Source organism: Streptomyces sp. NBC_00572, from assembly GCF_026341815.1.
Lineage (GTDB): Bacteria > Actinomycetota > Actinomycetes > Streptomycetales > Streptomycetaceae > Streptomyces.
In genome coordinates, this window is record NZ_JAPENX010000001.1 from 5,058,479 (window position 1) to 5,116,149 (window position 57,671).

Sequence of the window (57,671 nt, forward strand, 5' to 3'; positions counted from 1 at the left end):
CGGAACGAGGTCCGATTTCCCGCTCGGGGGCGGGGCGGAGAGCGAGGCGACGGGCTGGGCGAAGGACTGGGCGGAGAGCGAGACGAACGGCTGGGCGAAGGGCCGGCTGGAGAAGGGGGCGGAGGGGGAGGCGGAGACGGGGGCGGAGAGGGGAAAGAAGGGGATTCGATCAAGGATCGTCACTCTTCGGAGTGATCGACTTTTCCCCGTCGAGCCTCCTGTCCACAGATTTCCGAATTCCCCTGCTGTTGGGGCTCAGGCCGCCTCACTCTGGGTAGTGGACTGAGTGGGCAGATAAGTCGTACGAACGGGGGCGACGTTGATGGAAGCGGAGCGACTCATCGCGCTTGGCCGGCACGGGCTGGCCGAGAGCGGGACGGCGCAGGACATCGTGGCGGAGGCCTGGCAGGCGCAGGCGCTCGCGCAGGCGATAGGGAACCATCTGGCGCTCTGCGGGCCGCAGGAGTTGCGTGGCGAGGCGCGGGGGCTGAGCGAGATCGGGGAGTACCCGGCGTGGGGCGCCGCTGGGCCGCGTGCGGCCCAGCTGACCGAAGTGGCGGACCCGCGGGGGGCGTTGACCGCGCTCGGGGAGCTGCTCGGGGAGGTCGGCATCGCGCTGGTCGGCGTGGCCTGTGCCACGGATGACGAGGGGCTCTACTGGCAGTGCATCGAGGCCATCGACGCCGCCGACGAGTCGAGCGACCGGGTCCGCGGGATGCTGCGGCGCCTGGCCGTGCGGGACGGGGAGCGGGCCCGCCCGCCCGACCCCGCCCGGGGCCGCGCGGGCCCCGGCCGGGGCCGCTGGTGAACGGCGTGTGGCGCTCGGTGCGTCCAGAAGCCCTCCGCCTGGGGATCACCCGCCTGCGAGTCCCCCGTCGGAACTCTCCCGTCCGGGTGCGGGGGCGTTCTAGCGTGGCTGTCATGACCTCGCTCAGGTTTTGGCGGGCGCCGTTGCTCGCCCTCGTGGCCGCCCTGTTGCTGGTTCCCCAGGCAGCCATGGCGCAGGACCCCGTGGAACCCGCGGACTCGGCGGCCCCTGTGCGGGTGGCGACACCGGACCGGCCTTCGTACGACGTGGTGCTGCGTGCCGACGACGACGGCTCGCGCTGGACCGGTCGCCAGACGGTGTCCTTCCGCAACGCCTCCCGCACTCCGCTGAGTTCGGTCGACGTGCGGCTGTGGGGCAACGGCGCCGAGGGCTGCGGAGCCCCCGGCAGCCCGTCCCCGGTCCGGGTGGGCGGGGTCGCCGGAGGCACCCCGCGACCGCTCGACGTGGACTGCACCGCGCTGCGGATCGACCTGCCCGCGCCGCTGCCGTACGGGGCGCGGGCGAGCGTCTCCTTCGACGTCGCGATCAGCGTCCCGGACCGGGTCCACCGCTTCGGCAAGGACGGCGCGTACCGCTACCTGGGCAACGCGCTGCCCCTGCTCGCCGTGCGCGACGCGCAGGGCCGGCGCCTCGACCCGGACGTCGGCTTCGGCGAGAGCTTCCACACCCTGACCGGTGACTTCCGGGTCGTCCTCGACCACCCCGGCACGCTCGTCGTGCCCGCGACGGGCACCACCACCCGGCGCGCGGGCGCACCCGGCCGCACGATCAGCACCAGTGTCGCGCGCGGGGTGCGGGACTTCGCGTGGGCGGCGGGTCCCTTCGGTTCGAAGACGGTGACCAGTCCCGGCGGGATCCGGCTGAACGCGTACTGGACCGCCACCACGTCCCCCGAGGGCATCGCGAAGGCTCTGCGGGAGGGCGCCGGCTCCGTCGACGAGTTCGGGAAGCGGTTCGGGCGCTACCCGTACGGAGAGCTCGACCTCGTCATGAGCGACCACCTCGACGACTTCGGCAGCATGGAGTTCCCGGGCCTCGTCCTGCTGTGGACCGAACCGGAGGAGTCGGGCGCCGTCCACGAGATAGCCCACCAGTGGTTCTACGGCATCGTCGGAAACGACCAGTTCGCCGCGCCCTGGCTGGACGAGTCCTTCGCCCAGTACGCGACGCTGCTGTACTACCGGGAGGACACCGCCACCTGCTGGGAGGACCAGGGGCAGTGGCCCGGCGACGAGGCCGCCCTCACCCGGTCCATGGCCTACTACGCGGACGGTCACCGTTCGGAGTACGGCGCGGTCGTCTACAGACGTGGCTCCTGCGCCCTGCACGATCTGGAACGTGCCCTGGGCGGCCCCGCGATGGCGCGCATGCTGCGCGGCTACGTGCGGGACCACTGGCTGGGTGTCGCCACCACCGCGGACTTCAAGCGCGCGGCACAGGCAGCGACGGCGAAGGACCTCGGCCCGTTCTGGACGGAGCACAGGATCCACTGAGCGCCCGGCCGGGGCCGGACGGCCCCTAGAGCTGGTGGGGCTCGTGCCCGTCGCGGTCGGCACGGCCCGGACCGGCACGGTCCGGGTCGAGGCGGTCGGACGTGGACTGGAGGTCGGCGTCCAGCTGGGTCAGGTCGGCGGAGAGCGCCGCCATCAGTTCCTCCATCTGCTGGAGCAGGCCCTTGGGGGCACCGGCGCCCTTCTGCTCGGGCACGGATTGCGGCACCGGCTGCTGGGGGACGGCCTGCTCCGGCGCGGCTTCCTGGGACATGGGGGCCTCCTCGGCCCGGACCCCGCCGCCGAGGACGGGGCCGCGAGAGAGAGCGACGCACCGGCAGCGGCCGCCGGCGCGCGGGCCGGGCGGTCCGGCTCCGCCCGAGCCAACGACGGGCGCCGGGCCCCGGTCACTGGCCGGGCGGACGCGGCCCGCCGGGGGGCGGGATATTCACCCGACCGGGCCGGGGCGCACAAGGAGCTGACGGAGAGGTTGACACGCACCCGACGGTGCAGGTAGCGCGGCGTCCAACAAGCTGACGTGTTCGGGGTGCCGGCAACGGGGCCATGATCCGGGCGCCAGAGGTAGCGGGACGAGGTCCGCGGCTGCCAACACCCGGGCCTCACGGTCCGGAAGGCCGGACGGTCGTCTTCCCGGGGGCACCCGGTACAGCCGGCCGAAGTCACGGTCTCGTAGCTCAACTGGACAGAGCGCCGGCCTACGGAGCCGGAGGCTGGGGGTTCGAATCCTCCCGGGACCACAGAGTTGCTGTGTAGCCCCTGCCTCGACGCCCACAGCCGGGAGGCATGCCACAGCGACACCCACCCTGGCGTGTATTCGAGGTGGGCGGGCACCTAGGGCCCGCAAGAATCGGCGCAGCCCGCGTGACGTCCGGATGGGCCCTGACGGCGGGTGACACGACGAAGGGGCGACCTCGTGATGAGGCCGCCCCTTCGTGCGTTGCTAGTGGCTGCGCTTCAGGTGGCTGAGCACACCGAGCCCGCCCATTGCGGCAACGCCGAGCGTCGTACCTCCGGCCGCCAGAGCGGCGAGCGGAGTTGCGTTAAGCAGCGTTACCACCGTGAAGGCGAGGAGCCCGACGAGCGCGGCACTGAGACCCACGATCGCCAGATCGCGGCCCGGGTGAGCGCACGTCTGCGGCGTCGCCTGCGTGGTAGTCATGAAGCTGTCCTCCTGCGTCGTCTGCGAACACGTCAGATCGCGGTACGGCGTGAGGCCGTTGCCGTGGATCTGATGAGGCGCGCGACAGGCTCTAAGGAGCCTGGGACCGTTCGGTCGACGGTCGCCCCGCGCACAAAAGAGCCGACACATTCACTCCAACGGGTAGACAGGCCCCGCCAGGATAGCAGCACTAACGCTCTTGCAACGGAACGTAGTTCAGCGGTAGAGCGCCCGCTTTGGGAGCGGGAGGCCGCAGGTTCGATCCCTGCCGTTCCGACTCAGTGACCCCACACTTCAGGCCCGCCCCCGCGCCACTCGATCGGCGGCCATGTCTCGGTGTCGAGCCACCCGGCGCGACGGAGGAACTCGACGACATCGGTTAGCGAGAACGCCATCCCCGAGATTTCGCCGTCGATGCGCACACGACGGCCCCCGTCCTCGTCGGGCGGGTAGACGACGACATGCGGGTCACTCATGACCCCACCGCGCGACGCGTGAGAGCGGCCCGCACGCTGACCCGGGCCATACAGGCGACTAGGAGCCGACATGCCCCGAGTGAACGTCCCGCTGAACACCCCGACCCGCGGCGGCGTCTCTCTGACGACGACCCCGGGCGACGCGGATTCTCGACCACGAGGTCCTCAATGAAGGAGGCGCGCGGCGTGCTGCCGGAGCTCCAGCGTGCCTGACCCTGCCGGCCCCGGTCGTCCTCTTCCCCTGTGGAGGGCGGCCGGGGCTTCTTCGTGCCACGATGAAGGTATCCGCAGGTCAGGCCACGTATGCAAGCTAGGTGGCAACGTGCTATGTTCTTCCGTTCCGACCACTACCTCAGCATGGGTTCCGCCGACGGGTTGCCCGGACCGACGGACGCCTGGATCACCCTGGCCGGGCTCGCCCGGGAGACCAAGCGGATGCGCCTCGGCACTTTGATGACGGCCGGGACCTTCCGGCTCCCGGGTGTGCTCGCGATCCAGGTCGCCCGGGTGGACCGGATGTCCGGCGGGCGGGTCGAACTCGGGCTCGGCGCGGGCTGGTTCGAGGAGGAGCACAAGGCCTACGGCATTCCGTTCCCGAAGGAGAGGTTCGGCCGCCTGGAGGAGCAGCTGGCGATCGTCACCGGCCTGTGGGAGACCGCGACCGGCAAGACCTTCAGCTTCGAGGGGGAGTTCTATCAGCTCAGCGACTCCCCGGCGCTGCCCAAGCCCGCCCAGGACCGGATCCCGGTGCTGATCGGCGGGCACGGCGCGAGCCGTACGCCTCGCCTGGCCGCGCGGTACGCGGACGAGTTCAACATCCCGTTCGCCTCCGTGGAGGACAGCGAGCGCCAGTTCGGCCGGGTCCGGGCCGCGGCGGAGGAGGCCGGGCGGGCGCCCGACGACCTGGTGTACTCCAACGCGCTGATCGTCTGCGTCGGCAGGGACGACGCAGAGGTGGCCCGCCGGGCCGCCGCCATCGGGCGGGACGTGGACGAGCTGAAGGCGAACGGTCTCGCGGGTTCGCCCGCCGAGGTCGTCGACAAGATCGGGCGGTACGCGGCGATCGGTTCCTCCCGGGTCTACCTCCAGGTCCTCGACCTGGACGACCTGGACCACCTGGAGCTGATCTCCGCGCAGGTCCAGTCGCAGCTGGGATGAGGGGGATCCGATGAAGCCGGTCCGTACGCTCGCCGAGGCCCTCGACGCGGGGGTGCTCGTCCTCGACGGTGGGCTCTCCAACCAGCTGGAAGCTCAGGGCTGCGACCTCTCGGACGCGCTCTGGTCCGCGCGGCTGCTGGCCGACGGGCCCGAGCAGATCGAGGCGGCGCACGCGGCGTACGTACGGGCCGGTGCCCGGGTCCTCATCACCTCCAGCTACCAGGCCACCTTCGAGGGCTTCGCCCGGCGGGGCGTGGACCGGGAGGAGGCGGCGCGGCTCCTCGCGCGGAGCGTGGAGCTCGCCCGCACCGCTGCGGCGGTCGTGGGGGAGGAGGTGTGGGTCGCCGGGTCCGTGGGGCCGTACGGCGCGATGCTCGCGGACGGCAGCGAGTACCGGGGACGGTACGGGCTGTCCGTACGGGAACTGGAGGTGTTCCACCAGCCCCGGATCGAGGTGCTCGCGGCGGCGGAGCCGGACGTCCTGGCCCTTGAGACCGTTCCGGACGTCGAGGAGGCGGAGGCGCTGCTGCGGGCGGCGGAGGGGTGCGGGGTGCCCGTGTGGCTCTCCTACACCGTCGAAGGCGGGCGGACCCGGGCGGGGCAGGACCTGGCGGAGGCCTTCGCGGTGGCCGCGGGGAACGACCGGGTCGTCGCCGTCGGGGTCAACTGCTGCGATCCGGCGGATGCCGGGCCCGCGGTGGAGCTGGCCGCCGCCGTGACCGGGAAACCGGCCGTGGTCTACCCCAACAGCGGCGAGCGGTGGGACGCCCGCGCGAGGGGCTGGCGCGGCGACATCGCCTTCGACCCGTCCCGCGCCTGCGGCTGGGCCGCGTCCGGCGCCCGGCTCATCGGCGGCTGCTGCCGGGTCGGCCCGGAGACGATCACCGCCCTTGCCGCCACCCTTGACGCCCCCGTGTCCGGCGACCCGGCCCGGCACACCGACCGGGGGGACTGAACCTCCGTCCGCGTGGGCCTGGCGCGCGGAAAATGCCTGGTCGGGAGGGCAGCGGCGAACCATACTCGGAAGTGTGTTCCTGACGATCAGTACGACCGGCAACCCGGAGCGCCCCGCGACCGATCTCGGTTTTCTGCTGCACAAGCATCCCGAGCGGGCGCAGGCGTTCTCGACTTCGCACGGCACGGCGCACGTCCTCTACCCCGAGGCGAGCGCCGAGCGGTGCACGGCGGCACTTCTCCTGGAGGTGGACCCCGTGGCGCTGGTGCGCCGCGGCAAGGGCAAGGGCCGGGGCGGTGCCCCGGACTCCGCGCTCGCGCAGTACGTGAACGACCGGCCCTACGCGGCGTCCTCGCTGCTCGCCGTCGCGCTCGCCACGGTCTTCAAGACGGCGCTGCACGGCGACTGCAAGGCGATGCCCGAGCGGGCCGCGGCGCCACTGCCGCTGCGTGTCGAGGTCCCCGTGCTGCCCGCCAGGGGCGGTGCCGAGCTGGTGCGCAAGCTGTTCGGGCCGCTGGGCTGGGACACGGTGGACGCCGAGCCGGTGGCACTGGACGGGCAGTTCCCCGAGTGGGGTGACTCCCGCTACGTACGCCTGGTTCTGGAGGGCGAGCTGCGGCTCGCGGACGCCCTCAACCACCTCTACGTCCTGCTGCCCGTGCTCGACGACGCCAAGCACTACTGGGTCGCGCCCGACGAGGTCGACAAGCTGCTGCGCGCCGGCGACGGCTGGCTCGCCGGTCACCCCGAGCGGAAGCTGATCACGGCACGCTACCTCTCCCGCCGCTGGGGCCTGGCCCGTGAGGCGACGGAGCGGCTCGAACTCGTACGGCTCGCCGAGGCAGAGGGCCTGGACGTCGACGCCGTCGACAACGCGGTCGACGAGTCGACCGACACCGAGGAGCGGCCCGTGCCGCTCGCCGAGCGGCGCCGGGAGGCGATCCTCGCCGCCCTGACCGCGGCCGAGGCGAGCCGGGTCCTCGATCTGGGCTGTGGCCAGGGCCAGTTGGTGCAGGCACTGCTCAAGGACACCCGATTCGAGGAGATCGTCGGCGTCGACGTGTCCGTCCGAGCCCTGACCGTCGCCGCGCGCCGGCTGCGACTGGACCGGATGGGGGAGCGGCAGGCGGCCCGGGTGAAACTGCTGCAGGGCTCGCTCGCGTACACCGACAAGCGGCTGACCGGCTACGACGCGGCCGTGCTCAGCGAGGTCATCGAGCACCTGGACCTGCCGAGGCTGCCGGCCCTGGAGTACGCGGTGTTCGGCTCGGCCCGGCCGCGTACGGTCCTCGTGACCACGCCGAACGTCGAGTACAACGTGCGCTGGGAATCGCTGCCGGCCGGTCACGTCCGGCACGGCGACCACCGCTTCGAATGGACCCGCGAGGAGTTCCGGAGCTGGGCGGCCTCGGTCTCCGAACGGTACGGGTACGACGTCGGGTTCGCCCCCGTCGGCCCGGACGACCCGGAGGTCGGCCCGCCCACCCAGATGGCCGTCTTCACCCGCACCCCCGACCCGGCTACGGAGAAGACCCGCACCCCGGACCCGGCTCTGGAGAAGACCCGCACCCCCGACCTGACCACGGAGAAGGAGGAACAGGCATGACCACCGAGACCGTGTCCCCGGCCGCCACCACCCCGGCCCGCCGGCTGCCCGTCACCGACCTGTCCCTCGTGGTGCTCGTCGGCGCCACCGGCTCCGGCAAGTCCACCTTCGCCCGGCGCCACTTCAAGCCGACCGAGATCGTGTCCTCCGACTTCTGCCGGGGGCTCGTCGCCGACGACGAGAACGACCAGTCCGCGAGCAAGGACGCCTTCGACGTCCTCCACTACATCGTGGGCAAGCGCCTCGCGGCGGGTCGCCTCGCCGTCGTCGACGCCACCAACGTGCAGCAGGAGGCGCGCCGTCAGCTCGTCCAGCTCGCCCGGTCGTACGACGTGCTGCCCATCGCGATCGTCCTCGACCTGCCCGAGGAGGTGTGCCGCAGCCGGAACGCCACGCGTCCCGACCGCGCGGACATGCCCGCGCACGTCATCCAGCGGCACCGTCGCGAGCTGCGCCGTTCGCTGCGCGGGCTGGAGCGCGAGGGCTTCCGCAAGGTGCACGTGCTGAAGTCCGTCGAGGAGGTCGACGCGGCCGAGGTCGTCCTGGAGCGCCGGTTCAACGACCTGCGCCACCTCACCGGCCCCTTCGACATCATCGGTGACATCCACGGCTGCCGCTCGGAGCTGGAGACCCTGCTCGCGAAGCTCGGATACGTCGACGGGCACCACCCCGAGGGGCGCACGGCGGTCTTCGTCGGCGACCTCGTCGACCGGGGCCCCGACTCGCCGGGCGTTCTGCGCCGGGTGATGGCGATGGTCGCCTCGGGCGACGCCCTGTGCGTGCCCGGAAACCACGAGAACAAGCTGGGCCGCTGGCTCAAGGGCCGGAAGGTGCAGGAGACGCACGGACTGGCCGAGACCATCGAGCAGTTGGGGCACGAGAGCGAGGAGTTCCGGGCCGAGGTCGGGAAGTTCATCGAGGGCCTCGTCAGCCATTACGTCCTCGACGGCGGCAACCTCGTCGTCTGCCACGCCGGTCTGCCGGAGAAGTACCACGGCCGGACGTCGGGGCGGGTGCGCTCGCACGCGCTGTACGGGGACACCACCGGCGAGACCGACGAGTTCGGGCTGCCGGTGCGCTACCCGTGGGCGGAGGAGTACCGGGGGCGGGCCACCGTCGTCTACGGCCACACCCCCGTGCCCAACACCTCCTGGATCAACAACACCCTCTGCCTCGACACCGGGGCCGTCTTCGGCGGCAAGATGACCGCGCTGCGCTGGCCCGAGCGCGAACTCGTCGACGTACCGGCCGAGCGCGTCTGGTACGAGCCGGCCCGGCCGCTCGCGACCGAGGCCCCCGGCGGGCACCAGGGACGCCCGCTGGACCTGGCGGACGTGCACGGGCGCCGGATCGTGGAGACCCGGCACCTCGGCAACGTCGCCGTGCGCGAGGAGAACGCGGCGGCGGCCCTGGAAGTGATGAGCCGGTTCGCGGTCGACCCGCGGCTGCTCACCTACCTGCCGCCGACGATGGCGCCCACGGCGACATCGAAGGAGGACGGCTACCTGGAGCACCCGGCCGAGGCCTTCGCCCACTACCGGGCCGACGGGGTCGAACGGGTCGTGTGCGAGGAGAAGCACATGGGCTCCCGGGCCGTGGCCCTGGTCTGCCGGGACGCCGAGGCCGCCCGCGAACGCTTCGGCATCGAGGGCGAGGGGGTGACGGGTGCGCTGCACACCCGTACCGGGCGGCCCTTCTTCGACGACGTGGCCGTCACCGAGCAGGTCCTCGACCGGCTGCGGACCGCGATCGACGCCGCCGGGCTCTGGGACGAGCTCGACACGGACTGGCTGCTCCTCGACGGCGAACTGATGCCGTGGTCGCTCAAGTCGGCCGGGCTGCTCCGTGCGCAGTACGCGGCGGTCGGCGCGGCCTCGGGCGCGGTCTTCCCCGGAGCGATCTCCGCGCTCGAACAGGCGGTGGCGCGCGGGGTCGAGGGGATCGAAGGGCTGCTCGCGAAGCAGCGGGAGCGGGCGGTGGACGCGGAGGCGTTCATCGAGGCGTACCGCAGGTACTGCTGGCCGACCGAGGGCCTGGAGGGGGTGCGGTTCGCACCCTTCCAGCTCCTGGGCGCGCGCGGACGGTCGCTTGCGGCCGTGCCGCACGACGAACAGCTCGCCTGGCTCGACCGGCTCGTGGAGCACGACCCGACCGGGCTGCTCCAGGTCACCCGCCGGCTCGTCGTCGACACAGGCGACGAGGCCTCGGTCCGGGCCGGCGTCGACTGGTGGCTGGACATGACCGGCGCGGGCGGCGAGGGCATGGTCGTCAAGCCGCTGGCCGCGCTCGTCCGTGACGCCAAGGGCCGGCTGGGCCAGCCCGGCGTCAAGGTGCGCGGCCGGGAGTACCTCCGGATCATCTACGGCCCCGAGTACACCCGGCCGGAGAACCTGGAGCGGCTGCGGCAGCGCTTCCTCGGCCACAAGCGGTCGCTGGCGCTGCGCGAGTACGCCCTCGGTCTCGAAGCCCTCGACCGTCTCGCGGAGGGGGAGCCGCTGTGGCGGGTCCACGAGGCCGTGTTCGCGGTCCTGGCACTGGAATCGGAGCCGGTGGACCCGCGACTGTGAGGTGCTGAGGTGCTGAGGTGCTGAGGTGCTGAGGTGCTGAGGCCTGATGCCCTGAGGGGCCGACACTCTGAGGGCCCGACGCCCTGAGGTCGCGATGCCTTGAGGCCCTGAGACCTTGAGGCCCTGAGACCGTGAGGCCCTCGCGGAGACCTGCCCGGGACCGGGCGGGGCCTTCGCGGGGGCCTCGCGCGTGCGCGCGTCCCGCCCCTGCCTGTGCACTACCTGCCCGAGGCCTCCGTGAGCCTTCCCGGGGCCTCCGGCGCCTTCGCGGGGTCTCCCCGGCACCTCGTGTCGGCTTCGCCCCGTGTTCGCCCCGCTTCCGTGAAGGCTTTGCGCGGTCTTCGGGAGGTTTTCGCGTGGACTTCGCACCGCCTTGACGGGGGGCGCAGAGGCGCCGGGCCCGGCGCTCCCCTGCGCCCCCCGTGCCCGTTGTCGCGTTTCTTCCGCACCCTCTAGCGTTCTTCACCCCATGACGTGACACAGCGTCAACAGTGTGACGTGGCAGGTCACACGGGGTGGGAACACACACACGAATGCGCCGGTCGATCACCGGCGAGCGGTCTTCCCCGGAGGACCCGGGGACGGTACGGGGGTGAGCGGGCGGTGAGTCTCTTCGGCCAGGACCGCTCCTTCCTCCACGCCCTCCCGGCGGCCGACCGGCGGTTCCTGCTCGCCGAGGGGGCCCGGCGCGTCTACGAACCGGGGGAGGTGATGATCCGCGAACGCGACACCACCGCCTTCGTCCTCGCGCTCCTCTCCGGCTGGGCCGTCGTCTCCGTGGGCACCGAGCGCGGATCGCGGCTCATCCTCGCCCTCAGGGGCGCCGGCGAGGTCGTCGGCGACCTCGCCGCCGTCGACCGGCGCCCGCGCAGCGCCAGCGTCACCGCGCTCGGCAGGGTGGAGGCGGTGGCCATCTCGGGCGACCGGTTCCGGCGCTTCCTCGCGGCCCGGCCGCACGCCACCTCGCTGATCATGCGCCAGCTCGCCACCCGACTGCGCAGCGCCGACGTCGAGCGCCGCGCGCTCGCCTCGGAGACCGTCCTCCAGCGCCTCGCGGCCCGCCTCGTCGAACTCGCCGAGCGCGCCGGACGGCGGGCCGACGCCGGGACCGTACTCGAACTTCCGCTGCCCCAGCACGACCTGGCGGCGGCCATCGGAGCGACCCGGGAGGCGGTCGCCAAGGCGCTGCGCCTGCTGCGGGAGCAGGACGTGGTCCGCACCGCGAACCGCACCGTCATCGTGATCGACATGCGGGTCCTGGTGCTGCTCGCGGAGGGGCGCGCGCGCCCCGGCGGAGAACCGGCGGACGAATCTCCGCCGGATGTGTAAACGGCTACATCGCAGGTCGCGGAAGGCGGCCAGTCTGGTCACGCACCACCACGGCACCAACGGCACCAGGGCGACACACAGGGAGTCCGAGAGTGAGCAGTGCGGGAGTGAACGGGGAAGTGGGCGGAGACATGGGCGGAGAAGTGGGCGGCATCCACCGGTTCGTCGTCTTCGGCGACATCTGCGGCTCCGGGACGCTCGATCTGGCCGAGAAGAAACACCAGCGGGCGGCGATGTACGCCGCCTTCGACGACGCGTACAGCTCCGTCGGCGTCGAGCCCGGCACCTACCACCAGGAGGACCGCGGGGACGGCATCCTCGCCGCCCTGCGCCCGGACGTGCCGCCGACCCTCATGGTCGGACGGTGGATCGACACCCTGTACGAGAGCCTGCGCGCCCACAACCAGGGCCGGACCCGGCCGCTGCGGCTGCGGATCGGCATGAACGCGGGGCTCGTGGTCCAGGACCGGCACGGGCTCGTCGGACGGGCGGTGGACCTGGCCGCCCGGCTCTGCGACAGCCCCCCGGCCAAGCGGATCATGAACGAGACCCCGGAGATCGCCCTCCTGGTCGTCGTCTCCGACTGGCTGTACGTGAACGTGGTCGCCGAGGGCGGGCGGTACGTCGAGCCGGACCACTACCGGTCGGCCCGCATCCGGTCCAAGGAGACCGACGAGGCCGCCTGGTTCCACGTACCGCGCAGGCCCGAGCCGCCGCTGATCGGGCCCGACGGGGAGCTGCCGCCCGAGGGGGAGGGGGAGCCGGCGGCCGCGGGGGAGCGGCCGCCGGTGGCGGCGGCACGGACCGGCGTTGGGCCGTCGCGGGGGGACGGCCCAACGCCCCGGCCCGTGGGAGGGAACCGTACGTACCACGTCGGGGGTGACCTCCTCGACGTCCACGGCAACACCATCCACGGGGGCTTCACCGGAATCCGCAAGGACTCCGGATCCAGGACGGACTCCGGTTCGGACTCCGGTTCGGGCACGGGCACGGGCACGGGTTCGAGCTCGGGTTCCAGCTCCGGCTCCGGTTCGGGGGCGGGTGAGTCGAAGTGAGCGACCAGGACGACGCCTCGCCGCAGAACGACGGTCCGGACGCCGGACAGGGCCACGGCGGCGACCGCGCGGACGCACACGACCGGGGCTCCGACCGCGGTTCCGACCGGGGTTCGGATCGCGGCTCCGATCGTGGATCGGATCGTGGTTCCGACCGGGGCGACAGGGAAGGCGACCGGGCCGGCGGGTCCGAGCGTGCCGACGGCGCCGAGCAGCCCCGCGAGCCGAGCGTCTTCGCAGCCGCCGACCGGGGGCCCCTCGGCGGCGAGAGCGACACCGGCGGCGCCGCCACCGCCCGCCGGGCCGTCCGCACCTGGGCGGGCGCCGCGGCCGACCGCCTCACCACCATCCACGGCGACGGCACCGTCTTCGAGGGCAACCAGATCTTCGCCCTGTACGGCTCCGACCGCACCTCGCACTTCGTCCAGGGACCCGTCCCGCCCGAGACGCTCGACCACCTCGGCCGGGTGTACTGCGCGACCGCCGGGTACCGGCGGATGCGGGACCGGCTCCGTGACCACCGGGTCCTCGTCCTGTGCGGCGAACCCGGCAGCGGCCGCAAGGCCACCGCGTTCGCCCTCCTCGACGAGCTGACCGGCGGCAAGGTCTTCCGCCTCGACCCGCGCCACGGCGTCGACGAGATCACCGAGGAGGTCCTCCAGGAGAGCGGCGGCCACCTCCTCGAACTGCTCACCGAGGACGTACGCGCCGAGAGCGAACCGCGCGCCTCCCGCAACGGCCGGGGCGACCACACCACCGTGACCCGCCGTTTTGTCACCCGCCTCTCCGAGCTGCACCTGGACCGTTTCGGCGATCTGCTGCGCGGGCGGGACGCGTACGGGGTCGTCCTCGTCGAGAACGGAGAGCTCGCCGACCGGCTGCTGCGCGGCCGGTACGGGATGTACTGCCCCCCGCCCCCCGCCGACGAGGTCCTCCACCGCCACCTCTGGAACCAGCTGCGCGCCGAGTCCGACGACGCCCTCGGCGACGCGCGGGCGCGCGGCTCGCGGCCGGACGTCGTGAACGCCCTCGGCCTGGAGGAGCTGCGGCCGCGCGAGGCGGCCCGGCTCGCCGACCATCTGGCCCGGCACTGGCGCGGCGAGGTGACGGACGAACAACTCCTCGCCGAATGCGCCTCGTTCGTGCGTTCCCAGGCGCGCGAGTGGTTCGCGGGCGCCGACCGTCCGGGCGCGCTCCCCGAGGCGCTCCCGGCCCTGAACGCCGGGGCGTTCCGTATCGCCGTCGCCGTCTTCAACGGCTCCGCGTACAGTCTCGCCGCCGAGGCCGCCGAACTCCTCGCCTGGGAACTCGCGGTCACCCTCGACCCCGAACACGCCCCGGGTCGACGCCTGTTCGGGACGCACGCCGAGCACCGGCCGGTGCAGGCCCGGGCCGTCCTGGAGGACGGCGAGCTGGACCTCGGCCCGGCCAAGGTGCCGGTGCGCGCCGTCCGCTTCCAGGGCGAGGCCCTCGCCGGAGCCGTCCTCGGCGAGATCTGGCACGGCTACCACAACGTCCGTGGCCCGGTCGCCCGTTGGCTGCGCTCCCTGTGCGACGACCCTCGCTCCGAGGTGTGGGTGCGGGCGTCCGTCGCGGCCGGCGTGCTCTGCTCCTGGGACTGGATCCACGGATTCCGCGAGCTGGTGGTGCCGCTCGCCGCGACGGACGATCCGGTCGCCCGGATGGCCGCCGCCACCGCGCTCGCCGAGTCCGCGCGCGACCCGCGCGTTCGGCCCGCCGTCGCCGACGTGCTCAAGAACTGGGCCGGGTCCGACGACGACATGCTCGTCAGGACCGCCCTGCTCACCCACGGCTACGTGCTGGCCGCCGGGAGCGTCTCCGGTTCCCTCGACGCGCTCGCCCGGGTCGTCAGGACCCGCGAGGCGACTGACATCGGGGTCCTCGTGCCCGCATCCTTCAGCGTGGCGCGGCTGCTCGCCTCCGGCGAACCCGTGCCCGTGCTCCGGCGGCTCCGGCAGTGGCTGGAGGACGGCCGGCTCAACCTCGCCAACCTGGTCCACCTCGCCGTCATCCGGGCCCTGAGCACCCGCACCACCCACCTGTGGGGGCTGCGGGAGGTCCCCGAACTCGACGGGCACGCGGCCCGCCCGCTGCTGATCGCCCTGCTGGCGACCCGGCCCGAGCTCGCCGCCGAGCTGGCGGTGCTGCTGCGGCAGACGCTCGCCACGGCCCGCTCGGGGGAGGCCGCCCTGGAGGCGCTCGGCGGGATGCTCCGGCGGGCCGCGAAGGATCCGGAGTCGCTCGGGCACGTCTGCGCCTTCCTGCCGCGGCTCGCGGTGGACCGCCGTGACCGGGACCGGCTCAGGGGCCTGCTGAACGAACTGGTCCGGGACCGTGACCGGCCCCTGGACAGAGGCGCGGCGCGCCGGATGTGGGACGCCGTGACGGAAGGAGCGAACCGATGACCGGGCCCGAGCAGAACAGGAACGGGCGGCCTGACGAGCGGACGCGCTGGATCGACGGGGACCGCGACGACCGCGGCGGCCAGGGACGGGGGCGGGACGAGCGGGCTCGCGACGAACGGGCTCGTGACGAACGGCCGCAGGGCGAGCGGGCACGGGACGGCCGCGACCGGGACGCCCGGGAGCGGCAGCGGTACACGGGTCAGCCGGGCGACGGTCAGCCGGGCGACGGTCAGCCGGGCGGCGGACAGCGGTACGACGGGCAGCGGTACGACGGACAGAACGGCGGTGGCCGGCACGCCGGTGGCCGCGACGACGACGAGGACCTGGACATGGACCCGGACGAGGACCTGGACCGAGAGCAGGAACAGGGGCAGGGGAACGCGCGCGCACGGGGACAGGGCGGGCGCTGGGGCGGGGAGGCGGGCCGCGGTGCCGGGTCGGGATCCGGCACGGGCGCGCGCCCGCGCGGTCCGCTGATCGCCGAGTACGCGCCCCCGTACCGGCACAGGAGCGGTCGGGTCGCCGCGGTGCTCCTCTACCGCAACGGTGGCCACCGGGTGGTCTGGCCGGACCGCAAGGAGGACGTGAACAAGCCCATGTTCAGCTCTCCGTACACCATCTTCGAGGTGCAACTCGGGCGCAACAGCACCGAGTTCAGGCTCCAGCTGCCGGCTGCCGGGGACGGTGTCTTCTTCGATGCCGTCGTCACGGTCCACTGGGAGGTGACCGACCCGCACCGCGTCGTGCAGGAACAGGTCGAGGACGTCGCCGCGTTGCTGCACGACGAGCTCCTCGACCGGCTGCGCAGGCTCTCCCGGCGGTTCCGGATCACCGAGGCGCAGCGCGCCGACGAGGCCGTCCGGGAGGAGCTGAGCGCCGGACGCCTCAGGTTCGGCGAGGACGTCGGGCTGCGGACCCGGGTTTATGTCTTCATCGACCTCGACGACTCCGTCAAGGCCGAGGTCTCACGCCGGGACAAGATCGGCGTCACCATGGAGGCCGACGCGCGCGCCGCCGAGGCGGAACGGCGCAGGGACGCCGCCGACCGGGCCCTGGTCGCCGACCGCGCCCGCGAGATGGAGACCCTCTTCCGGCGCGGCGATCTCGCCCAGATCGCCCACCACATGGCGATGAACCCCGACAAGCAGTGGGAGATCCGCACCCAGCTCCAGCGGGAGCGGCGCGAGGGCCAGGAGGACTACCTGGCCGTCTTCAACCGGCTCCTCGACACCGGAGTCCTCGAACGGCACGACATCGGCGAGCAGATGTACCAGGTGCTCATGTACCTGCGGACCCAGACCGGCACCGTCATCGACGGCATCACCGACCGGGTCCTCAACCCCTCGGGCGGCACCCCGCCGGCCCGCCTCGCCCTGGAGAACGGGGTGCCGGAGCCGAGCCGGCCCGAGTGGTACGAGGAAGCGGAACCCCAGGACGCTCCCGACGACCCCCGGGTCTACGAGCCGACCCGCGTCGAGTCCGGCTCCGAGCGGGAACGCGAGCGGGGGAGGGCGCGCGAGCGGGGGAGGGCGCGCGAGCGGGGCCGCGACGGCGACGACCGGAACCGGGGCCGCTCGCGGGGCCGTCACGACGACGGCTTCGACGACGGGCACGACCGGTACGAGGACGCGGACGGGTACGGGCGGAGCAACGCGTACGGCCGGAACGACGCGAACGAGCGGAACGACGCGTACGCGTCGAACGAACGGTACGACCGGTACGACCGCGAGGACCCCTACGACAGCGACGAACGGCCCGACCGGCCCCGGCGGTCCTCCCGCCCCGCCCGCCCGGCCAGGCCCAGCTCCGAGTTCGACGACTGGGACGACGCATGACCACCGCCCCGGGGCCCGCGCCGGAGTCCGGTCCGCCTTCCGGTCAGCACTCCGGTCCGGACCCGTCCCTGACCGCCGCGCCCGCGCAGACATCCGCGCCCGCACCCACCCCCGTACCCGCCGAGGAGCTCAGGTTCATGGCCGAGCGGCTGCTCGCCACCGTCCGCGAGGACATCGGCCGGGCCGACACCAAGGCCGCGATCCTGCTCTCCGGCGCCCTCGCCTTTCTCGCGGTCGTCTTCTCCGGAGACCGGGCCCCGTGGCCCGACTCCGGAGCAGGGCTCGTCCTCCTGCTCGTCGCCGGAGCGCTCTGGACGGCCGGCGTCCTGATGCTCGTCTCGGTGGTGCTGCCCCGCACGCGGATAGGGGCCGACCGCACGTTCCTGCGCGAGCTGACGGCCGGGCCGTCGGAGACCGCGCTGCGTGAGCGGCTCGCCGCCCCCGGCGCGGACGCCACCGGCTGGCTCCTCGAACAGGCCAGCGTGCACGGCCTCGTGCTCGCGGCGAAGTACCGGTGGCTGCGCCTGGGCGTCTCCGCGCTCGCGCTCGGCGCCCTCCTGGCCCTCTTCAGCGAACTGTGGTGAGAGAGAACATGCAGTGGACCAACAAGGGGGGCGTCCTGCTCCTCGCCGGGGCGCTCCTCGCGCTCTCCGGCCCGCTCGCGGCGACCACCGCCTCGGGCGCGCCCGGCGGTCCCGGGGCGAACGCCTTCCCCCGTACCGCCGCCACGCAGGCCGACCCGCCCGAAGGACCCGACCCGATCGACTTCGCCGTCGTCGTCGACCAGTCGGCGAGCCTCGCCGACAAGGACCTGGCACGCGAGACCGAAGCGGCGGCGCTGCTCGTCCAGGGCGAGATATCGGAGCGCTCCCGGGCCGCCGTCATCGGCTTCGGCAGCTCGGAGAAGCGCGGCCAGTCGCCCGTACGCGAGGTCTGCCCGCTCACCGTCGCCGACGCGGCGGGCCGTGAGCGACTCAGCGACTGCGTCCAGGAGCTGGGGCGGCGCGACGAGGCCCGGATGGGTCCCGGGACCGACTTCCCGGCGGCCGTACGCCAGGCCGTCACCCGCCTCACCGGAGCCGGACCCGGGCCCGGAAAGGGCACCGGCACCGGCGGGACCAAGGAGCCCGCCGCCCCCAAGGTCGTCTTCCTGCTCACCGACGGCAAGCTCGACGTCGCCGACAGCCCCGAGTACGGCACCGACCGCGAGAGCCGCCAGTCCAACGGAGCGCTGCGCCTCACCGAGGAACTCGCCCGCGCCCGCGCGGCCGGCGTGCAGATCTGGCCCCTCGGTTTCGGCAGCGAGATCGACCGCGCCGCCCTCACCGCCATGGCCCAGGGCGGCTACCGGGGCGCCTGCTCCGAGATCCCCGGCTCCGACCCGCGCATGCGGGTCGTCGACACCTCCGCCGAGATCGACAAGGCGCTCCAGGAGACCTTCGCCGCCGCCCGCTGCGCCCGGATCGCGCACGGAACCGTCGGCAAGCCGCCCGCCGACCTGACCGTCACCATCCCGCCCATCGCCACCGACGGCTCCCTCACGGTCGCCAAGCACGACCCGAAGGTGCAGGTCACCTACTTCGACCCGGCGGGCCGCAAGGTGCCCCTCCGGGGCGAGTTCGACGGCTCCACCTTCGAGGTGAGCGGACAGAACGGCCCGGTCGAGGCGCTGCGGGTGAAGAACCCGCTGCCCGGTGCCTGGCGGGTGCACATCGAGGCGCCGGAGGGCCACCGCGACCGTGAGGTCGCCGTCCGGGCGATCTGGCAGGGCCGGCTGCAGTCCGCCGTCGTCCTCGACCCGGCGTCCCCGCGCGCGGGGGAGCAGGTGAAGGTCGAGGTGCAGATGCAGACCCGGCGGGGGGTCGTCATCACCGACCCGCGTCAGCTCGCCGGTCTCTCGGTCGCGGCCGACCTGAGCGGGGACGGCTTCCGGCCCGTCAGCTTCAAGCTCACCGACGACGGGAAGGCCCCCGACGCCAAGGCCGGCGACGTCCGGTTCACCGGCACGCTCACCATCCCCGCGAGCGCCACCGGCTACCTGGAGATCGTCACCCGGATGGAGGCGCCCGGGATCACCTCCGACCGGCGCCCGCTGCGCACCCGTCTGGCCGAGAACGCGCCGTTGGTGACCGCGGCCGTCACCGTCGACGGGGCCACCGTGCACCCCGGAGCCACCGTCCGCGGCACCCTCGACGTCACCAACAACGACTCCGCGCCGCGCACCCTGCGGCTCGCCTTGGCGAACCAGACCCCGGGCGCCGAGCTCGCCGTCTCCCCGGCGACCGTCACGGCCCCGCCGAACAGCAGCACCCGGATCCCCTTCACCGTCACCCTCGGGAAGGACACGCCCTTCGGCGCGCTCGCCGGACAGGTCACCGTCGTGGACACCGCGGACAGCGACCGCCCCCTGCGTGGCGCCTTCCTGAACGTCCAGGTGGTGGAGCCGCCGACCTGGTGGGAGCGCTGGTGGAAGGCCGTGGCCGGCGGGGCCGCCCTCGCCCTCGTCATCGGCATCTTCGTCGTCATCTGGTTCATGGCCAGGCGCCGCAGCCGCGACCTCACCGGCTTCACGCTCGAACTCCGCCAGGGCGAACGGTCGCTCGACTCGCTGACCGTCCGCCGGGGGCAGAGCCCGGGCGGTGTCTTCGCCTTCGCCGTCGACGAACCGTACGGCACGCCGCCCACACTCCGCCGGATGCCCGGCGGCGGCTCCTCCGCGGCCCATGTGCTGCGCCGCAACGGCAACGGCGAGATGCAGCTGCGCTCCCGGGGCGCGGGGCAGGTCCCCGTGAGGACCGGCGAGCCGGTCGGGCTCGGTGACCACGAGCTGGTCGTACGGGGCGGCCGCCCGACGCCGACCCGCGGCCGGGGCACGCCGTGGCTCCGTCGCCCCCGCCGTACCGGCCCCCGCCCCGGCCCGGGAGGCGGCGGCACGGGCGATACGGGCTCGGCTTCCGGTTCCTTCTCCGGAGCGGGCACGGAGGGCTCGTCCGGAGACGCGAGCCAATACGACGGCAACTTCTGAACGGGTCACCGAGGAGAACGACATGAAGATCTACCAGCCCATGCTCTTCGTCGGCCTCGGCGGCACCGGCGGCAAGATCGGTACCGAGCTCGAACGCAGTCTGCGCCGGGACCTGTGCGGACCCGACGGCACCGACCTGATCGACGGCGGCCGCCGCCTGCCCTTCCAGCTGCCCGACTGTCTCCAGTTCGTCTACGCCGACTTCAGCGAGGCCGAGCTGCTCAGCTACCCGCAGTTCAAGGCGAAGGGAGCCGAGGGCGCCGCCTTCGCCCGAACCTCCCGGATCGTCCGCGACCTGCTGCCCACCGACTTCGACTCCTCGCCCGAGGTGACGCGCATGCTGCGCGTCACCGTCCCCGTGGAGACCCGGCTGTGGCTGCCGCCACAGGCCCGCCAGCCACGCGTCGCCCCGCTGAACAGCGGCGCCGGGCAGCTGCCGACCGTCGGGCGTTCCGCGCTCTTCGCGACCCTCCGCTCCGGGCTCGAACCCGTCCTGCGCCAGCTCCGTGAGGCGATCGGGGCCATCGGCCAGTCGGCGGGCGACCTGCGGAGGGTAGGTGGCGGCCGGATCCGGGGCTGCGACGTGTTCGTCGCCTTCTCCGTCGCCGGCGGCACCGGGGCGGGCATCTTCTACGACTTCATCCATCTCATCGGGCACGAGTTCCGCAACGCCGGGGTGCCCGGGGTGAAGATCTACCCGCTCGTCGTCATGCCCTCCGCCTTCCCGCCCGAGGGCGGCGGCGGACGCGAGGCCGAACTCAACTCCGCTCGCGCCCTCGTGGACCTCTCGCGGCTCGTCGACGACCAGAACGTGCCCGACGCCCTCGACCAGGTCGGCGACGTCGAGGACCGCGGGCGACTCAGCGTCACGTACCCCGGCGACGGCGTCGTCGCGCTGCGGCCCGCCACCATGCAGACCGCCTTCCTCTTCTCCAAGCCCTCCGTCATCAACGGCGAGGACCTGCGGCGCTCCATCGCCGCCATGGTGATGTCGCTGATCGGCACCGACCTCGGCCAGGACACCGGCTCGGCGACCCGCGCCGAGGACGACTACCAGTCCTTCGCCGCCAGCTTCATCAACAAGAGCGTGGAACGCTCCACCCCGGCCCGTACCGGCATCGGCTACCGCGGCATGTCCACCAGCCTCGCCGCGTCCCTCACCGTGCCCGTCGACGACCTCGCCGAGATCGTCGCCGCACGGCTGCTCGCCCAGGCCGTGCGCGGCATGACCGAGCGCGCCAGGCGGCCCGACCGGGAGGGACAGGACCACGTCAGGGAGCTGTTCAACCGCTCCGCCATCGGTCGCCTCTGGACCCGGGACGCCCCGGACGTCCCCCTGCCCGAGCAGATCCCCCGGGGGAAGTCGAGGATCACCCAGGAACTGCGCAACCGGCTCGGGGACATGGAGGAGGCCCTGCGCCGCCTCGACGCCGGTCTCGCCCGGGAGATCCCGCGCCTCACCGAGGACTTCAGGCCGAGCACCGGGGTCCGCGAACTCCTCGGCTCCATGGATCCGTTCCAGGTCGAAGTCATCCTGACGGGCCTGCCCGGTCACCCCGACCGGGTGGCGAGGGAAGGCTTCACCGGCATGATCGACAACCGGCGCAACGAACCCGAACGACCGCCGAACGTCCACACCGCCGCCCCCGGCATCCCCCCGATCAAGGGCGCGGTCGGCGGGGTCGTACCGGCCCGGTGGAACGACCCCGACGTCCAGGACGCGCTCGCCGCCCAGCAGGCCTGGTACCAGTGGCGGGCCCGGACCCTCTGGCACCACGGCTGGCAGGCCGGTGAATCCCAGTGGCGGCCCGCCCTGCACAAGGCCGGCTCCGAGGTCGCCGAACTCACCAAGGCGCTCCGCGCCCACGAGCAGGACGAGCCCAAGGCCTTCGCCGACAGCCGTCGCGGCCTCTACCGCGACGACCGCGCCGGCATCGCCTACCTCCTGCCCCCGCAGAACACCCTGCGCGCCTTCTACGACGACGTCATCGACCGGCTCGCCCAGAGCGAGGGCCTGCCCGAGGCCGCCGACGCCGCGACCCTGCTCGGCCGGCTCGTCGGCCCCGACGACTGGCGGCGGGCCCTCGACGCGGTCCGCCGACAGCCCGGCGCGGCGGTGAAGGAGATCAAGCAGGTCGTCGAACGGCGGGTCAAGCGGCTCTTCGGCGAGGCCAACGAGGACGCCTTCGCCCGCCCCCTGCTGCCCTCCATGGAACTGCTGCTCCGGGCCGCCGCGGGCGACGAGACCGCCGAGGCGAAGATCGACCCGCGCTGGCTCGACCAGTTCCGTTCGCGTCTCGCCGGCCTCATCCCGGTGGGCTTCGTCCCGGACGGCAGCGGCCCCCTCAAGATCCTCATCGTGCATCCGGCGAGCGAGTCCGACGGCCGGGCCCGCGACTACCTGGAGCAGGCACTCAACCTGCCCGGCCGGGTCACCCCGGAGAGCCGGGCCGGCGACACCGACGCCATCACCGTCGTCTTCTTCCGCAGCGGCATGAACCTCACCGACATCTCCGAGGTCCGCAACATCCTCAGCCTCTGGTCCGAGGCCCGCGACTCGGCCGGCGAGGACGACTTCCTGCACTGGCGCCAGCGCCTCGGCTACCAGGACGACTGGCTGGTCTCCACCGAACACGACCGGCAGCGCATCCTGCACCGGCTTCTCTGCGCCATGTGGAACGGGCACATCGACACCGAGGGCCCGGCCGGCTCGCCCCACCGCGTCCGCATCCGGCTCCAGGACGGCGAGTCCGCGACCATGACCCTGCGCCTGGAGGACTTCGACGGCTCGCTCACCAGCTGGGCGGGGCTGCTGCGCGCGTACGAGCGGTGGGCGCTGCTCGACGAGGGGCAGATCATCGAGCAGTTCTGCGAACGCCTCATGCAGGCCCTGCCCAAGGGGCTCGCGCAGGTCCCGGTGCCGCCGTCACCGCTCTTCACCCACTTCGTGGAGCAGGTCGCGCCGCGCCAGCTCGGCCTGATCGACCGACTCGTCGCCGAATACGGCGAGTACGGCGAAACCGACACCGAATGGCTGGCCCCGATCCGCCACTTCTGGGAAGTCACCTTCCCCGGCGCCCTCGACATGCGCTTCCCGAGGGCGGCCCGTGCGACCCGGGCGAGCCTGCGTGCCCTGTACGAACGGCACGCCTCGCGCGCCGGGGTGACGCAGGGGCAGGGCCAGGGTCAGCAGGGGCCGGGACAGGTGAAGCCGCCGGGGCAGCGTCAGGGCCACGGGCAGGGCCAGGTCCAGGGCCACGGTTACGGGCAGGGACCGAGCCACGGCCACCGGCCCGCGCAGGACTTCGGTCCACAGGGAGCGCACAGGCGTGAGGGGTACGAGTACGGCCCCGGCCCCGTGAGCGAGAACGGGGTTCGCCCCGAGTGGGAGAACCGCCCCGGTCCGGGGAGTGAGAACGGTGCACGCCCCGAGTGGGAGAACCGCCCCGCCCCCGGGAGCGAGAACGGCGCCCGGCCCGCGTACGGGAACGGCACCGTGCCCGATCCCCGTACCGCCTACGGGAACGGAGACGCCCCCGGCCCCGGTCCCGGTCCCGCCGCCGGTCCCGCCGCGGGGTCGCCCCAGCAGGCCGGGTCCTCCGCCTTCGAGGAGGACTGGGAGCAGGAACCCGAGCCCGACTTCGGACCCTATGACGACGACGGGTCCTACTACCGCGACCGGGCCGGGGAGGCGGAGTGAGCGCGCGTGTCCTGCCCGAACGGCCACTGCCCGGCCACGCCGTCTGCCTCGACCTGCGGACGGCGGGGGCGTACGACCTCGACGCCGTCGTCCGCGCAGCCCTGGACGCCCCGCAGCCCGGCGGTGAGCGGCGCTTCCTCGTCCTCGACGAGGCCGACCGGCTCGTCGCCCACCAGTTGCTCTACGAGCGGCTCTCCTCCTACGGGCCCGCCCACATCGTCTGCCTGGCGGTCGGCGTCCGGGGCGAGCGGACACTGAGCCGCACCCTCACCCTCCGGCCGCCCGCCGCCGGGGTCCTGTGGGTGTTCGACACGGCGGAGGACGGTGTCCCGGGCGAGGCCGTCCTGCGTCCGCTCGTCGACGTCCTGTCCACCCCCGAGGTCTTCGACGCGGTGCTGCGCGCGCTCGGCGAGGTGGTGCACGGCGTCGCCGTGCCCGCCGTGCGCGTCCTGGAGCACGACCTCACCGACGAGGCGCGGGCGCGCGCCTGGCGGCAGTCGGTGGAGGGGCTCACCGGCCCGGACGTCCCGGCCGGGACCGTCTCCGCCGAGCAGGTGCCGGGGGCGCTCGCGCTGCTGCTCGACGAGGGCGTTCCGCGTTCCCTCTCCGACCACCGCTGGCTGCCGGCCCAGGGCAGGGCGGGGCTCCGGCTCGCCGCCTGCGAAGAGGCCGTCGGGGACGCCGTCGACGGCTACCAGCGGATCCGGGGCGCGGCGGGGCTTCTCACCGGGGTCGGCCGCACGGTCGATCTGCCGGGTGACATCGAGCGGGTGACGGGGGAACTGGAGCGGTTCCGCGCCACCGTCGCGGACGCCTTCGCCGCCGCGGGCGGCAGCCGGCTGACGGTCGAGCACCGGGGGGTGCTCCGGGACCGTGGCATCGAACTGCCGGAGATGCCGAGGGAGATCTCGCGCACCGGGATCGTCCCGGCCCTGCGCGACCACACCCACGAACTGATCGGCAAGGGCCTGCCGTTGCGCTCGGTGGCGGCCCGGCTCGCGGCGCTCTCCGCGCGCACCGCGCCCGTGGGCAGCGCCGCCCGGCTCGCCCGGCTCGACGCGATCTGCGGGCCGGAGCGGCTGCGGCGGCTCGGCGGCCGGTACCCGTTCACGGCGGGCGGTTCGCGCCCGGTCGCCTTCGCGGTGACCGGGGCCCTGGCGCTGCTCGCCGGGGTCTGGCCGGTGCTCGGCTGGGTCCTCGGCCCGGCCGCCGGAGTGCTCGCCACCGGGCTCGCCCATCTGATGCTCAGGCGTCGGCCCAACCGTTCACCGGACGGGCGGATCGACGGCGGCGGTGCCACGGGTGCGGCGCCCCGGCTCTTCGGGGGTGTGCTCGGCGGTCTCGTCGGGGCGGGCCTCGGCCAGTTCCTCGGCCTTCCGCTGTGGGCGGGGGCCGTCGCGCTCACGGTGTCCCTGATGGCGATCGTCCTCCTCGCGCTGCGCGACTGGAGCCGGGCCGTGGACGACTGGTGGGCGCGGGCGGACCCGGAGGAGGCCTGGCGGATCCTGCGCGAGGTCCAGAACCTGGTGGTCACGACCGCCGTGCACGACTGGCTCTTCGCCGAGGTGCGGCACCACTGCTCGGCCGGCGCGGGCGCGGTGGCCCGGCTGCTCCGCGGCCTCGCGGACACGGCCGAGGCGCACGGGCAGAGGACTTCGTCCCTGCCGCCGGACGGGCCGCCGGAGGAGAGGTTCCGGACGGAGTCCGCCGTACCGCCGGACCAGGACGGCGCCGCACCGTCCTGGAGTTGGGACGAGTGGGAGGGTGAGGACGACCTCTGGCCGGACATGGACGAGGAACCCGCGCCTCCCGGACGGCAACCCACTCCGCCCCCTTCCGGATCCCCGTACGCGTCCGGCCGGTCCGGCCCGTTCGAGCGGGACCCCGCCGTCTCCTTCGGCGGGGTGTCGGCCGTGTCCGGACCCGTTCCCGCGCCCGCGTGGCTGGAGCGGCGGTACGGCGACGGCGGCCCCCTCCTCGTCGACACCCTCGTCGGCGACCTGGTGGCCGGCACCCTCCTGATCCTCGACCGGTGCTGGGCGGGCGTCGAACGCGACCCCGGAGCCATGGCGCCAGGGGTCCACGAACAGCGGATCGTGGAGCTCCTGGACGACACCCGCCTCCGGCTGGAGCGCGATGTGGCCGCCTCTCCGCCGCCCCGTACCGAGGGGCTCCGCGAGCCGGACGCGCTCTCCGGTCTGGTCGCCCTCACCGATCGCACCGACCGGCCCGACGCCGCCCGGCTCACCGGGGTCGCCCCCGACGCCGTGGCCCGGCTGCTTCTGGCCGACGACGACCCCGGCCGTACGGTCGCGCTCTGCGGCCCGGAACACCTGCGGCTGCTCTCCCATGACCCGATCGCCGCCCGACAGGTCCGCTTCGTGCCCGAGGCGATGCGGCGCGGGGCCGCCGGGGACGACGTCTGGCGGGGCACCGCCGAGGACGTCGTGTGGACCGGTGCGGGACGCCACGCCGGAATCCTCCGCCTCGTACCACTGCGCGCGGACGTCGTGCACACCGTCCGCGCCGAGGAGGCGGGAGAACCGTGACCGACCCGAACCATCCGAACGATCAGAGCGACCCGAACCAACCGGACGACCGGGGCCGAACGGACCGGAGCCACGAGGCCGGCCCGAACCGACCGGGCCGTCCCGCCGACCCGAACCACCCCATCGGGCCGGACCACCCCGACCACCTGGCCGAATCGAGCCCGCCGCCGCATCCGTACTACCAGGAACTGGAGTTCCTCAACCCCCGGGAGGCGCCGTGCCGCTTCGTCGTGCGGTACGGCGACGACCGCACGCCCCCCGGCCGCCCCGGATTCCTCGCCCGCCGGGCCTACCTGGGGACGGGGTCCGTTCCGGTCGTGCAGTACCGGCTGGCCTCGTCCGGGCAGGGCGACCCCCGGGCGTACGGACTCCTGGAGCGGGAGGTGGCGGCGGCCGTCGCCCTCGAACGGCGTTACGGCGCCGAGAAGTTCGGTTCCGTGCTCACCAGGATCGTCGGCTTCGACCTGACCGCCGCCGAGCCCTTCGTGGTCTACCGGCCGCCGACCGGGCGCCCGCTCTCCGACTGGTCGGGGCGCCTCGGAGCCGAGGACCAGGAGCGGATCACCGGCCAACTCGCCATGGCCGTACGTCTCCTCGGTGAACTCGATCTCGTCCACCGGGCGATCACGCCCGAGACCGTACGGTGGGACGGCACCCGGATCCGGCTCTGTGAACCGTACGCGGCGCTGCGCACCGGGGAGGCGCGCGAATCCTTCGGTACGGCTCCCTGGTCCTCGCCCGAACAGCGCGCGGGGCGCGGCGCCGCCGAACCGCGCGACGACCTGTGGTCCGTCGCCGAACTCGCCTACTACCTGCTCTCCGGCCGTCCCGACCGCGGCGACGGGCCTCCCGCGGATCTCGCCGACTACCGGCGCCTCGCCGCCCTCCAGCACAGCGGTCTCTTCTCCCCGCGGGCGGCGGAACGGCCGGACGCGACCGAGCTGTTGAGGCTCCTCAACGTGCCGGACCCCGTCGCCGTCGAAGCCGATCAGCTCGACCGGTGGCGGGCCGAGTACGACATCCAGATCGCCCGGAAGGCCGCACTGTCCGGGGGAGGCCCGGCCGGCGTCGGGCGGGCCGGGACGGAGGCTGCGGAGCCCCCCTTCCCCGCCTCGGCTCCCTCCCGTCCCACCTGGCGCGAGCGGGTCTTCGGCAACCGCGAGGGGGCCGCCCGCCCCGGTCCGCCCGCGCCGCCCTCCGAACCGGCTCCGGCGCCGCCGTCGCGGGGCCGGATGTGCCCGCACTGTCTGCTCCCCGTCGAGTACGACGAACGGCTGCTCGTCACCATCGACGCCAAGGGCAACCGCATCCCGCTGGACCTCACCACCGAACGTCGGCCCGACTACAAGGCGGACGCCCTGCGCAAGGCGTACCACCTGTGCCCGCACACGGTGGACGGTGAGGAGGGGCACGAACTCCCCGTGCCCTACCTCAGGAACGGGGATCCGCTCTCCATCGCCCTCGTCGGCAGCTCCTCCGTCGGCAAGACCCACCTGCTCGCCGCGATGCTCGGCGAGGTCGAGCTCGGCGGCCTCGAACCGTACGGACTGAAATGCCTGCCGCTCAACCCCGAGGCGCACCGCACCTATCTGCGTGAACGCGTCCAAAGCCTGCAGCAGGGAAGGCAGTTGGGCCGCACCGGACAGCAGACCTTCGCCCGGTTCGCCGACGGACTGCTCGTCTCGGCGGGCGGCGCCACACCCCGGCCCGTCGTCTTCTTCGACCTCGCGGGCGAGGACCTCGCCCAGGACAGCGAGGTCGGCCGCTTCCTCATGGGCGTCGACGCCTTCATCTTCGTCCTCGACCCGCTGCGCGCGCTCCGGCTCCGCGCCCTCGACCCGGTGCGGGAAGAGAGCGGACTGCGGCGGCGCGACCTCGGCGACGAGGCCTTCGCCGCGGTGCTCAACCGGATCCCCCGGCAGCGCGGCGGACTCGTCGCGGCCCCGGCCGCGCTCGCCGTCAACAAGAGCGACCTGGTGCGCTTCGAACCGGTCGTCGACCGCTGGCTCGGCCGGGCCCTGCCCGCCCGCCACGACCCCGCCGCGCTACGGGCCGAGAGCCGGGACGCGTACGCCTTCCTCGCCCACTCGGCCAGCCCTGCCTGGCTCAAGCCGTTCGACGACTGCGCCGACTGCTCCCTGCACTTCGTCGCCGCGACCGGCGGACAGGCACGCGGCGACCGATTTCCGCACGGGGCCCGGCCGCGCCGGGTCCTCGCACCACTGCTGTCGCTCTTCGCCATGTGCGGGCTGCTGCCCGGGGCGGAACCCGCGGGACCCAGGGAGAGGATCGTCCGATGACACGGTCGGAGAACGAGGTCGACCAGATCGTCTTCCGCTGGGACAGCGAGAACCTCACCGGCAGCACCGGCTTCGGACCGGTGGCCTGGTCCGGGCCCCGCGACGAGGCCGAGGCCCTCTTCCGGACCTTCGGGACCGTGCTGCGCGCGAGCGGCGAGGAGACCCGGCCGGCCCTGGTCCGGCTTGAGGGGCGTTCGACGGTGATGCTGGTCCGCCGTAGCCCCTTCACGGACGCCGGCGGCGGGACCTCCGTGTTCTGCCACGCCCTCGTCGGCTCGACCGAACTCCTCCAACCCGCCGTCTGTCTCGGGCTCCACGCCTGGAACTGGAAGGGTGCGGACGTGAACGCCACCCGGGTGCGCGGGCCGCTGCCGGTGATCTCGGAGGATGTCCTCGTCCCCGCGACCGGCCGGGGGCAGGGCGAACTCGACGGCGCGCTGGAGTACGCGTCCGAGGAACTCACCGGGACCGTCGCGGAGTTTCTGCGCCACCCGGAGGAACGCTTCACCGTCCTGGACGAACGGGGCGACACCGCGACCCCCGTGCTCTGGGGGCTGCACAGCATGTTCGGCGAGCTCACCAGCCGCCGGTGGACCTTCGCCACCCACGACACCGTCGAACTCGCCACGCTCCGCTTCGTGTTCGTCGGCCGCTGGTCCGGCGCGGCGAGCGGCAACACCGGGCGTCGCCGCATCGACCCGCGCGAACGGAGCGGCGACCCGGCGGAACAGGTCGCGGCCCGGCTCGTCCGGCACCACCTGCGGGGGATAGAGGAGGGCGGCGATGGCCTGGACGCGATCGGCAGAGCCCTCCACGAGGCCTCGTCGGCGTCCGCCGCGCGTCGCACTTCCCTCTTGGAGAGGGCCACGCGCGCGCTGGACGTCCTCGACCGCCGCCGCACCGGCGGCCCGACGGACGGCCCCACCCCCCGGCCCCGTCCCGAGCCCCCGCCCCCGCAACCCCCGAGCCCGCAGCCTCCGGCCGGCGACCCGCCCCAGAGCACCGCGGGAAAGCTGTGGGCGTGGGCCTCGGGCGGCCGCGCAGCCGAGGACAGCCCACCGCCGGAGACCGGGCCCCCGGCCGGTCGTGGCGGAACCCCCCGGGACGGCGAAGCACCTGCTGCCCCGGCGGGACCCGCCCCGGGAGAGCTCCGGGCCTTCGACCGCCCGGGCCCGTCGGACCGCCCGGACGTCTGGTTCCGCGAGGATCCACCGGAGAAGCCCCGAGAGGAGAGCCGGCGGCCGTCGGCCCCGCAGTCCGACCCGTACGACCACCGGCCGCGTTCACCGGAACTCGCGGACCCGCGGTCCCGCCCTTCCCGGGCCCCACATCACGAGCCCCCGGCTCCAGGCCTTTCGGACGACCGGGAGGCCTACGGGGACCACCGCCACCCCTCGGACGCTCCGCACCGCGCCGACCTCTCGAAGCGTCCCTCCGAGTCCGGCGACGGCCGGTCGGCGTCGCCGGGGGACGACGACCCGGGGAGCCGTCCCGAGCCGCAGCTCCCCGAGGGCCCCGGCCGCCCGGCGGCCCAGGCGCCGTCGCACCACCGTCCGCCCCAGGGACCGGGAGCCGACCCGTACCCCCGCCCCGTCCTCCCCCTGGCCGAGTCCGTGTGGACCGGGCCCGCCGTCGTCCGAGGGCGGCCCTGGGCCAAGGTGCGGGGCCGTGGGCGGGAGCGGGAGGTCGAGACCGGCCTCGTGCACAAGCTGGCCGCCGCCGACACCGTGGAAGAGGTACGCCGACTCGTAGCGGGGGGCGGCGACCGCGAGCTGCTCGCCGCGCTGCGCCGCCCACAGGCGTACCTCTTCCTCACCCTCCTCCTCCGCGAGACCGCACGGCGCCTGCCGTCCTGGGAGCACTCGCTGCGCCGGGAACTGTGCGAGGTGGCCATCGGCAGGGAGTTCTGGGCCGTCGCGCCGCCGGGCGCCGAGGCCGACACCTCCGACCCGCCGGAGGAGCAGCGTGCGGCCAACGCCGCCGAGCTGTACCGCTGGGCGGTCCGCCCGCTCCTCGCGCGCGGCGACGCCCCGGTCGGCACGCTCGCGGAGCTGCTCGCCCGGCTCCGTACGGGCCCGGCGCCGTCCGCCCGCGAGACCTTCTGGCTGATCGTCGACGGCGAGCGGCCGGGCCTGCCGGAGGCGGTCTGGCTCACCCTCCTCAAGGAGGCGTACGGGGTGCCCCGCACGGCGCCGCGCCCGGGAGCGCCCGCCCCCGGAACCGCCGGTGGGCACCCGGACGATCCCGGCAACGCCTACACCCGCCGCTTCCTGGGGGGCGCCGGAGTGCTGATCGGAGTCCTGGTGGTCGCGATCCTCCTGATCGCCGTACGGGGGTGGTTCACCTGACAGGGATGACGGGGGGCGGCCGCCCGGCGCGCCCCGCCCCTGCCTGTCCCGAAACGCAGGCCGCGGCCGCCCGGCTCCGTCAGGATGGACGCATGGGATTCCATGTCGATTCCGAGACCGGGCGGCTGCGCCGCGTCATCCTGCACCGGCCCGATCTGGAGCTGAAGCGGCTCACCCCGTCCAACAAGGACGCCCTGCTCTTCGACGACGTGCTCTGGGTGCGCCGGGCCCGGCAGGAGCACGACGGCTTCGCGGACGTGCTGCGCGACCGGGGCGTGGAGGTGCATCTCTTCGGGGACCTGCTGAGCGAGTCCCTGGAGGTGCCGACGGCCCGCGCGCTCGTGCTCGACCGGGTCTTCGACGAGAAGGAGTACGGGCCGCTCGCGGCCGACCACCTCCGGGCCGCGTTCGACTCGCTGGACGCCGGCGCGCTGGCCGAGGCGCTGGTCGGCGGGATGACGAAGCGGGAGTTCCTGGCGGCGCACCGGGAGCCGACCTCGGTCCGTTTCCACGCCATGGACCTGGACGACTTCGTCCTCGGTCCGCTGCCGAACCATCTGTTCACCCGGGACACCTCGGCCTGGATCTACGACGGCGTCTCGATCAACGCGATGCGCTGGCCCGCCCGGCAGCGCGAGACCGTCCACTTCGAGGCGATCTACAAGCACCACCCCCTCTTCACCGGCGCCGAGGCGGGCGCCTTCCACCATTGGTCGGAGGGGCAGACCGACTACCCGTCGACGATCGAGGGCGGGGACGTCCTCGTCATCGGCAACGGCGCCGTGCTCATCGGGATGAGCGAGCGGACGACTCCGCAGGCGGTGGAGATGCTGGCCCGGGGCATGTTCGCGGCGGGTTCGGCGCGCACGATCATCGCGCTCGACATGCCGAAGCGGCGGGCGTTCATGCACCTGGACACGGTGATGACGATGGTCGACCAGGACACGTTCACGCAGTACGCGGGGCTCGGGATGCTCCGTTCGTACACGATCGAGCCGGGGGACGCGGGCCAGTCCCTGCGGGTGACCGACCATCCGCCGGAGCAGATGCACAGCGCGATCGCCGCGGCGCTCGGGCTGCAGGACATCCGGGTCCTCACGGCGACGCAGGACGTGCACGCGGCCGAGCGCGAGCAGTGGGACGACGGGTGCAACGTGCTCGCCGTGGAGCCGGGGGTGGTCGTCGCGTACGAGCGGAACGTCACCACCAACACCCATCTGCGCAAGCAGGGCATCGAGGTGATCGAGATCCCGGGCAGCGAGCTGGGCCGGGGGAGGGGCGGCCCGCGCTGTATGAGCTGCCCGGTGGAGCGGGACGCGGCCTGAGCCTCGCGACGCGACCCTGGGCTCGCTGCGCAGGCCCGCCGGTCTGGCGGTGTCGGCCGGGACGCGGAGGGGGCTGTATATAAATGTTGAAGTGCGTATAGACTTCCAGGGTCCCCGATCGCCGATCCCCCCGATCGCCGTCCCCTCGACACGTACCCACAGGAGCGCGTCCCATGGCCACAGACCTCATCGGCCGCCACTTCCTCAAGGAGCTGGACTTCACCGCCGAGGAGTTCCGCGGCCTGATCGAGCTCGCCGCCGAGCTCAAGGCGGCCAAGAAGGCCGGCGCCGAGGTTCAGCGGCTGCGTGGCAGGAACATCGCGCTCATCTTCGAGAAGACCTCGACCCGCACCCGCTGCGCCTTCGAGGTCGCCGCCGCCGACCAGGGCGCCTCCACCACCTACCTGGACCCTTCCGGCTCCCAGATGGGCCACAAGGAGTCGGTCAAGGACACCGCCCGCGTCCTCGGCCGGATGTTCGACGGCATCGAGTACCGGGGCGACGGCCAGACCGTGGTCGAGGAGCTCGCCGCCTTCGCGGGCGTCCCCGTCTTCAACGGGCTCACCGACGACTGGCACCCCACCCAGATGCTCGCCGACGTCCTCACCATGACCGAGCACACGGACAAGCCGCTCGACGCGATCACCTTCGCCTACCTCGGCGACGCCCGCTTCAACATGGGCAACTCCTACCTGGTCACCGGCGCCCTCCTCGGCATGGACGTACGGATCGTCGCTCCGCGGGCGTACTGGCCGGCCGAGGACGTCGTCGCCGCCGCCCGCGAGCTCGCCGAGACCAGCGGCGCCACCGTCACCCTCGTCGAGGACGTGGCGGAGGGGGTCCGGGGCGCCGACTTCGTGGCCACCGACGTCTGGGTCTCCATGGGGGAGCCCAAGGAGGTCTGGGACGAGCGGATCGCCGCCCTCGCCCCGTACTCCGTGACCATGGACGTGCTGCGCGCCACCGGGAACGCCGACGTCAAGTTCCTGCACTGCCTGCCGGCCTTCCACGACCTGGGTACGGCCGTCGGGCGGGACATCCACGCCCGGCACGGCCTGACCGAGCTGGAGGTCTCCGACGAGGTCTTCGAGTCGGCGCACTCGGTCGTCTTCGACGAGGCGGAGAACCGGATGCACACGATCAAGGCGGTCCTGGTCGCCACGATGGCCTAGGCCGTGTCCGTAAAGTCGATCGCTCGTTGCTCTGTTCGTGGTGCGTCGACATGAACTGACGGATGAGTCGTGGGCGTTGATCGCTCCTTTGCTGGCGCCGGGCCGGATGGGCCGGCCGGTGCGGGACCGGCGCCAGGTGGTGAACGGGATCCTGTGGAAGTTGTCCACCGGGGCCGCCTGGCGGGACCTGCCCGAGCGTTACGGCCCGTGGAAGACGGTCTACGAACGCTTCCGGCACTGGTCGGCCGACGGCACCTGGGACCGCCTCCTGGCCCACGTCCAGCAGCACTCCGACGCCGTCGGTCAGGTCGACTGGACGATCGTCTGCGTCGACTCCACGACGGTGCGAGCCCACCAGCACGCGGCCGGCGCCCGAAAAGGGGGCCCTGGGAAGGGGAAGCCCTCGGCCGGTCACGCGGCGGGCTGACCAGCAAAATCCACCTGGCCTGCGACGGACAGGGCCGGCCGCTGGCGTTCACGCTGACCGGTGGGAATGTGAACGACTGCACGCAGTTCGAGCCGGTCATGGACCGGATCAAGGTCGCCCGGCCGGGGCCGGGACGGCCCCGGACCCGGCCCGGACGCGTCGTCGCCGACAAGGGTTACTCGGCCCGCAAGATCCGCGCCTACCTGCGCAGGCGCGGGATCGCCTGCACGATCCCGGAGCGGATCGACCAGATCAACGGACGCATCCGCCGCGGCGAAAGCCTTTGTCGCCTCGACAAGGCCGCCTACCGGCGGCGCAACGTGGTCGAGCGCTGCTTCAGCTTGCTCAAGCAGAACCGGGCCCTGGCCACCCGCTACGACAAACGCGCCGCCCACTTCCAGGCCATGGTCACCCTCGCCTGCCTACGGCTCTGGCTCCCATGACTTTCCGGACACCCCCTAGGGCCGAGTCCGCTGCGCCGGTATCCCCGGGAGCGTGAACCAGACCGCCTTGCCGTGCGCGGTGGGGCGGTGCCCGCAGTCGCTGCTGAGCGCCCGGATGAGGAGCAGGCCCCGGCCGTGCTCCTGCCAGGGGTCGACCTCGGTCCCCGGGTCGGGGCAGACGAGCTCACCGGGGCGGGCGGGCTCGGAGTCGTGGACCTCGATCTGGCAGCCGCCGGGCGTGGCGAGCAGTTCGACGACCAGCTCGATGGGGCCGCGGCCCGCGGTGTGCTCGACGGCGTTGGCGACCAGCTCGGCGGTGAGTAGTTCCGCCGTGTCGCTGTCGGGGCGGTCGGCGGCCTCGGGGGCGAGGTCGAGGTCGGTGAGGGCGGTACGGATGAGGGCGCGGGCGATCGGCACCGCGGCGGTCGTGTGAGGCAGCTGGACCCGCCAGGCGGCGGCGGGCGGTCCGTTCGCTGCGGGTCCGGTGGCATCGGGCATGGGGCAGGCTCCCTTCACCGAGTGGGGGTGGGCGAGTGGGGTGGAGGCATCCCGAGACGTCCTGGTTTCAACCTTACGAGGTGCAAATTATTTCTCCAGAGGCACCCCTACCTGAGGGGTAGGGACCTCGGTCACCGACTGCCGGGGGCCTTGGGCAGTCCACCCCCACACCTCCTTTATCGCGGAGTCGTGACGATGGTCACAACTGAGTGATACCCTCCAAATGGAGGAAGGAGGCCGTTCCGGATGAGCCCCTTTACCGGCTCCACGCCCCGCACGCCACGCTGGCAGCACCTGCGCCTCGACATCGACCGGGGCGTCGCCACCGTCACGCTGGCCCGCCCCGCGAAACTCAACGCCCTCACCTTCGGCGCCTACGCCGATCTGCGCGACCTCCTCGCCGAGCTCTCCCGCGAGCGGTCCGTCCGCGCGCTCGTCCTCGACGGCGAGGGCCGCGGGTTCTGCTCCGGCGGCGACGTCGACGAGATCATCGGCGCCACGCTCTCCCTCGACACCGCCCAGCTCCTCGACTTCAACCGGATGACCGGCCAGGTCGTCCGGGCCCTACGCGAGTGCCCCTTTCCGGTCGTGGCCGCCCTCCACGGCGTCGCCGCGGGCGCCGGGGCCGTCCTGGCGCTCGCCGCCGACTTCCGGATCGCCGACCCCACCACCCGCTTCGCGTTCCTCTTCACCCGGGTCGGACTCTCCGGCGGCGACATGGGCGCGGCGTATCTGCTGCCCCGGGTCGTCGGCCTCGGCCACGCCACCCGGCTCCTCATGCTGGGCGAGCCCGTCCTGGCCCCCGAGGCCGAGCGCATCGGCCTGCTCTCCGAACTCACCGAGGAGGGCCGTGCGGGGGAGCGGGCCGCCGAGCTGGCCCGCCGCCTCGCCGACGGCCCGGCCCTGGCCCTCGCCCAGACCAAGGCGCTGCTCACCTCGGAGCTCGACATGCCGCTCGCCGCCTCGATCGAACTGGACGCGGCCACCCAGGCCCTCCTCATGAACGGCGCGGACTACGCCGAGTTCCACGCCGCCTTCACGGAGAAGCGGCCCCCGAAATGGCGGGGGTGCTGACGATGCCGGGCCCCGGCCGGGGTGTCGGCACGGGTCAGGCCGTCGGCACCGGCCAGGGTGTCGGCGCGGGCCAGAGTCCCGGCGCCGGCCAGGGCGTCGGTACCGGCCGAGGCAGCGGCCCAGCCCTCTCCCGTGTCGCCGTGGTCGGCGGCGGTCCCGGCGGGCTCTACGCCGCCGCCCTCCTCAAGCGCCTCGACCCCGCCCGCGAGGTCACCGTCTACGAGCGGAACGCGCCCTCCGACACCTTCGGCTTCGGCGTCGTCCTCTCCGACGAGACCCTCGGCGGCATCCGGGACGCCGACCCCGTCGTCTACGAGGTCCTGGGCCGCGACCTCGTCCGCTGGGACGACATCGACGTCGTCCACCGGGGCCACCGCACCACCTCCACCGGCCACGGCTTCGCCGCCCTCGGCCGCCGCCGGCTCCTGGAGATCCTGCACGCCCGCTGCACCGACCTGGGCGTACGGCTCCGCTTCCGCACCGAGGCCCCGCCCGCCGACGTCCTCGCCGCCGGCCACGACCTGGTCGTCGCCGCCGACGGCGTCCACAGTCGCACCCGCGAGGCCCACGCAGGGCACTTCCGCCCCCGGATCACCATCCACCGCTGCCGCTACATCTGGCTCGCCGCGGACTTCGCCTTCGACGCCTTCCGCTTCGAGACCGCCGAGACCGAGTACGGCGTGATGCAGCTGCACGCCTACCCCTACGAGGCCGGCGCCTCCACCGCCATCGTCGAGATGCGCGAGGAGGTCTGGCGGGCGGCCGGGTTCGACGAACTCGACGAGGCCGAATCCACCGCCCGCTGCGCCAAGATCTTCGCCGAGGCGCTGGGCGGCCGGGAACTGCGCTCCCACCACTCCGCCTGGACCGCGTTCCGCACGGTCGTCAACGAGCGCTGGTCGTACGGCAACACCGTGCTCATCGGCGACGCCGCCCACACCGCGCACTTCTCCATCGGCTCCGGCACCAAACTGGCCGTCGAGGACGCCCTGGCCCTGGCCCACAGCCTCCGCGACCACCCCGCCCCCGACGAAGCCCTCGCCGCCTACGAGGCCGAGCGCCGCCCCGTCGTCGAGTCCACCCAGCGCGCGGCCACCGCCAGCCTCCAGTGGTTCGAGGAGCTCGCGGGCCATGTCGACCGGCCGCCCCGCCGGTTCGCCTTCGACCTGCTCACCCGAAGCCGCCGCGTCACCCATGCCAACCTGCGGCTCCGCGACCCGGCGTTCACCGCCACCGTCGAACGCGACTTCGGCTGCCCGCCCGGCACTCCGCCCATGTTCACCCCGTTCCGGCTCAGGGAACTGACCCTGCGCAACCGGATCGTCGTCTCACCCATGGACATGTACGTCGCCGAGGACGGCGTCCCCGGCGACTTCCACCTCGTCCACCTGGGGTCCAGGGCCCTCGGCGGCCCCGGACTCGTGATGACCGAGATGGTCTGCGTGAGCCCCGAGGGCCGCATCACCCCCGGCTGCACCGGCCTGTGGACCGACGAACAGGCCGCCGCCTGGGCCCGTATCGCCGCCTTCGTCCACGCGCAGGCACCCGGCACCGCGCTCGGCGTGCAGCTCGGCCACTCCGGCCGCAAGGGCTCCACCCGGCGCATGTGGGAGGGCATCGACCAGCCCCTGCCCGAGGGCAACTGGCCCCTCGTCGCCGCCTCGCCCCTCCCGTACCGGCCCGGCGTCAACCAGACCCCCCGCGCCCTCGACCGTGCCGGACTCACCGCCGTACGCGAGGAGTTCACGGCCGCCGCCGGGCGCGCGGCCCGCTCCGGCTTCGACCTGCTCGAACTGCACTGTGCCCACGGCTACTTGCTCTCCGGCTTCCTCTCCCCGCTCACCAACCACCGCACCGACGCGTACGGGGGAGACCTCGACGGCCGGCTGCGCTTCCCGCTCGAAGTCTTCGACGCGGTAAGGGAGGTGTGGCCCCGGGACCGTCCCATGACCGTCCGCATCTCGGCCACCGACTGGGCCGAGGGCGGTACGAGCGACGAGGACGCCGTCGCGATCGCCCGGGCCTTCGCGGACCACGGAGCCGACGCGATCGACGTCTCCACCGGCCAGGTCGTTCCCGACGAGACCCCCGCCTACGGCCGCTCCTACCAGACCCCGTACGCCGACCGGATTCGCAACGAGGCCGGGGTCCCCGTCGTCGCCGTCGGCGCGATCTCCTCGTGGGACGACGTCAACTCCCTGCTCCTGGCGGGCCGCGCGGACCTGTGCGCCCTGGCCCGCCCGCACCTCTACGACCCCCACTGGACCCTGCACGCGGCCGCCGAACAGGGCTACGAGGGCCCCGCCGCACCCTGGCCGGCGCCGTACCGCGCGGGCAACCGGCCACCCCCGACCGGCCGCAGGGGCTGAGGGCGCCCCGGGGCCCGTGGACGCCCGCGTATGCGGGGGCGACGCACAAGCATGGTCCGCGACACCGCCCCTGCACTTGAATGGGGACATGACACAGCAGCGGGGTGGGAAGGGTGCCGGGGCGGTCCTCGGCGCGGCGACGGTGACGACCGGACTGGTCGCGGGGGTGTGGTTCGCGTACGTCTGCTCGGTGATGCCGGCGCTGGCGCGCAGCGACGACCGGGTCTACGTCGAGGTGATGCGGAACATCAACGACGTGATCCAGAACCCGCTGTTCTTCAGCGTGTTCTTCGGGGCGACGATCCTCACGGCGGTGGCGGCCTGGCAGTACCGCGCCACCCGGGCGCGGGCCTGGATGTTCGCCGCGCTCGCCCTCTCGGTGGCCGTCTTCCTGGTCACCTCGGCGGTGAACGTGCCCCTCAACGACGCCCTCGCGGCCGCCAAGGATTTCTCGGCCGCCCGCGCCGCCTTCGAGGGCCCCTGGGTGGCGTGGAACATCGTCCGCGCGGTCCTCAGCACGGTGGGCCTCGCCTGCCTCCTCCGGGCCCTGTCGGTGCGGACCCGGTCCGGGGACTAGTCCCCGGACCCGGACAGGAACGGGCGGACGAACTCCCCGCCCCGGTCCCGCAGCAGTTCGTGCAGGGCGGCGAAGACCTCCGCCGAGCGCCGGCCCGGCCAGTCGTCGGGCAGGAGCTCGGCCGGGAGCACAGGGTCCGCGTACGGCAGGCGCCGCCAGGAGTCCAGGGCGAGCAGATAGTCCCGGTAGGCGTCCTCGGGGGTCGCCGGGGCCGTCCGCCAGGCCCGTAGCACCGGCTCGTGGGCGGCGAGGAACTCCTCGTGGAGCGCGGCGATCGCCGGCAGGTCCCACCAGCGGGCCACCGCCCCGGCCGTCGCCGCGTAGCCCAGGTGGTCGCCCCGGAAGAGGTCCACGTACGGGGAGAGCTCCAGTCGTTCCAGGGCGTTCCGGGTCTCCTCGTACAGCCGTGCGGGTGCGATCCAGACGCCGGGCGCCGCCGTGCCGAAGCCGAGGCGGGCGAGCCGGGAGCGCAGCAGGTGCCGCTTGTGCCGCTCGGCCTCGGGGACCGAGAAGACGGCGAGGACCCAGCCCTCGGCGAGCTTGGGCTCGGTACGGGCGTAGATGCGGCGGTCGCCGTCGTCCAGGAGCCTGCGGGCGTCGTCGGAGAGCGCGTACCCGGCGGCCCCGTCGGCCGTCCGGCCCGGCATCAGCAGTCCGCGCCGCTTGAGCCGCGACACCGAGGAGCGCACCGAGGGCGCGTCCACCCCGAGGACCGCGAGCAGCCGGATGAGCGCGGCCACCGGCATCGGCGACCCGTCGGGCGCACGGCCGTACGCGCCGTAGAGGGAGACGATCAGGGATCGGGGAGTGTGCTGCTCGGCCACGTGATCACTTTAGAGGGTGGTGCTCCGGTCACGCCCGGCCGTGCCGGGTGGCGGCCCGCTCACGCCGGGTCGCGCAGCCGGAAGCGCTGGAGTTTGCCGGTGGGCGTGCGCGGCAGTGCGTCGAGGAAGACGATCTCGCGGGGCGACTTGTACGGGGCGAGGCGGGCGCGGACGAAGGCCCGCAGCGCGGCGGCCGTGCCGGAGTCGCGTGGCACCCCGTCCCGCACGACCGCGTAGGCCACGACGACCTGTCCGCGCAGCTCGTCGGGGCGGCCGATCACCGCTGTCTCCACCACGTCGGGGTGGTCGAGGAGGACCTCCTCGACCTGCGGTCCCGCGATGTTGTACCCGGCCGAGATGATCATGTCGTCGGCCCGGGAGACATAGCGGAAGTAGCCGTCCGGCTCGCGGACGTAGGTGTCTCCCGTGACGTTCCAGCCCTCGCGTACGTACTCCGACTGGCGGGGATCGGCCAGATAGCGGCAGCCGACCGGGCCGCGCACGGCGAGCAGCCCCTCCTCGCCGTCCGGGACGCCCTTGCCGTCGTGGTCGACGATCCTGGCCTGCCAGCCGGGGACCGGGCGTCCGGTGGTGCCGGGGCGTATGTCGCCGTCGGCGGCGGAGATGAAGATGTGCAGGAGTTCGGTGGCGCCGATGCCGTTGATCAGGCGCAGCCCGGTGCGGGCGTACCAGGCCCTCCAGGTGGCCTCCGGCAGGTTCTCGCCGGCCGAGACGCAGCGGCGCAGCGAGCCGAGGTCCGGGGCGGTGCCCTGGGTCAGCTCGTCGAGCATGACCCGGTAGGCCGTGGGGGCGGTGAAGACCACCGAGATCCGGTGCCGCTCGATCGCGGCGAGCAGCTGCTTCGGTCCGGCCTGTTCGAGGAGGACCGCGCTCGCCCCGGCCCGCAGGGGGAAGACGACGAGCCCGCCGAGGCCGAAGGTGAAGGCGAGCGGCGGCGAACCGGCGAAGACGTCGTCGGGCAGCGGGCGCAGGACGTGCGCGGAGAAGGTGTCGGCGACGGCCAGGACGTCCCGGTGGAAGTGGACGCAGCCCTTGGGCCGCCCGGTCGTGCCGGAGGTGAAGGCGATGAGAGCCACGTCGTCGGCGGCCGTCTCCACGGCGGTGTACGGGCCGGGGCGGCGGGCGGCGAGGGCGAGGAGGTCGTCGGGTCCCTCCCCGCCGAAGGTGGTGATGCGGAGCCCCGGGATCCGGGCGTTGTGGAGTTCGTCGACGGTGTGGACGTCGCAGAGGGCGTGGGTGCAGCGGGCCGCGTCGGCCATCACGGCCAGCTCGGGGGCGCGCTGCTGGGCCAGGACGGTGACGGCGACCGCGCCCGCCTTCATCACGGCGAGCCAGCAGGCGGCGAGCCAGGGAGTGGTGGGGCCGCGGAGGAGGACCCGGTTGCCGGGCTGGACCCGCAGGTCGGAGGTGAGGACATGGGCGATGCGGTCGACCCGGTCCTGGAGGTCCCCGTAGGTCCAGACGCCGCCCTCGCCGTCGTGGAAGGCGGGCCGGTCGGCGCCGAATCGTTCCGTCGTACGGTCGAGGAGTTCCGCGCCGCAGTTGAGCCGGTCGGGGTACGCCAGCTCCGGGAGGTCGAAGAGGAGACGCGGCCACCGGTCCGGCGGGGGCAGCCGGTCGCGGGCGAACGTGTCGAGATGGGCCGAGGGTGTCAGCTCCATGAGTCCGTCCCCCTGTCGTGGTGGGGTCGTCCGTCGCCCCACGAGCGTATCGTGTTGGTGACGGCAGTCAACGGTTCGCGACAAGGGTGCTTGCGAGCACCCCGACGGAGGCGCCGGACGGCACAGGGACGCCGGACGGCACAGGGACGAAGACGCCCGAGGGCGTCAGAGAGGGCCCACATGCCCGCATTCTCGCTCGATCCGGAACAGACCACCTGGTGTGCGGAGCTCCGCACCCTCGCCGCCGAACGCCTGAAGCCCCTCGCCGACAAGGGCGAACCGGGCCGGGTCAACCGCCCCCTCGTCGCCGCGCTCGGCGAGCTCGGCCTCCTCGCCCGGCTCTTCGACGCCGGCGCCCTCGAACTCTGCCTCCTGCGCGAATCCCTCGCCCGGACCTGCACCGAGGCCGAGACCGCCCTCGCCCTCCAGGGCCTCGGCACCCACCCCGTCGCCGCCTTCGGCACCCCCGCGCAGCGCGCCCGCTGGCTCCCCGAGGCCACCGAGGGACGGGCCGTCGCCGCCTTCGCGCTCTCCGAGCCCGACGCGGGCTCCGACGCCGCCGCACTCGCCCTTGAGGCCCGTCCCGACGGCGCAGGGGGCTGGCGCCTCCACGGAGAGAAGCGCTGGATCTCCAACGCCCCCGAAGCCGACTTCGCCACCGTCTTCGCCCGCACCACCCCGGGCGCCGGAGCCCGGGGCGTCACCGCCTTCCTCGTCCCCGCCGACCGGCCCGGTCTCGGCGGCGAGGCCCTCGACATGCTCGCCCCGCACGCCCTCGGCACCCTCACCTTCGACGGCGTCCCCGTCGGCCCCGAGGACCTGCTCGGCGAACCCGACCGGGGCTTCCGGGTCGCCATGCACACCCTCAACCTCTTCCGGCCCAGCGTCGGGGCCTTCGCCGTCGGCATGGCCCAGGCCGCCCTGGACGCCGCCCTCGCCCACACCGCCGGCCGCCCCGCCTTCGGCGGACACCTCGCCGACCTCCAGGCCGTCGCGCACCGCATCGCCGAGATGGCCACCCGTACCGAGGCCGCCCGTCTCCTCGTGTACGCGGCGGCCACCGCGTACGACGAGGGCGATCCCGACGTGCCCCGGCGCTCCGCCATGGCCAAGCTCCTCGCCACCGAGACCGCCCAGTACGTCGTCGACGCCGCCGTCCAACTCCACGGCGCCCGAGCCCTGCAGCGCGGCCATCTCCTCGAACACCTCTACCGAGAGGTCCGCGCACCCCGGATCTACGAGGGGGCCACCGAGGTCCAGCGCACGATCATCGCCAAGGAGCTGTACGCGTCCCACCGCCGCGCCGTCAACGGGAGCCAGGAGGAGCCGACGTCATGAGCCTGCACCGGCACAACCCCGCCGAACTCGCCCCGCCCACCGGCTTCTCCCACGCCGTGACCGCCACCGGCACCCGGCTCGTCTTCCTCGCCGGTCAGACCGCCCTCGACAGCGAGGGCACCGTCGTGGGGGACACCCTCGCCGAGCAGTTCACCACCGCGCTCGGCAATCTGCTCACCGCCCTGCGCCACGCCGGCGGCACCCCGGCCGACCTCGCCCGCGTCACCGTCTACACCACCGACGTCGAGGGCTACCGCACCCACGCATCCGAACTCGGGCGCATCTGGCGCCGGTTGGCCGGCCGTGACTACCCGGCGATGGCCGTGATCGGAGTCGTACGCCTCTGGGACGAGCAGGCCCAGGTGGAGCTGGACGGCTTCGCGGTCCTGGACGAGCCCGCGCACGCTTGATCAATTGGTCACCCACGCGGGCCGGGCTTAGTGTCGAAAGGTGGACTGACCGGCCCACGGCGCCTCAAGTGAGGGCGTGATGCGCCATGAATAGCCATGAGTAGCACACCCGAGCCGAAGACACCGACGGCGACCGTCCCCCGCAAGAGCGGCGGAGACGGCAAGGGCATCGCCCTGTTCGTGATCGCCTCGTGTCAGCTGATGGTGGTCCTCGACATCACCATCGTGAACATCGCGCTCCCACACATCCAGACCGCGCTGGACTTCTCCACCACCAGCCTGTCCTGGGTGGTCAACGCCTACACCCTGACCTTCGGCGGCCTGCTCCTCCTGGGCGGACGCGCCGGCGACATCCTGGGCCGGCGGCGCGTGTTCATCTTCGGCGTGCTGCTCTTCGGACTGGCGTCGCTCTTCTGCGGACTCGCGCAGAGCGAGTGGCAACTCCTCGCGGCACGCGCCCTCCAGGGCGTCGGCGGCGCGATCGCCTCACCGACCTCGCTCTCCCTCATCACCACGACGTTCGACGAAGGCCCGGAGCGCAACCGGGCCTTCGGCGTCTTCGCGGGCGTCTCGGCCGGCGGCGGCGCGATCGGCCTCGTCGCGGGCGGCATGCTCGTCCAATGGCTCGACTGGCGCTGGATCTTCTTCGTCAACGTACCGATCGCGCTGATCATCGCCTTCCTCACCCCGCGACACGTCAAGGAGTCCGAGCGGCACCCAGGCCACTTCGACCTGGCCGGCGCGCTCACCTCCACGCTCGGCATGGTGGCTCTGGTGTACGGGTTCATCCGGGCCGCCCAGGAGGGCTGGAGCGATCCGTACACGATCGGCTCGTTCATCGCGGCGGCCGTCCTCCTGGCCACGTTCATCCTGATCGAGCGGCGCTCCCAGCAACCCATCACGCCCCTGCACATGTTCGCCGACCGCAACCGCTCGGGCACCTACGTCATCATGCTCTGCCTGGCGGCGGCCATCTTCGGGATGTTCTTCTTCCTGACCCTGTTCGTCCAGCAGGTGCTGGGCTTCAGCCCCCTGACGACAGGGCTCGCGTTCCTGCCGATCAGCGCGATCATCGGGGTCGGCGCGGCCCTCACGTCCAACCTGCTGCCCCGGTACGGCCCCAAGCCCTTCATGGTGACGGGTTCGGTGCTCGCCGCGGCGGGACTGTCGTGGCTGACCCTGACCGACGTCGACTCCACCTATCTGGGCAGCATTCTCGGGCCGATCCTCGTCTTCGGCCTCGGCATGGGCCTGATGTTCGTCTCCTTGACCATCATGGCGCTGTCGAACGTCGAACCCCGTGAGTCGGGTGCCGCGTCCGGACTGCTCAACGCCATGCAGCAGGTGGGTGGCTCGCTGGGTCTCTCGATCCTGGTGACGGTCTTCGGCACGGCCAGCCGCAACGAGGCGGACAAGCAGGTCCCCGCCTTCCTCTCCCAGGCCGGCCCGCTGGAGAAGGCCCAGTTCGCCAAGACCGGCCAACTGCCCGCCCCTTGGGGCGACCAGGTGCTGACCTCCGGCGTCACCGCGGGTTTCGTCACGGCGGCCATCTTCGCCGTGGTCGGCGCGCTGGTAGCCGTCTTCGTGATCCAGGTCCGCGCCTCCGACATCGAACGCCTCAAGGGCGGGATTCCGGGGCCGGGCGGCTGAACCACCTCGGCCGGATCTCCCCGGCCGCATCCCCGCCCACGAACGCCCGACCGAAAGGTCGGGCGTTCGTGCGCGACAGGGTCTGCCCCAAGTCGTCGAATAGCCATGTGTCGGCCTTGGGTGAACGGGAATGGCCCCATGTGGAGCGATTGTTCCGCGGCGCTCCGCATTGCCGTTGCGGCAGGTACATACCTTTTTGCTCGCCGCGGAAAAACCGCCTGACACGTCCCGCTCTGTGATCACGCACCACCGATGAGGTGCACTGCCACAAGATGTCCAGCTTCGGCATCGCTGCAGGTAACGGGCTGGTCAACACCCCTTAGCCGCACGTCTGTTCGCGTAGTCTGCGCATGTCCCTCCGATGCCGGAACCGGCACGGGGAATGAATATCCGAGGAGATGTGAGTGCAAGGCATACGTAGATGGGGGCCGGTAGCGGGTGCGCTGACGCTACTGGCGGGGGCCTTTCAGGGAATTCAGGCCTCCCCGGCAGCCGCAGCCGACTGCTGGCGCGCCTCTTGTGAGGGCAAGGACCCCATTCAGATGGGATGTGATGCCGATGCCCAGATCCTGCAGCAGATCACCGAGTCGGATGGCTCGGTCTCGATCCGGCTGATGTGGTCACCGCAATGTCAGGGGGTATGGGCGAAGGTCTCACGCGATCTCGACACGTCGCCCGACTACGTGTACCTGACGCTGTGGGCTACCCGTGATCCCGACGGCGGCATCCAGCTCTACGACTCGCCGGGCCTTCTCGGCGACGGTGTGGCGGGCGCCTACACCAAGATGCAGAACTGGAAGGGCACGACGGCGAAGGCGTGTTGGAACGACGTCAACGCCCAGTTCGACCCGGCCCCGATGAAGTACGTCATCAACGACCCCAATGTCACCTATGACAAGCCGGTCGACTTGAGCCTCCCGATCCAGCACGGCCGCTGCACGGACTGGATGTAAGGAAGATGATGCGCAAAACACGTCTCAGAAAATACTTCGCCATGAACCCGCTGTTGGTCATGAGCGTGGTGGCTGCATCCGTCGCCCTCGTTCCGCTGGCTTCCGCGGACCCCGCGGTGGCGCCCGCCGCCGCGGACACCACGACGCCCCGCCTGTTCGCCACGCCCGGCAAGGACCTGGGGTCGGAGTACGCCGCTTCGTCGGACGCGATCGTGCAGGCCACCGGCGACGCCGAGGGGCTGCACATCCTCTCGGCGAAGGAGAGCGACGGGTTCTCCTTCTACGAGATCGCCCGCCTCAACCGCAAGGAACTGTCCGAGGTCGGCCCCTGGACGGGCTACGTCTGCACCACCGGTTCGGGGAACTACGCGGCGGCCGTCTACGCCCCGTCGGCCTGGTCCAACGAGCCCGGCGCGTACTGGAACGGCGCCTTCGCCGCGGTGATCCGTCTCTCCGACGGCAAGGTCACCGAGATTCCCGACCGGGTGCAACTGGCGTACTTCTCGCCGGGCTGTGGAACGGGCGACGAGGTGGCGTTCACCTCCAGCTCGGCCACCGACACCTCCGTCGGCTCGACGACGGTGATCTCGGTCGACGCGGCCACGGGATCGGTCTCCTCCCGCCGCACGGCCGAAGGCTTCGTGACCCACGTCACGCCCACGAAGGACGGCACCGTCGGCGTGCTCGCCGGCAACCTCGTCGACCTGAAGGGCAACGGCAAGAAGCTGTCCGCCCGCAAGCTCTCCAAGGTGCCCGGCCCGATGTTCGCGCTGACCGCCTCGAAGAACGGCGCCGTGGACATCGGCACGGTCCAGGGCGAGAGCAGTGTCATCTCCCGCTTCAACGGCAAGAACTTCACCGAACTGGGCCGCGCCCCCAAGGGGAAGGTCAAGCTCCTCCCCGTGGCCGACGGCGCAGCTGTCGTCGGTGACGTGAAGGGGATCGACACCAGCAAGGCCCCGGGCCTTGCCAAGCACGCGGTGGACGGCCGGGTGGCCGGTATCTCCCGCCACGGTCACCTGGTGACCAACTCGCTGTTCTCCGAGCAGATGAAGGGCATCACCAAGCGCATCGGTACGCCGTCGACCGAGGGCGCCGGAACCCTGAACGTCGAGGCCACCGCAGTCAAGACCGGTGCGAAGGCCACCAAGCTCGTGGACGCGGACCGCAAGCGGCCGCAGTCGGACTCCTCGCTGCCGATGGACCCGGCCGCGTTCATCACGGCCGATGACGACGATCCGCGCAACTGCGGTGAGGGCGACCCGGAGACGAAGTGTCTGTCCGGATACGGTGCGCCCGTCTGGGGCAAGGTCGGGACGATGGAGACCCCCTGCATCGTCAAGCGTAACGACCCCAAGCGTCAGGCGCTCCAGGCCAGCGCGAACCAGGTCGAGTGGGCGGTCGACCAGGCCGTTCACGGCCAGTTGAACATCTCGCGCCCGCAGAACTGGCACGACACCGGTCTCCCCGCGTACACCCCGCAGGGCCTGTTCCCCAAGCCGGAACTGACCGGCGGAGGCGACATTCCCGCGCAGGTCATGCTGGGCATCCTGGCCCAGGAGTCCAACTTCAAGCAGGCCTCCTGGCACTCCATGAACGGTGACTCGGGCAACGTCACCCGGTCCGACTGGCTCGGCAACCAGAACGGCACCCACGGGTACCCCAACCGGGCCAAGGCCGACTGCGGCTACGGCATCGCCCAGGTGACGACCGGCATGTCCGAGCTGCACGACACGCAGCTCGACCCCACCCGCGCCGGCGCCGTCACCACGGACTACGCGGCGAACATCGCCGCCGGTCTGGGCATCCTGGCCGAGAAGTGGAACCAGCTCAAGGCCCTGGGCATGAAGGCCAACAACGGCAGCCCGGCCTACATCGAGAACTGGTACATGGCGCTGTGGGGCTACAACTCCGGCGTCTACACCTCCGGCAAGGTCGGCGTCGGCTTCTTCAACAACCCGATCAACCCGGAATACCCCGCCGACCGGCAGCCGTTCCTGCGCTACAGCTACAACGACGCCTCCCGCCCCGGCGAGTGGAACTACTCGGAGAAGATCCTCGGCTGGGCGGAAGTCCCGCAGATGACCTGGAACGGTGAAGAGTCGTACTCCGAGCCGAACATGCCGATGGGCGTCATCAAGGTGGCCCCGAAGAACCTGTTCTGCACCCCGGCCATCAACGCGTGCAACCCGTCCGCGGCCGACCCGTGCCCGACCTGGGACGACCAGTGCCGCTGGAGCGGCAGCGCGGACTGGATGGGCCCGCAGAGCACCAGCAACTCCAGTACCGAGAAGCTCAGTTACTCGCTCGGTTCCGGGGAGCCCGCCCTCCAGAGCAAGTACGGTCACGGCCCGTGCTTCGGCCACCCGGGCCCCTACACCAGCGCCATCATCGTCGATGACCTCGGACAGCACGAGGACACCTACGACTGCGGGGACTTCGAGGGAGCCGACGACGGCAAGTTCACCCTCCAGTCCGGTGACAACATCACCACGCTGAGGAACGACGGCACCTACCGCGCGACCCCCTACATCGCCAACATCGACCTTCACCAGCTGGGCGCCGGGTACGACCACCACGTCTACTTCACGCACAGCTACGACTACAGCCAGCCCTTCCACCGGGTCACCGGCCGCTGGCAGGTCAACCAGAAGAAGCTGCCGTCCGGGGACCAGCCCGGCCAGCGCTACAAGGTCTACCTCCACCTGCCCAGTCACGCCGCGGAGGCGGTCGTCCGGTACGACTTCATCCCGGGCGAGAACACGGCGGGCGCAAAGGCCGACTTCTGCAACGTCAACCAGGCGACCCGCAGCGCGGGCAAGGACACCTGGTTCGAGATGGGCACCTTCACCTTCTGGAAGGGTGGCCGGATCGAGATGGACAACATCCAGAAGGGCGCCACCGGAGACGACAACGTCGTGTTCGACGCGATGGCCTTCGTTCCGTACATCTACAAGGAGCCGGGCCCGTGCTCGCTCGTCGACGGTGGCCTGTGATCCGCGCTGCCATCCGTGTTCCCGTCGTGCTGATGACCGTCGTCATCGGCACGGCGGGAGCCGTCTCCTGCAGCCGGGACAACAGCCCCGGTACGGCGGCGTCCCGGAGTCCGAAGGCCGCGGAAGCCCGTCCCGAGCCGGCCAAGCCCACGGCGCGGACCGCGCCACGTGCCGCCGATCTGCCGAAGCACGCGGTGGCCAGCGACAAGCGGCCCACCTTCGGCGCGGCGGACACGATGGCCACGGGATACACCGGGAAGGATTTCCTCGCCGGGCTTTCGAAGGACTGGAAGCTGAAACTCGACAAGCCCGTCGAGCAGGAGATGCCCGACGGAAAGAAGAGGACCTACGTCAACGGGCGCGGTGGGAGCGGGGCGACGGTTTCGGCCGGATACGCCGATCACGAGGACATGTCTTCCCTTGTGTGCAGAACCGGCACGAAGCAATCCGACGGCCTTGACTTCCTCACCGCCTGCACCGGGTTGGACGTGGCGGGAGTCGACCACGCAAAGGCGTCCTCGTGGCTCCGGCAGGCGAAGAAGGAGACCGATTCCCTGTACGGGAAGAAGGTCGCCGAGACCGGTAACAAGAAGGAGTACGTCGTGAGCGCGGTGTTCACCTCGGGGCCCGTGGCAATGGTCCTGCACCGGGCGTACGACAAGTACTCGCTGAGGATCCTCGGCGGCGCGGTGGCGCAGGACAAGTAGCCGGGCTTCCGTACGCGAAGGCCCCTGCCGGCGACGGCAGGGGCCTTCGTCGCGCATCCGCCGGACAGAGGTCAGCAGATGAGTGCGGTCTTCGCCTTGTAGTCCTGCATCTCGCCCGCCTCCCAGCCGGCTTCCTTCAGGCCCTCCATCAGAGCTGCCGTGTCGCCGCACAGGCGGGGACGCTGCTTGTCCAGGTAGGACTTGACGCCTTCGGGGCTCAGCTCCTCCCACGTCTCTTTCATGTCCTGGTTCTTCTCGTGCGCGTAGGAGAACTCGACCCATTCCTTTTCCTGGTCGTTCAGGCGGGATGTGTCGACAGATCCGCTACTTCCTCCGCACGCGGCGACCATGAGGGTGCATGCCACCACGAGACATATGCGCGCTTTCTTCACGATGCTCTCTTCCGAGTAGATCCAGGAGGCGCAATTGTATGCACCCCGCCGAATCTGCGGGGATGCAGATCGGGCGGGGTGCGGGGGAGTTGTCCTGCGTATTCTCAGATATCCCGGAAGATCTCGATCTGGGCGCCGATCGAGTTGAGGCGCTCCGCGAGGTCCTCGTAACCGCGGTTGATGACGTACACGTTGCGCAGGACCGAGGTGCCCTCGGCCGCCATCATCGCGAGGAGGACGACCACCGCGGGGCGCAGGGCCGGCGGGCACATCATCTCGGCGGCGCGCCAGCGGGTGGGGCCCTCCACCAGGACCCGGTGGGGGTCCAGGAGTTGGAGGCGGCCGCCGAGGCGGTTGAGGTCCGTGAGGTAGATGGCCCGGTTGTCGTAGACCCAGTCGTGGATGAGGGTCTTGCCCTGGGCGGTGGCCGCGATCGCCGCGAAGAACGGCACGTTGTCGATGTTCAGGCCGGGAAACGGCATCGGGTGGATCTTGTCGATCGGCGCCTCCAGCTTGGAGGGACGGACCGTCAGGTCGACCAGGCGCGTCCGGCCGTTGTCCGCCGGGTACTCGGCCGAGCGGTCGTGGTCGAGGCCCATCTCCTCCAGGACCGCGAGCTCGATCTCCATGAACTCGATCGGGACGCGGCGGATCGTCAGCTCCGACTCGGTGACCACTGCGGCGGCGAGCAGGCTCATCGCCTCGACCGGGTCCTCGGAGGGGGAGTAGTCGACGTCCACGTCGATCTGCGGCACGCCGTGCACGGTGAGGGTGGTGGTGCCGATGCCGTCGACCCGTACGCCGAGGGCCTCCAGGAAGAAGCACAGGTCCTGGACCATGTAGTTGGAGGAGGCGTTGCGGATGACGGTCACGCCGTCGTGCCGGGCGGCGGCGAGCAGCGCGTTCTCGGTGACGGTGTCCCCGCGCTCGGTCAGCACGATGGGGCGGTCGGGGGAGACGGAGCGCTCGACCTGGGCGTGGTAGATGCCCTCGGTCGCGGTGATGTCGAGGCCGAAGCGGCGCAGCGCGATCATGTGCGGCTCGATCGTGCGCGTACCGAGGTCGCAGCCGCCGGCGTACGGCAGCTTGAAGCGGTCCATGCGGTGCAGCAGCGGGCCGAAGAACATGATGATCGAGCGGGTGCGGATCGCGGCCTCGGCGTCGATGGACTCCATGTCCAGCTCGGCGGGCGGCAGGATCTCCAGGTCGACGCCGTCGTTGATCCAGCGGGTACGGACCCCGATGGAGTTGAGGACCTCCAGGAGCCGGAAGACCTCCTCGATGCGGGCGACCCGGCGCAGGACCGTGCGGCCCTTGTTGAGGAGGGAGGCGCAGAGGAGCGCGACACAGGCGTTCTTGCTCGTCTTGACGTCGATGGAGCCCGAGAGCCGGCGGCGGCCGACGACCCTGAGGTGCATCGGTCCCGCGTAACCCAGGGACACGATCTCGCTGTCGAGGGCTTCGCCGATCCGGGCGATCATCTCAAGGCTGATGTTCTGGTTGCCGCGCTCGATCCGGTTGACGGCGCTCTGGCTCGTGGCCAGTGCTTCGGCGAGCTGCGTCTGTGTCCAGCCACGGTGCTGCCGGGCGTCACGGATGAGCTTGCCGATGCGTACGAGGTAGTCGTCTGCCATGGCGTCACGTTATCTCAGATATGAGATGCCACTCGCCGTTGGGGTGGGCCGTCAGGGTGACAGGCCGTGCGCGGTCGGGTGACGCGGTTCGTACAGGGGGAGTTCGGTCCCGCTCGGCAGCCGTACGGCGGCGAGCAGACCCCAGCCCTGATCGGTGATGGCGCGTGAGATCTCCGCGCCCTTGTCCTCCAGGTCCGTCAGGGTCGCGGTGAGGTCGTCGCACATGAGGTAGAGCTCGTGCTTCGGCTCCTCCGTCGTCGGGTGGACGGCGACCTCGGCGGGCGGCAGCTTGAAGATGAGCCAGCCGCGCCCGGCGTCCACGTGCGGGAAGCCGGCGACGTCCTTGAGGAAGGCACGGTCGGCCTCCGCGTCCCGCGTGTAGAGGATCACATGCGCGCCACTGAACATGTTCCGATCCTCGACCGCCCACACGGCCGCGGCAATTCATCCGCGGCCGTACGGGCGGGCAGGTGTACGGGGACGGGGCCGGAGGGTCAGTGTGCCGCGCAGCCGCACGCCCGGTGGCGGCCGCCGTGCACCGCGGCGTACATCGAGGGCCTGGGCGCGGACATCGAGCGGGCCGGACCCGCGGAGGCCGTACGGCCCGAGGCCGACTCGGCGTCGTGGACCACCCGGCCGCCGACCAGCGTGAGCCGCACCGTGGTGTCGCTGATGTCGGCCACCGGACGTTCCGTTACATCCCGGTCGAGCAGCAGGAGATCGGCGGCCCGTCCTGCCCGGATCGTCCCCGTCTCCCCGTCCATGCGCAGCTGCCGTGCCGTGCCGTAGGTGTGCATCCGCAGCGCCGAGGTGCGGCTCAGGCCGGCGCCGTGACCCGGGCCTACGAGCAGTGGTGCCGGGAGCGCCGCAAGGTGCCGTCGGTGATCGCCTTCGACCCGGACGACGCGCCCGGCCACGCCTTCGACCGGGCCTTCTCCGACCGTGCTGCGACGCCGTCCACTCGGTCTACGACCCCGGCGGCCGGCAGGTCCGGGCGGCGGCGGCCCGCCACGGCCTGCGGATACCCGACGACCTGCTGCTCGTCTGCGCCGGCGAGGATCCGGCCTACGCCGACACCGGCCCGTCCGTGACCATGGTGACGCTGCGGCCGGAAACGATCGCGGAGACGGCCATCGCGACCCTGGTCGCCCGGCTCGACCCGCGCTGCCCAGTCCCGCGCCGGGTGGCCTGATGGTTCCGGCCCGACTCCACCCGCGCGCCTCGACCCGCCCAAGGGGCGAGTGAGGGCCGTGTTCGTGGCATGGCGCGGCGGCCGGCCGGCCGGACGGTCCTCAGGAAGACGGCCGTCACAGCCATGCCGGGCATGACCGGGCGGCGGGGATGCACTAGAGTTATCTCGACATCGAGATAACTGCTTACGGCGCACCGCGGCCGCCCACCTGGTAAGGGTTACCTAACTAAGCCTTACCTTAGCGGATCGGCGAGGAGTCGTGGCGGCAGCATGGCGGTAATACGCGCACATTGATGAAGGAGACTGTCGTGTCGGCGAACAGCTTCGACGCCCGCAGCACGCTGCGCGTGGGCGACGAGTCGTACGAGATCTTCAAGCTGGACAAGGTCGAGGGCTCCGCGCGCCTCCCTTACAGCCTGAAGGTCCTCCTGGAGAACCTGCTCCGCACCGAGGACGGCGCGAACATCACCGCCGACCACATCCGGGCCCTCGGTGGCTGGGACTCGCAGGCCCAGCCGAGCCAGGAGATCCAGTTCACGCCGGCCCGCGTGATCATGCAGGACTTCACCGGCGTTCCCTGTGTCGTCGACCTCGCCACCATGCGTGAGGCCGTCGCGGCGCTCGGCGGCGACCCGGCGAAGATCAACCCGCTCTCCCCGGCCGAGATGGTCATCGACCACTCCGTCATCGCCGACAAGTTCGGCACGAACTCCGCCTTCGCGGAGAACGTCGAGCTGGAGTACGGCCGCAACAAGGAGCGCTACCAGTTCCTGCGCTGGGGCCAGACCGCCTTCGACGACTTCAAGGTCGTCCCCCCGGGCACCGGCATCGTCCACCAGGTGAACATCGAGCACCTGGCCCGTACGGTCATGGTCCGCAACGGCCAGGCGTACCCCGACACCCTCGTCGGCACCGACTCCCACACCACCATGGTCAACGGCCTCGGTGTGCTGGGCTGGGGCGTCGGCGGCATCGAGGCCGAGGCCGCGATGCTCGGCCAGCCGGTCTCCATGCTCATCCCGCGCGTCGTCGGCTTCAAGCTGACCGGCGAGCTCCCGGCCGGCACCACCGCCACCGACCTGGTCCTCACGATCACCGAGATGCTGCGCAAGCACGGCGTCGTCGGCAAGTTCGTCGAGTTCTACGGTGAGGGCGTCGCCGCCACCTCCCTCGCGAACCGCGCCACCATCGGCAACATGTCGCCGGAGTTCGGCTCCACCGCCGCCGTCTTCCCGATCGACGGCGAGACCCTGAGCTACCTCAAGCTGACCGGCCGCTCCGCGCAGCAGGTCGCGCTCGTCGAGGCGTACGCCAAGGAGCAGGGCCTCTGGCTCGACCCGGCCGCCGAGCCCGACTTCTCCGAGAGGCTGGAGCTCGACCTCTCCACGGTCGTCCCCTCCATCGCCGGCCCGAAGCGCCCGCAGGACCGCATCGTCCTCGCGAACGCCGCCCAGCAGTTCGCCCAGGACGTCCGCAACTACGTCGACGAGGTCGACGAGGCGGGCAAGGAGTCCTTCCCGGCCTCCGACGCCCCGGCGAACCACCCCAACGGCGCCCCGTCGAAGCCCGTCCTCGTGACGGCCCCCGACGGCTCGACGTACGAGATCGACCACGGCGCCGTCACCGTCGCCGCGATCACCTCCTGCACCAACACGTCGAACCCGTACGTGATGGTCGCCGCCGCGCTCGTCGCGAAGAAGGCCGTCGAGAAGGGCCTGACCCGCAAGCCGTGGGTCAAGACCACCCTCGCCCCGGGCTCGAAGGTCGTCACCGACTACTTCGACAAGGCGGGTCTCACCCCGTACCTCGACAAGGTCGGCTTCAACCTCGTCGGCTACGGCTGCACCACCTGCATCGGCAACTCCGGCCCGCTGCCGGAGGAGGTCTCCAAGGCCGTCAACGAGCACGACCTGGCCGTGACCTCGGTGCTCTCGGGCAACCGCAACTTCGAGGGTCGCATCAACCCCGACGTCAAGATGAACTACCTGGCCTCCCCGCCACTGGTCGTCGCGTACGCCCTCGCGGGTTCCATGAAGGTGGACATCACCAAGGACGTCCTCGGCGTCGACCAGGACGGCAAGCCCGTCTACCTGGCCGACATCTGGCCGACGGAGGCCGAGGTCAACGACGTCGTCGCCAACGCCATCGGCGAGGACATGTTCAACAAGTCCTACCAGGACGTCTTCGCGGGCGACGCCCAGTGGCAGGCGCTGTCGATCCCGACCGGCAACACCTTCGAGTGGGACACCGAGTCCACCTACGTCCGCAAGCCCCCGTACTTCGAGGGCATGACCATGGAGACCACCCCGGTCACCGACATCGTCGGCGCCCGGGTGCTGGCCAAGCTGGGCGACTCGGTCACCACCGACCACATCTCCCCGGCCGGCGCCATCAAGGCCGACACCCCGGCCGGCAAGTACCTCACCGAGCACGGTGTGGAGCGTCGTGACTTCAACTCCTACGGCTCGCGCCGTGGCAACCACGAGGTCATGATCCGCGGCACCTTCGCCAACATCCGCCTGCGCAACCAGATCGCGCCGGGCACCGAGGGCGGCTTCACCCGCGACTTCACCGTCGAGGGCGCGCCCGTGTCGTTCATCTACGACGCCTCGCAGAACTACCAGGCCGCCGGCACCCCGCTGGTCATCCTGGGCGGCAAGGAGTACGGCTCCGGCTCGTCCCGCGACTGGGCCGCCAAGGGCACCGCGCTCCTCGGCGTCAAGGCCGTCATCACCGAGTCGTACGAGCGCATCCACCGCTCGAACCTCATCGGCATGGGCGTCCTGCCGCTCCAGTTCCCGGCCGGTCAGTCCGCCGACTCGCTCGGCCTGACCGGCGAGGAGACCTTCTCCATCGCGGGCGTCACGGAGCTGAACGAGGGCACCACGCCGAGCACGGTCAAGGTCACCACCGACACCGGTGTCGAGTTCGACGCGGTCGTCCGCATCGACACCCCCGGTGAGGCGGACTACTACCGCAACGGCGGCATCATGCAGTACGTGCTCCGCAACCTCATCCGTGGCTGAACGCAGCCGCGGCTGACACCGGCGCGGATCCGGTAACGGGAAGGGCCCCGCTCCTCGGAAGAGGAGCGGGGCCCTTTCGTCGTGCCTCGCGGCTGCGGATCAGCGGATCCGAAGATCAGCGGATCCGAAGACCAGCGGATCAGAAGATCTCGCGGAAGCCGTTCCAGCCGGAGGTGCCGATCTTCACGCGACCGGTGTACGGGCTGGACGGGTTGCCCGTGCCCTTGTACAGCCACAGCGCGCCGGCGCTGTCGCGGGCGACCAGGTCGGCCCGGCTGTCGAAGTTCAGGTCACCCGAGGAGGCGATGAGGTTGTAGCCGTTCCAGCCGCTGCCGATGCGGGTGCGGGTGGTGAAGGGCGACTTGTAGTTGCCGGTGCCCTTGTACAGCCACAGCACGCCGGAACGGTCGCGGGCGACCACGTCGGCCCGGCCGTCACCGGAGACGTCGCCCTTGCCGGCGATCTGGGTGTAGGCGTTCCAGCCGCTGCCGACCCGGTAGCGCTGGGTCAGGCCGCCGTTGCCGTAGCCCAGGTAGTGCCAGAGCACACCGGAGCTGTCGCGGGCGAGCAGGTCGTCCGCCACGCCGCCGCCGGTGTTGGCGGCGGAGATGATCTTGTTGTAGGCGCCCCAGCCGCCACCGAGGTCGCGCGGAGCACCCACCTCGGCGTAGTTCAGACGGCCGTTGCGGACGGCGTAGAAGCCGTCGGAGCCGCCGTCGCCGTCCATGTCGGCCTGGCTGAAGTGCTTGTGGCTGTTCCAGCCCGTGCCGGAGTTGTCCGCGAGGCGCTGGATGGTGCCCCCGCCGACCGGCTGGTAGCCCCAGATGGTGCCCGCGCTGTTGACGCCGTAGAGGAAGTTCCGCGGCGTCGCGGCGGCGGTGGAGGCGGCCGAGAAGGCGCTCGCGTTCGAGGCCTTCTGCTCGGCGCCGAAGGAGGCGCTGGGCGCGTCCGCCGCGACCGCGGCGGTGGTGGTGCTCACGAGGGCGGCGGTTATCGCCGCGACCGTCACGCGGGACAGGACGCGCGAGCGGTTCAGGCCAGAAGAGTTGGCCACGTAGTACTCCAGAGTGAGAGGAAAGGGAGGTTCCACCGTTCGTCCGTACACGAGGACGGAGACGGCCGGACCCCCATGATCCCGGATCGTCCTTACAGGAACTTCACCAGGAGGGGGGTCTGTGACACAACTGTTTCGATCCCGGCCGTATGCCCTATTTGCACCCCTCGTATCGGGGTGTCGACGCCCTTAGCCGCGCCATGGCCCTCCAGTACGGGTAGTCCTGAGGCACTGTCAAGGGCATTGACGGACGGATGGTTGGACGAAACGCCGCAGATCGCGCGTGCTTATCCCGGAGGTCTCAACTCGGGAAAGATGGCCGTGAAAACCTGCTTTCGATCTTGCTCAGGCGAAGGGAAGTGGACTATACCTGTCGGCGTCCAGCCAGTCGTATCCATCACACGACGGCCCGACGCCTGCACGACCCGGCTGCAAATGACCGCGGTGGCGGGGCCCTTCGCCTGTGGCGAGAGTACGGGCGACCGGTACACCGCCTGAGTCCTGAATGAAGGCGAGGACTTGAGCATGGGATCCACCTCCGCTCAGACCAATGAGGGCCTTGGCCGTCGCGATCTGATCAAGCGTTCCGCCGCGATCGGCCTGATTTCCGTGCCGACCATGGGCTTCCTCTCCGCCTGTGCGAGCAGCAGCGGCGATGGCAACGAAAAGGTCGAGAAGGGGCAGAAGACCGACAAGAACCCGCTCGGGGTGAACGAGTCGGCCCCGCTCGATTTCGTTCTCTTCGACGGCGGATTCGGACAGCAGTACGCCAAGGACGCGATCAAGGTCTACGAGACGAGTTACCCCAAGGCCAAGGTCAAGTTCACGCCCACCCAGAAGATCACCACCGAGCTCCAGCCGCGCTTCAACGGTGGCAACCCGCCGGACCTCATCGACAACTCCGGTGCCGAGCAGATGGACATGGGCGTCCTCGTCGGGCAGAAGCAGCTGGCCGACCTCACCGCCCTCCTGGACTCGGCCTCCGTCGACGACCCGAGCAAGAAGGTCCGCGACACCCTGCGCCCCGGCATCGTCGAGATGGGCCAGTTCGACGGCGACCCGGTCTGGGTCCTCTACTACGCCTACACCGTCTACGGCGT

At 72.1% G+C, this 57,671-nt stretch carries 41 protein-coding genes, 2 tRNA genes and 2 pseudogenes (2 of these 45 running past the window's edge); 34 read left to right on the forward strand and 11 right to left on the reverse strand.

Going from position 1 to position 57,671, the window contains the following annotated elements; genetic code table 11:
• From OG514_RS23290 to OG514_RS23300, 3 genes and pseudogenes are all read left to right on the forward strand, one after another.
• A pseudogene (locus OG514_RS23290) lies at positions 1-24 on the forward strand (nucleotide pyrophosphohydrolase) (its annotated part extends 294 nt beyond the left edge of the window); the annotation flags it as partial.
• A gap of 298 nt (positions 25-322) precedes the next feature.
• The gene (locus tag OG514_RS23295; RefSeq protein ID WP_266897801.1) at positions 323-808 is read left to right on the forward strand and encodes a DUF6099 family protein; all 486 of its coding nucleotides are present in this window, start codon (positions 323-325) and stop codon (positions 806-808) included.
• A gap of 113 nt (positions 809-921) precedes the next feature.
• Positions 922-2,322: a M1 family metallopeptidase gene (locus tag OG514_RS23300; protein WP_266897803.1), complete on the forward strand. Its 1,401-nt coding sequence runs from the start codon at positions 922-924 to the stop codon at positions 2,320-2,322.
• Between the two features lie 25 nt (positions 2,323-2,347).
• Here OG514_RS23300 and OG514_RS23305 read toward each other — a convergent pair whose 3' ends face one another.
• Positions 2,348-2,593: a hypothetical protein gene (locus OG514_RS23305; protein WP_266897805.1), complete on the reverse strand. Its 246-nt coding sequence runs from the start codon at positions 2,591-2,593 to the stop codon at positions 2,348-2,350.
• 410 nt (positions 2,594-3,003) lie between these two features.
• Here OG514_RS23305 and OG514_RS23310 point away from each other — a divergent pair.
• Positions 3,004-3,077 (forward strand) — tRNA-Arg (locus OG514_RS23310).
• 203 nt (positions 3,078-3,280) lie between these two features.
• Here OG514_RS23310 and OG514_RS23315 read toward each other — a convergent pair.
• Positions 3,281-3,499, reverse strand: a complete 219-nt coding sequence (locus OG514_RS23315) for a hypothetical protein (RefSeq protein ID WP_266897807.1) — start codon at positions 3,497-3,499, stop codon at positions 3,281-3,283.
• Positions 3,500-3,704: 205 nt separating this feature from the next.
• On the opposite strand from OG514_RS23315, the gene OG514_RS23320 reads away from it, so the two are divergent.
• Positions 3,705-3,776, forward strand: a tRNA-Pro gene (locus tag OG514_RS23320).
• A 1-nt stretch (position 3,777) separates the two neighbouring features.
• Here the strand turns inward: OG514_RS23320 and OG514_RS23325 are convergent.
• Positions 3,778-3,975 (reverse strand): hypothetical protein, encoded by a 198-nt coding sequence (locus tag OG514_RS23325; protein WP_266897809.1) that lies wholly within the window; start codon positions 3,973-3,975, stop codon positions 3,778-3,780.
• Positions 3,976-4,302: 327 nt separating this feature from the next.
• On the opposite strand from OG514_RS23325, the gene OG514_RS23330 reads away from it, so the two are divergent.
• From OG514_RS23330 to OG514_RS23410, 17 genes and pseudogenes are all read left to right on the forward strand, one after another.
• Positions 4,303-5,133 (forward strand): LLM class F420-dependent oxidoreductase, encoded by an 831-nt coding sequence (locus OG514_RS23330; protein ID WP_266897811.1) that lies wholly within the window; start codon positions 4,303-4,305, stop codon positions 5,131-5,133.
• Positions 5,134-5,143: 10 nt separating this feature from the next.
• Positions 5,144-6,088 (forward strand): homocysteine S-methyltransferase, encoded by a 945-nt coding sequence (gene mmuM, locus OG514_RS23335; protein ID WP_266897813.1) that lies wholly within the window; start codon positions 5,144-5,146, stop codon positions 6,086-6,088.
• Between the two features lie 73 nt (positions 6,089-6,161).
• Positions 6,162-7,694, forward strand: coding sequence for a 3' terminal RNA ribose 2'-O-methyltransferase Hen1 (locus OG514_RS23340; RefSeq protein WP_266897815.1), 1,533 nt, complete (start codon positions 6,162-6,164; stop codon positions 7,692-7,694).
• Positions 7,691-10,261 carry a polynucleotide kinase-phosphatase gene (locus tag OG514_RS23345; RefSeq protein WP_266897817.1) on the forward strand — a complete coding sequence of 857 codons (2,571 nt, stop codon included), beginning with the start codon at positions 7,691-7,693 and terminating at the stop codon, positions 10,259-10,261. Before OG514_RS23340 ends, OG514_RS23345 begins: the two co-directional genes overlap by 4 nt.
• Positions 10,262-10,864: 603 nt before the next feature.
• Entirely contained in the window at positions 10,865-11,590 is a 726-nt protein-coding gene (locus OG514_RS23350) for a Crp/Fnr family transcriptional regulator (protein WP_266897819.1), read from the forward strand.
• 131 nt (positions 11,591-11,721) lie between these two features.
• Entirely contained in the window at positions 11,722-12,645 is a 924-nt protein-coding gene (locus tag OG514_RS23355; RefSeq protein WP_266897821.1) for a hypothetical protein, read from the forward strand.
• A complete protein-coding gene (locus tag OG514_RS23360) occupies positions 12,642-15,071 on the forward strand; it encodes a hypothetical protein (protein ID WP_266897823.1) in 2,430 nt (809 codons plus the stop codon). The genes OG514_RS23355 and OG514_RS23360 overlap by 4 nt, the downstream gene beginning before the upstream one ends.
• Entirely contained in the window at positions 15,068-16,906 is a 1,839-nt protein-coding gene (locus OG514_RS23365) for a hypothetical protein (RefSeq protein ID WP_266897825.1), read from the forward strand. Before OG514_RS23360 ends, OG514_RS23365 begins: the two co-directional genes overlap by 4 nt.
• Positions 16,903-17,490 carry a Pycsar system effector family protein gene (locus OG514_RS23370; RefSeq protein ID WP_266897827.1) on the forward strand — a complete coding sequence of 196 codons (588 nt, stop codon included), beginning with the start codon at positions 16,903-16,905 and terminating at the stop codon, positions 17,488-17,490. Before OG514_RS23365 ends, OG514_RS23370 begins: the two co-directional genes overlap by 4 nt.
• 8 nt (positions 17,491-17,498) lie before the next feature.
• Entirely contained in the window at positions 17,499-19,931 is a 2,433-nt protein-coding gene (locus tag OG514_RS23375) for a vWA domain-containing protein (RefSeq protein ID WP_266897829.1), read from the forward strand.
• A gap of 22 nt (positions 19,932-19,953) precedes the next feature.
• Positions 19,954-23,631, forward strand: a complete 3,678-nt coding sequence (locus OG514_RS23380) for a tubulin-like doman-containing protein (protein WP_266897831.1) — start codon at positions 19,954-19,956, stop codon at positions 23,629-23,631.
• Positions 23,628-26,180, forward strand: coding sequence for a hypothetical protein (locus tag OG514_RS23385; RefSeq protein ID WP_266897833.1), 2,553 nt, complete (start codon positions 23,628-23,630; stop codon positions 26,178-26,180). Before OG514_RS23380 ends, OG514_RS23385 begins: the two co-directional genes overlap by 4 nt.
• A complete protein-coding gene (locus tag OG514_RS23390; RefSeq protein WP_266897835.1) occupies positions 26,177-28,480 on the forward strand; it encodes a hypothetical protein in 2,304 nt (767 codons plus the stop codon). Before OG514_RS23385 ends, OG514_RS23390 begins: the two co-directional genes overlap by 4 nt.
• Positions 28,477-30,828 carry a hypothetical protein gene (locus tag OG514_RS23395; protein WP_266897837.1) on the forward strand — a complete coding sequence of 784 codons (2,352 nt, stop codon included), beginning with the start codon at positions 28,477-28,479 and terminating at the stop codon, positions 30,826-30,828. Before OG514_RS23390 ends, OG514_RS23395 begins: the two co-directional genes overlap by 4 nt.
• Before the next feature lie 92 nt (positions 30,829-30,920).
• The gene (locus OG514_RS23400; RefSeq protein ID WP_266897839.1) at positions 30,921-32,153 is read left to right on the forward strand and encodes an arginine deiminase; all 1,233 of its coding nucleotides are present in this window, start codon (positions 30,921-30,923) and stop codon (positions 32,151-32,153) included.
• Positions 32,154-32,326: 173 nt separating this feature from the next.
• Positions 32,327-33,325 (forward strand): ornithine carbamoyltransferase, encoded by a 999-nt coding sequence (argF, locus tag OG514_RS23405; protein ID WP_266897840.1) that lies wholly within the window; start codon positions 32,327-32,329, stop codon positions 33,323-33,325.
• 106 nt (positions 33,326-33,431) lie between these two features.
• Positions 33,432-34,195 (forward strand): annotated as a pseudogene (locus OG514_RS23410) (IS5 family transposase).
• Between the two features lie 15 nt (positions 34,196-34,210).
• Here OG514_RS23410 and OG514_RS23415 read toward each other — a convergent pair.
• On the reverse strand, positions 34,211-34,693 hold the full coding sequence (locus tag OG514_RS23415; protein ID WP_266897842.1) for an ATP-binding protein: 483 nt from the start codon (positions 34,691-34,693) through the stop codon (positions 34,211-34,213).
• A gap of 246 nt (positions 34,694-34,939) precedes the next feature.
• Between OG514_RS23415 and OG514_RS23420 the strand changes: the two genes are divergently transcribed.
• The 3 genes from OG514_RS23420 to OG514_RS23430 all read left to right on the forward strand — a co-directional run bounded on the left by OG514_RS23420 (position 34,940) and on the right by OG514_RS23430 (position 38,713).
• A complete protein-coding gene (locus OG514_RS23420; RefSeq protein ID WP_266897844.1) occupies positions 34,940-35,767 on the forward strand; it encodes an enoyl-CoA hydratase family protein in 828 nt (275 codons plus the stop codon).
• Positions 35,752-38,136, forward strand: coding sequence for a bifunctional salicylyl-CoA 5-hydroxylase/oxidoreductase (locus OG514_RS23425; protein WP_266897846.1), 2,385 nt, complete (start codon positions 35,752-35,754; stop codon positions 38,134-38,136). Before OG514_RS23420 ends, OG514_RS23425 begins: the two co-directional genes overlap by 16 nt.
• Positions 38,137-38,224: 88 nt before the next feature.
• Positions 38,225-38,713, forward strand: a complete 489-nt coding sequence (locus tag OG514_RS23430; RefSeq protein WP_266897848.1) for a DUF1772 domain-containing protein — start codon at positions 38,225-38,227, stop codon at positions 38,711-38,713.
• On the opposite strand, the gene OG514_RS23435 is transcribed toward OG514_RS23430, so the two are convergent.
• Together OG514_RS23435 and OG514_RS23440 are read right to left on the reverse strand one after the other, a co-directional pair.
• Positions 38,710-39,537 (reverse strand): PaaX family transcriptional regulator C-terminal domain-containing protein, encoded by an 828-nt coding sequence (locus tag OG514_RS23435; RefSeq protein WP_266897850.1) that lies wholly within the window; start codon positions 39,535-39,537, stop codon positions 38,710-38,712. The genes OG514_RS23430 and OG514_RS23435 overlap by 4 nt on opposite strands.
• A 59-nt stretch (positions 39,538-39,596) precedes the next feature.
• The gene (locus OG514_RS23440) at positions 39,597-41,219 is read right to left on the reverse strand and encodes an AMP-binding protein (RefSeq protein WP_266897852.1); all 1,623 of its coding nucleotides are present in this window, start codon (positions 41,217-41,219) and stop codon (positions 39,597-39,599) included.
• 180 nt (positions 41,220-41,399) lie between these two features.
• Between OG514_RS23440 and OG514_RS23445 the strand changes: the two genes are divergently transcribed.
• From OG514_RS23445 to OG514_RS23470, 6 genes are all read left to right on the forward strand, one after another.
• Complete coding sequence (locus OG514_RS23445) at positions 41,400-42,557, forward strand: acyl-CoA dehydrogenase family protein (RefSeq protein ID WP_266897884.1); 1,158 nt, start codon at positions 41,400-41,402, stop codon at positions 42,555-42,557.
• Positions 42,554-42,967: a RidA family protein gene (locus OG514_RS23450; RefSeq protein ID WP_266897886.1), complete on the forward strand. Its 414-nt coding sequence runs from the start codon at positions 42,554-42,556 to the stop codon at positions 42,965-42,967. Before OG514_RS23445 ends, OG514_RS23450 begins: the two co-directional genes overlap by 4 nt.
• A 96-nt stretch (positions 42,968-43,063) precedes the next feature.
• The gene (locus tag OG514_RS23455) at positions 43,064-44,617 is read left to right on the forward strand and encodes an MFS transporter (protein WP_266897888.1); all 1,554 of its coding nucleotides are present in this window, start codon (positions 43,064-43,066) and stop codon (positions 44,615-44,617) included.
• Positions 44,618-45,021: 404 nt separating this feature from the next.
• Positions 45,022-45,570, forward strand: a complete 549-nt coding sequence (locus OG514_RS23460; RefSeq protein ID WP_266897890.1) for a DUF2690 domain-containing protein — start codon at positions 45,022-45,024, stop codon at positions 45,568-45,570.
• A 41-nt stretch (positions 45,571-45,611) separates the two neighbouring features.
• Positions 45,612-48,566: a hypothetical protein gene (locus OG514_RS23465; RefSeq protein ID WP_266897892.1), complete on the forward strand. Its 2,955-nt coding sequence runs from the start codon at positions 45,612-45,614 to the stop codon at positions 48,564-48,566.
• A 194-nt stretch (positions 48,567-48,760) separates the two neighbouring features.
• Positions 48,761-49,273, forward strand: a complete 513-nt coding sequence (locus OG514_RS23470) for a hypothetical protein (protein WP_266897894.1) — start codon at positions 48,761-48,763, stop codon at positions 49,271-49,273.
• 71 nt (positions 49,274-49,344) lie between these two features.
• On the opposite strand, the gene OG514_RS23475 is transcribed toward OG514_RS23470, so the two are convergent.
• The 4 genes from OG514_RS23475 to OG514_RS23490 form a co-directional block, all read right to left on the reverse strand.
• A complete protein-coding gene (locus OG514_RS23475) occupies positions 49,345-49,665 on the reverse strand; it encodes a hypothetical protein (RefSeq protein WP_266897896.1) in 321 nt (106 codons plus the stop codon).
• Positions 49,666-49,769: 104 nt separating this feature from the next.
• Complete coding sequence (locus tag OG514_RS23480; protein ID WP_266897898.1) at positions 49,770-51,299, reverse strand: UDP-N-acetylglucosamine 1-carboxyvinyltransferase; 1,530 nt, start codon at positions 51,297-51,299, stop codon at positions 49,770-49,772.
• A 51-nt stretch (positions 51,300-51,350) separates the two neighbouring features.
• Positions 51,351-51,707 (reverse strand): VOC family protein, encoded by a 357-nt coding sequence (locus OG514_RS23485; RefSeq protein ID WP_266897900.1) that lies wholly within the window; start codon positions 51,705-51,707, stop codon positions 51,351-51,353.
• Positions 51,708-51,793: 86 nt separating this feature from the next.
• Positions 51,794-52,216, reverse strand: coding sequence for an amidohydrolase family protein (locus tag OG514_RS23490; RefSeq protein WP_266897902.1), 423 nt, complete (start codon positions 52,214-52,216; stop codon positions 51,794-51,796).
• Between OG514_RS23490 and OG514_RS23495 the strand changes: the two genes are divergently transcribed.
• Together OG514_RS23495 and acnA are read left to right on the forward strand one after the other, a co-directional pair.
• Positions 52,153-52,491, forward strand: a complete 339-nt coding sequence (locus tag OG514_RS23495; protein WP_266897904.1) for a substrate-binding domain-containing protein — start codon at positions 52,153-52,155, stop codon at positions 52,489-52,491. The two genes, OG514_RS23490 and OG514_RS23495, sit on opposite strands and share 64 nt — an antisense overlap.
• A 308-nt stretch (positions 52,492-52,799) precedes the next feature.
• The gene (acnA, locus tag OG514_RS23500) at positions 52,800-55,517 is read left to right on the forward strand and encodes an aconitate hydratase AcnA (protein WP_323181591.1); all 2,718 of its coding nucleotides are present in this window, start codon (positions 52,800-52,802) and stop codon (positions 55,515-55,517) included.
• A 139-nt stretch (positions 55,518-55,656) separates the two neighbouring features.
• Here the strand turns inward: acnA and OG514_RS23505 are convergent, their stop codons facing one another.
• Complete coding sequence (locus OG514_RS23505) at positions 55,657-56,571, reverse strand: VCBS repeat-containing protein (RefSeq protein WP_266897908.1); 915 nt, start codon at positions 56,569-56,571, stop codon at positions 55,657-55,659.
• Positions 56,572-57,096: 525 nt separating this feature from the next.
• Here OG514_RS23505 and ngcE point away from each other — a divergent pair.
• Positions 57,097-57,671, forward strand: the beginning of a protein-coding gene (gene ngcE, locus OG514_RS23510; RefSeq protein WP_266897910.1) for an N-acetylglucosamine/diacetylchitobiose ABC transporter substrate-binding protein. The gene runs 871 nt beyond the window's last position; 575 of the gene's 1,446 nt are visible here — the first part of the coding sequence; its start codon is at positions 57,097-57,099; the stop codon falls past the right edge of the window.

Bases quoted from the DNA above. Each gene is read 5' to 3' on its own strand.
- OG514_RS23295 (WP_266897801.1), top strand. From the start codon at position 323: ATGGAAGCGGAGCGACTCATCGCGCTTGGCCGGCACGGGCTGGCCGAG.
- OG514_RS23300 (WP_266897803.1), top strand. From the start codon at position 922: ATGACCTCGCTCAGGTTTTGGCGGGCGCCGTTGCTCGCCCTCGTGGCC.
- OG514_RS23305 (WP_266897805.1), bottom strand. From the start codon at position 2,593: ATGTCCCAGGAAGCCGCGCCGGAGCAGGCCGTCCCCCAGCAGCCGGTG.
- OG514_RS23315 (WP_266897807.1), bottom strand. From the start codon at position 3,499: ATGACTACCACGCAGGCGACGCCGCAGACGTGCGCTCACCCGGGCCGC.
- OG514_RS23325 (WP_266897809.1), bottom strand. From the start codon at position 3,975: ATGAGTGACCCGCATGTCGTCGTCTACCCGCCCGACGAGGACGGGGGC.
- OG514_RS23330 (WP_266897811.1), top strand. From the start codon at position 4,303: ATGTTCTTCCGTTCCGACCACTACCTCAGCATGGGTTCCGCCGACGGG.
- mmuM (WP_266897813.1), top strand. From the start codon at position 5,144: ATGAAGCCGGTCCGTACGCTCGCCGAGGCCCTCGACGCGGGGGTGCTC.
- OG514_RS23345 (WP_266897817.1), top strand. From the start codon at position 7,691: ATGACCACCGAGACCGTGTCCCCGGCCGCCACCACCCCGGCCCGCCGG.
- OG514_RS23355 (WP_266897821.1), top strand. From the start codon at position 11,722: ATGGGCGGAGAAGTGGGCGGCATCCACCGGTTCGTCGTCTTCGGCGAC.
- OG514_RS23365 (WP_266897825.1), top strand. From the start codon at position 15,068: ATGACCGGGCCCGAGCAGAACAGGAACGGGCGGCCTGACGAGCGGACG.
- OG514_RS23370 (WP_266897827.1), top strand. From the start codon at position 16,903: ATGACCACCGCCCCGGGGCCCGCGCCGGAGTCCGGTCCGCCTTCCGGT.
- OG514_RS23375 (WP_266897829.1), top strand. From the start codon at position 17,499: ATGCAGTGGACCAACAAGGGGGGCGTCCTGCTCCTCGCCGGGGCGCTC.
- OG514_RS23380 (WP_266897831.1), top strand. From the start codon at position 19,954: ATGAAGATCTACCAGCCCATGCTCTTCGTCGGCCTCGGCGGCACCGGC.
- OG514_RS23395 (WP_266897837.1), top strand. From the start codon at position 28,477: ATGACACGGTCGGAGAACGAGGTCGACCAGATCGTCTTCCGCTGGGAC.
- OG514_RS23400 (WP_266897839.1), top strand. From the start codon at position 30,921: ATGGGATTCCATGTCGATTCCGAGACCGGGCGGCTGCGCCGCGTCATC.
- argF (WP_266897840.1), top strand. From the start codon at position 32,327: ATGGCCACAGACCTCATCGGCCGCCACTTCCTCAAGGAGCTGGACTTC.
- OG514_RS23415 (WP_266897842.1), bottom strand. From the start codon at position 34,693: ATGCCCGATGCCACCGGACCCGCAGCGAACGGACCGCCCGCCGCCGCC.
- OG514_RS23420 (WP_266897844.1), top strand. From the start codon at position 34,940: ATGAGCCCCTTTACCGGCTCCACGCCCCGCACGCCACGCTGGCAGCAC.
- OG514_RS23425 (WP_266897846.1), top strand. From the start codon at position 35,752: ATGGCGGGGGTGCTGACGATGCCGGGCCCCGGCCGGGGTGTCGGCACG.
- OG514_RS23430 (WP_266897848.1), top strand. From the start codon at position 38,225: ATGACACAGCAGCGGGGTGGGAAGGGTGCCGGGGCGGTCCTCGGCGCG.
- OG514_RS23440 (WP_266897852.1), bottom strand. From the start codon at position 41,219: ATGGAGCTGACACCCTCGGCCCATCTCGACACGTTCGCCCGCGACCGG.
- OG514_RS23445 (WP_266897884.1), top strand. From the start codon at position 41,400: ATGCCCGCATTCTCGCTCGATCCGGAACAGACCACCTGGTGTGCGGAG.
- OG514_RS23450 (WP_266897886.1), top strand. From the start codon at position 42,554: ATGAGCCTGCACCGGCACAACCCCGCCGAACTCGCCCCGCCCACCGGC.
- OG514_RS23455 (WP_266897888.1), top strand. From the start codon at position 43,064: ATGAGTAGCACACCCGAGCCGAAGACACCGACGGCGACCGTCCCCCGC.
- OG514_RS23465 (WP_266897892.1), top strand. From the start codon at position 45,612: ATGAACCCGCTGTTGGTCATGAGCGTGGTGGCTGCATCCGTCGCCCTC.
- OG514_RS23480 (WP_266897898.1), bottom strand. From the start codon at position 51,299: ATGGCAGACGACTACCTCGTACGCATCGGCAAGCTCATCCGTGACGCC.
- OG514_RS23485 (WP_266897900.1), bottom strand. From the start codon at position 51,707: ATGTTCAGTGGCGCGCATGTGATCCTCTACACGCGGGACGCGGAGGCC.